The organism is Ancylobacter sp. G4_0304 (assembly GCF_047501495.1).
Lineage (GTDB): Bacteria > Pseudomonadota > Alphaproteobacteria > Rhizobiales > Xanthobacteraceae > Ancylobacter.
The window spans coordinates 56064-110654 of record NZ_JAZDRM010000012.1; the positions used below are offsets into that span (position 1 = coordinate 56064).

Here is a 54591-nt window from a genome sequence, read left to right on the forward strand (position 1 = left end):
TACTCCGACATGTCGATACGGATCAGCGCATCCTGGTCGCCGAAGATCACCTCCGCGAGCGTCTTGGCCAGTTCCGTCTTGCCAACCCCGGTCGGCCCGAGGAACAGGAAGGTCGCGGTCGGACCGGAACCTTCGCGCAGACCCGCTCGCGCCAGGCGCACCGCATCGGCCACGGCGCGGATCGCTTCTTCCTGGCCGATGACGCGCTCGTGCAGCTTCTCCTCGAGCTTGAGGAGCTTGTCCTTCTCCTCGGTGGTCAGGTCCGTGACCGGAACGCCGGTGATCTTGGAGACGATCTGCGCGACGTGATCGGCGCGCACCTCGGCGGTCGCCGAAGCCTGATCGCGCTTCCAGATCTCCAGAAGCTCGTCCAGCTCCTTCTGCTTCTGCTCCAGCTCCTTCTTCAGTTCTGCTGCTCGGTCGAATTGCTTGCGGGCTGCGGCATAGTCCTGTTCGCGCTTGATCTGCGCGACCTCGGCTTCGAGTTCCTGCACGTCCACGGGCCGCGCAGTGGCCGAGATCTTCACCCGCGCCGCGGCCTGGTCGATCAGGTCGATCGCCTTGTCGGGCATGAAGCGACCGGTGATATAGCGATCCGAAAGCTCCGCGGCGGCGATGATCGCCTCGTCGGTGATCGTCACCTTGTGGTGGCTTTCGAGCGTGTCGCGCAGCCCGCGCAGAATCATGATCGTCTGTGCGACCGTGGGCTCGTCCACATAAACCGGCTGGAACCGTCGCTCGAGCGCCGCGTCCTTCTCGATGTACTTCTGGTACTCGTTGAGCGTCGTCGCGCCGATCAGGTTCAGCTCGCCCCGCGCCAGCGCCGGCTTGAAGGTGTTGGCGATGTCGAGACCACCTTCGCCACCGCCCTGGCCGGCGCCGACGATGGTGTGCATCTCGTCGATGAACAGGATCAGGCTGTCCTTCTCCTCGGTGATCTCCTTGAGGATCTTCTGGACTCGCTCCTCGAACTCGCCGCGATACTTCGACCCGGCCACCATCGAGTTGATGTTGAGCTCGACCAGCCGCTTGTCGCGCAGCGCCTCGGGCACTTCGCCCGCGACGATCCGTTGTGCAAGTCCCTCGACGATGGCGGTCTTGCCCACGCCGGGCTCGCCGATCAGCACCGGGTTGTTCTTCTTCCGGCGGGCCAGCACTTCGATCGTCGTCTCGATCTCGCGGGCGCGGCCGATGACGGGATCGAGCTTGCCATCGCGGGCGAGCTTCGTCAGGTCACGGCTGAACTGGTCGAGATCGGGGGTGTTCGACGGAGTCTCGACGCGGCCTTCCTCGGCTCCCTTGCCGACCACCTTCGTCACCTGCTGACGCAGTGCCTGCGGCGTCAACCCCAGCTTGCGCAGCATCGCCGCGGCCAGGCCTTCACCTTCCTCGGCAAGTCCGATCAGAAGGTGCTCGGGACCGACATAGGAATGGCCGAGTTCGTTAGACGCGATGAACGCGCGATTCAGCGCATCCTTGAGGCGCGGACTGACGCCGATCTCGCCCGACGCCTTGGCCTCTCCGCGCTTTGCGTCCTTCTCGATCTGCCGGCGCAGATCGTCCACATTGACCTTGAACTGTTCCAGGATCGTCTTGACGACGTCGGACGAGGTCAGCGCCAGAAGCAGATGTTCGGTATCGACCTCGCTGCGCCCGAATTCTCCTGCCTTCTGTGCGGCCTCCTGCAATAGTTTGTTGCCCTGTTCGCTCAGCCGGTCAGCGATGGTGCGTCCGCCGCCGCGCCGCGATCCACGCCGCGGCGCGCCCTCTCCGAAAGTGGCGTCGACGACCTCGTCATCACCGTCGCCCATGGAGCCCAGCGTGCCGCCCCGCAACGGGCTGTCGCCAAAGAGGCTGCCGAAACCGCTGTCGCCGAAGAACTCGTCAAGAAGGGAATGCCGTCCGAACAGGGACTCCAGCGGCGAGGCGCTGCGGCCCGACCGGCGCACCATCTCGCGGTAATGCTGGTCGCAAAGCTCCATGTTCTGAATTCTGCCGTTCACCGAGGCGCGCACGCGCGCCGTCGCCGGGCGACCGCAAATATCGCAAGCTCCGTTTGCCATTTGTCTTCTCCTTTATCTTTATCCAGTCAGGGTTATCCGCCGATCATCTGCGCAGTGACAGTGTCACGCAGCGACCGCTTCCGTTCTTTTCACCTTGGACCCAATTGCCACCAGATCGGGCTCGTCCAGTGTCTCTCGTTGCAGGAGATCCTGCGCCGATTGCTCGAGAAGTTCCCGATTGGTTTCAAGAAGGGTGAGGGTGCGCTTGAAGACGCCATCCACGATGTCGCGCACCTTCAGGTCCATTCGCTCGGCCGTGGCCTCGCTGTAGCGGCGGTTGAGCCAGGACGCCTGATCGCCGGTGCCGAGAAAGCCGGGCCGATCGGTGTCATAGCTGACATGCCCGAGGTCTTCGTCCATCCCGTAACGCGCGACCATGGCGCGGGCGATATCGGTCGCCTTGACCAGATCGTCCGCCGCCCCAGTCGAGACATGATCGTAGATGATCTTCTCTGCCGCGCGCCCGCCAAGCAGGACTGCGATCTTGTTTTCGAGTTCCTCCCGCGTCATCAGGAAGCGGTCCTCGGTCGGGCGCTGGATGGTGTAGCCGAGCGCGCCAATCCCGCGCGGTATGATCGAGACCTTGTGCACCGGGTCTAACCCCGGCAGAGCCATCGCCACCAGCGCGTGCCCCATCTCGTGGTGCGCTACGATCTCGCGTTCGCGCGGATTGAGAACGCGGTTCTTCTTTTCCAACCCCGCGATGATGCGCTCGACGGCAGTGTTGAAGTCGTCCATCGTCACCGCATCGGCCTTGCGGCGCGTGGCGAGCAATGCTGCCTCGTTGACGAGATTGGCAAGATCGGCGCCCGAGAAGCCGGGCGTGAGCGCTGCGACCTTCTCGGCATCGACGTCCGGGGCGAGCTTCACCTTTTTCATGTGAACGCCAAGAATCTGCACACGTCCCTTCTTATCCGGCCGATCCACCAACACCTGCCGGTCAAAGCGTCCGGCCCGCAACAGCGCCGGATCGAGTATCTCCGGGCGATTCGTGGCCGCAAGCAGCACGATGCCGACTGATGGGTCGAAGCCGTCGAGCTCGGTCAGAAGCTGGTTCAGCGTCTGCTCACGCTCATCGTGGCCGCCAGCGATCTGGCCGGAGGAGCGCGCCCGCCCGAGAGCGTCGAGTTCGTCGATGAAGATGATCGCCGGCGCGGATTTCCGAGCCTGCTCGAAGAGGTCGCGCACCCGCGCGGCACCGACGCCCACGAACATCTCGACGAACTCGGAGCCCGAGATCGAAAAGAAGGTCACGCCGGCCTCGCCTGCCACTGCGCGCGCCAGAAGCGTCTTGCCGGTGCCCGGCGGCCCGACGAGCAATATGCCTTTGGGGATATGTGCGCCCAGCTTTCCGTATTCGGCCGGGTTCTTGAGGAACTCCACGACCTCCTCGAGCTCGGCCTTGGCCTCGTCCACACCGGCCACGTCGGCGAAGCTGACGCCGGTTTCTTTTTCCATGTAAACCTTGGCCTTGCTGCGGCCGACCTGCATGAACCCGCCGAAGCCCTGCTTGTCGGCGAACTTGCGGAACAGCAGCATCCAGATTCCGAAGAAGATAAGCGCTGGCGCCACCCAAGAAATCAGCGTGCCGAGAAAAGTGTTTTGCGGAACGCCAGTGATCTCTATACCTGAGCGGTCTATCCGTTCCAGGATTGCGGGATTCACGACCGTTGTCACGAACTGGCTCTTGCCGTCGACGGGTTCGGTGAAGGCGCCGGTGATGGTGTCTGACCCGACCGCGACAGAAGAAATCTTTCCGTCATTGAGATACCGCTCAAATTGGCTGTAGCTGATGGGAGCGACGGAGTGCCAGCCGGCGATCAGATTCTGGATGAAGATCACGGCTATGAAAGCCACCACCCAGTACCAGATGTTGTATTCGGTCTTCTTTTCCATGCCGCGCGTCCCTTTCACTGGCGCCCGAGCCGCGCCCTGATCCGGTCGAGCAGCGCCAGCAGGATGCGCCTTTCGTCTGCCGACAGATCCTGCAGGATTTCATGTTCGAGCGCCAATTGCCGCGGCGCGAGTTCCTCCAGCATTGCCCCGGCCTTCGACGTTGCGGTGACGGTCTGCGACCGCCTGTCGTCGGGCGAGGGCGACCGCTCGACCCAGCCGCCCCGGACCATGCGATCGACGAGCTGGCCCGCAGTCGCCGGGCCGACCTCAAGCCGGTCGGCCAGATCGCCGATGGTCAGCCCGGGCGCATCCTCGAGATGCGCCGCCGCTATCCACGACAGGCGGGTCAGGCCGCTGTCGCGGATGTCTTTGTCGATCCGCTGCTGGATGAGCTGCGCGACCCGGTGGATCGTCGTCCCGATCAGCACTATGTCCGAAGAGATCATGGATATCCTTCCTCCGGTTGCATGAGACACAGAATAGACCGCACTCCATCCAAAGTGCAATGCACGCATCATATATGCTTGCATAATAAATAGAACCGCCTATCTTGATGGGCGGTCTCCGAACCCACATCCGGCCGGCACCGTTGCCCGGTCCCTCCATGCCGTCGGTTCGGGGGCATCGATCAGCAACAGGAGGCCAGCAATGCTCTACCCGACATATCTGCGCCGCAGCGATCCCTTTGCACTGATGCGCTCCATGATGCGCGATCTCGACCGCGGCTTCTGGCCGCCGTCCCGCGCGGCGTTCCCGGCGGTGAATGTCTGGCAAGGCCCTGAGGCCGTTGCCATCGCCGCTGAACTTCCCGGCATCGAACCGGGCGACATTGAAATTTCGGTCAAGGACAACGTCCTGACGCTTTCGGGCGAACGCAAGGCGCCCGAGGTTCCCGACGGTGCGCGCTGGCATCGCAACGAACGCGGTTACGGCAGGTTTTCTCGCGCGATCCTTCTTCCGTTCGCGGCCTCGGATGACAAGATCGAGGCGAGGATGACGAACGGCGTATTGCGGATCGTCATCTCCCGGCCCGAGGAAGAAAAGCCGAAGAAAATCGAGATCAAGGCAGCCTGAGAGGAGCTGGAACGATGAGCACCGACATCTCGCAAGCCGCCGAAAAGACGCCGACCGACTCGCCTGAGACCACCGGCGGCGGACGCATCTACCGCCCGTCGACCGATATCGTCGAGACCGATCAGGGTTTCTCCATGATGCTTGAAATGCCTGGGGTCGCCGCCGATGCGATCGAGATCACGCTCGAAAATCGTGTGTTGACGATCCGCGGCAAGGTTGACCCGGTGCGGCCCGAAAACCTCGAACTTGCCTATGCCGAATATGGCGAGGGCGATTTCGAGCGTGCCTTCACGCTTTCCGAGGACTTCGACCCCGACAGGATCGAAGCCGAGATGCGTGGAGGTGTCCTCACCCTGACGCTCCCCCGAGCCCCTGAAGCGCAGCCGAAAAGGATCGCCGTCAAGGGCGCCTGAAAACCGAAGGAGACCATATCATGCAGATCAAAGACCTCATCCCCTGGGCGCGCAAGGACGGCGCGCCAGACGCCAAGAGCAGCGAAGACAACCCGATCGCGACACTCCAGCGCGAAATGAACCATGTGTTCGAGAACTTTTGGAACCGGGTCGGTCAGTTCGAATGGCCCTGGGGCAGCGGCGAAGCCAAATCCGACATGGTCGAGACCGACAACGCGATCGAAGTGTCGATCGAGCTGCCGGGCATGGAGATGAAGGACATCGAGGTGACGGTCAACGATGACATGTTGACTGTGAAGGGGGAGAAGAAGATCGAGCGCCAGGTGGAGAAGAAGGGGTATTACCTGTCCGAGCGCAGCTACGGCGCGATCTACCGGACAATTCCGCTTCCTCCCGGTGTGGATGGCGAAAAGGCGCAAGCATCCTTCAAGAACGGGGTTCTGACAATCAAGCTGCCACAGACCCCCGAGGCGCAGGCGAAGGTCAAGCGCATCGAGGTCAAGAACGGCTGATTTGCCAAATCGGGTGTCGCCGGTTTGCGGCATCCCCTCCGCTCCGTGCGATATCGCACCGTCTGGCGAAGCCCCGGGGAGCTTGTCTCTCCGGGGCGGCTTTCGAGGGGTAATCATGAAGGACTTGCAACGATCCGGGCTGACCCGTGAACAATGGTCGGCGATGACGCTCTACGAGAAGTTCGAACAAATTGTCGTCTTCGTCCTCAGCGTCATCATTGCGGCGATCGTCGTGGCATCGGTCTGGGCGCTGATGCGCGAAGTCGCGAACCGCCTGGTTCTGGGGGCATTCGACACTCTCGATTACGCCACCTTTCAGGTGGTGTTCGGCATGATCTTCACCGTGGTGATCGCGCTCGAGTTCAAGCGCTCCCTTCTTGTTGCGACCGAACGCAGCTTCGGGATCCTCCAGGTCCGCACGATCGTGCTGATCGCGCTCCTCGCCATCGCGCGCAAATTCATCATCCTGGACCTCGGCGAGACGGAGCCGGCAAAGATTGCCGCACTCGCCGCCGCAGCGCTTGCACTGGGCGCTGTCCACTGGCTGGTGCGCGATCAGGACCGGCGCGAACTCGGAGACCGTACGACGACATAACCGCGACCTCCGCCCGCCACCGTCTGCTCAATCTCGTGCAATCGGCGCTGCTGCTCGGACTCATGGCGGCGCTCGCCTGGGTTTCGGTCACCGTGATCCTGGGGCCCGGAACGGGGCTGCTCGTCGCGCTCGGCATGGTCGCCGGCCTGTTTCTGGCCCCCGACCTGTCCCGACGAATGCTGCTGTCGGCCTATCGCGCCCAGCGTCTGACGGGGCGCGAGGCCCCCGGTCTCATCGCAGCACTTGCCGAGCTCGCGCGCCGCGCCGGCCTGCCGCGCACCCCGGCGCTTTATCGCGTCCCGAGCCGGCTGCCGAACGCCTTTGCCATGGGCAGCCCTGAGGACAGCACGATCTGCGTCACCGACGGGCTGCTCGAGATCCTCGACGGCCGCGAACTTGCCAGCGTCCTCGCGCACGAGATCGGCCACATCGCCCATCGCGACCTCTGGATCATGGGGCTCGCAGATGTGATGTCGCGGCTGGTGTCGCTGGCAAGCTGGATGGGACAGTTGCTTGTGCTGGTGAACCTGCCGCTCGTGATGGTGGGCATGGTCCATGTGCCCTGGTCGGTCGTGGCGCTCCTGATCTTCGCGCCCACGCTGATGGCGCTGGTCCAGCTCGGCCTGTCGCGGACGCGCGAATACGACGCCGACCGCGCCGCCGCGGACCTGACCGGTGACCCCGAAGGGCTGATCCGGGCGCTCGGCAAGCTCGACCGGCTCACGGGGCGTTTCTGGGAGGAGATCTTTCTTCCCGGCCGACGCATTCCCGACCCGTCGCTGCTCAGGACCCATCCGCCGACCGAAAGCCGTGTCCGGCGGCTTCGCGAATTGGACCCGAACCGCTCAGTTCCATTCCCCGACATCATCGGCCACTCGGCCGGGGTCGCACACGCCTCGAAGCTGACACCGCGATTCAGGCGCTTCGGGACGTACTGGTAGAAAACGAGAAGCGACGGCATCTGGTCGCGGGCGGGTGGATCTGGCCGAGTCAGGAATTCAGAGTGGGCATGGATTCTGTCGTGTTCCCCTGACGGCATCGTGATCTTCCAGGCTTGTGATGCCGGTGTATATTTACGCGCTGCGGCGGCGGACGAATCCGTTCTGCGTAGGAGGGAGTTATCGCAGCGACAATATGCGCGGTTCATGGCGTAGCCGCCGGCGTGCCTTGTGGCGATGGGGGCCTGTGCCACCGGTTCAATTTTAGTCGCAATCGAGCCATTTGTGGGATCGAACCAAAGCGCTGACGAATAAAATCAATGCGTTGCGAGCTGGAGAAGGTTCGACCCCAGACCCATCCCCTCCGCCACTTTGGTAAAAACCGGGAACGCCGATTCCAGCCGACTTCCCTCCTTTGGTGGCTACCGGCGTGCTCAATAGGGTGTTTTTTGCTGACCTTGATGTAGATCGCGTCGTCCGCGATCTCGGCGTGTTGGGCGAAGGCGCGGACATGTTCCCGCCGATAGCCGCCCTTTCCAAGCCGGAGGCGAGTGCGAGCTTCGCTTGCCAGTTCCGGCACGGCCGCTTTGGCGTGAATCTAAATTCAAACAGCAAAGCGCCCGATGGGTTGCACCGGGCACTTCTTTCTCAAGTCACCTCGAGATTACTTGGTAGCGAGGATTTCGAAATTGTGGACGTTTGCCACCACACCGTCGTCCCATCCACCTGAGATCAATTCTGAAGCCTTTTCATTCAGGAGTCCGGCGACTTGTCCGGCAAAGTGCGCTTCGCGGCCAGAGTTGTCGGCAAAGATGTCGAAGATGGCGAAGTTGGTCTCGTCAATCTGCAGCGCCGCCCAGAACAATGTCTTGGGTTCAGTTTCTGCGACGATGGGGCCGGCGGCGGTCAGCAAGGCTGCCAATTCGGGGCCTTTACCTGGAGCAGCTTTGAGCTTGATGTAAGTTGCGGTCGTTGCCGTGGAGAGATCAACCGGCGCCTTGACCGACAGGACATCGGAGTTGTTGATATTCGCGACAACACCGTCGTCCCATCCGCCGTCGACCAGCGCGTCGGCGTTTTGGTTCAAAGCCGCCGCAACCGCTCCTGAGAAGTGAGCGTCGCGTGCTTCTTCGTCTGCGAAGATGTCAAAGATTGCGAGCGTGTCATCGGCTTGCAGAGCAAACCAAAGGACGGTGCCCGGCTCTGTGTCCCGCACGATCGCTGCGGCACCAGCCAGAAACTCCGCGAAAGCTCCGGTCTGGCCTTCGACGGCCGGCATGGCGATGTAGCTGGCTGTATGATTTACCATTGGGTTGTCCTGTGCAGTTGCAGAAGCAAGCGAGTTTTTCCGCGAGTCTCGATCCAGCGCGTAGGTGGTCTGTTTGAACTCGATGCCATTGAGCAGACCCTGGATGTAGCCAGCGATCGTGTCGGCAGCCATGATGAGGGCGGTATCGACCGTGTGAATGTAGTTGCTCGTGACCGACCCCTTTGAGTGTCCGACCAGAGCGGCGATGGTGATCTCGGTGAACCCAAGATCGTTCGCGACACTCGCGAAGCTATGGCGGAGAACGTGAGGGGTGATGTCGGAAAGCGAGGAGCCCGCGAAAATCTTCTTCCAGTGATTGGGGAAGGAGCCGAATGCCTTGTCGCCGTCTCGGTCGGGAAACACATAGTCACCGTCCGCATCGGCCCGACGCTTTTCGAGATACTCGACGACCGGCAATCCGACCGGACGGATGGAGCGTCCCTCTTTGCTGTCCTTCAGCCGCAGGCAACTATATTCGGTGTCCGCTTCGTCCCATTGCAATCCGACCATCTCGGCGCGGCGGCATCCCGTGAGCGCGATCTGCCGAATGATGTCCGCCGTCATGCAATATGTTTCGTTCTCGGCAGCGGCCCGGAGCATTTCCCCGAGCACACGGTATTCCGCCTCGCTCAGCCGTCGGGCGCGGACATTATCCTTTGGTCGCCGAACGCCGTGAGCGGGGTTCGCGTCAATGAGGCCGGCTTCCACGGCATAGGTGAGGATGCCGCCGAAGAGTCCGACGGTGCGGGTCGCCGTGCCAGCGCCGCCTTTCACAATGGACTTTCCCCGGAGCTTTTCGGTTTTTGCAACCAAGCGTGTCTTGCCGGCCATGATGTCCTTCATGGCCTTGGTGATATCGGCCTTAGTCAGGTCTTTGACCCGGCGCGTACCGAGCAGAGGGATGATGTGACGTTGAATTCTCCCGACGTCGGAAATGATGGTGCTGGACTTTTTCGGCCTCCCGCCTTTCCCCAGGATCAGACCGGCTTGCAGATCCTTCTGGTAGAGCGTGCAGAGTTCCTTGACCGACATGGACTTGTGATCGAGCTGCTTTTCCTCGGCCGGGTCTTCGCCGCGCGCAATCCTCCCGAGTTGAACCTTAGCCTCCTGGCGGGCCAGTTCCGGCGTCCAGATACCATGCAGACCAATGGTGTAGCGCCGCGACCGTCCTCCTTGACGATACTGGATCACATAGCTGCGCTTGCCTGACGTGAAGACACGGAGCCCGAAACCGGGTAGCTCATCATCCCAGATTACGCAATCACTGCGACGGCTTTCCGCCGCATCGACGACCCGTTTTGTCAGCTTAGCCATGGACTGCCTCCGTCACATGCACGAGAACTCGCGTAAGCACCACGTAAGCAACAGGGCGAAAACCGTGGCGAATAGAAGGATAGGCCTTTCGGCGAGAGAAATAAAATTCCTTTTTATTTACAGTAACATAGCGCATCATAGCGTGCACCTTTCGGTAATCGACGGAGCTAGTCGTAATCCCTCCGAAGGTGGAGGCCACACGTTCGAATCGTGTCGGGCGCGCCATTCTCTCAATGGCCGCTGCTAACAGAGCTGGTCATTTGGCCTTTGTGAACGGAGTGTCTGGCTGGGGCGAATCCGCAGGCTGAGCACGATAGGCACCGCGATCGCGTTGACAGCCATCGCAGAGAGCCAGATAGCCCCCGGCCAATGTGCTCGGACGACGAAGTACAAGGTTGAAAACATAAGCGGCCCGATGATCGAGGCGAGGCTCATGGCGGACGCAAGGATGCCCTGAAACTGACCCTGACGGCTCTCATCCACCAGGCGGGTGGCAAGCGACTGCAAAGCAGGCGTGCCCGTGCCGGCAAGGGCGACCATCGGCATGATCGCAAACACCATCCAGCCGTGCTTGGCATAAGCGAACACGAACAAAGCGACGCAGGCGCCGGCTATGCCGGCCAGGATGGCACCGCGCTCTCCCAGCAATTTGACGGCGGGCCCCGGTAGCAAAGCCTGCGCAAGCGTTTGGCATACGCCGAATGTGCCGAGCGAGAGGCCGATCCACAGCCCGTTCCAGCCGAATACGTCATTGCCCCAGAGCGCCCAGCAGGTTCCGTACACTTCGCCCGTGGCGCTCAAGACGAAGAACAGCACAACGATCGGCATCAAGGCCTTCATCGAGAAAGCCCAGCGCATGGGTCGAAAGGGATTGATCGCCGCTAGGTCGATCGGCTCGCGGGTGGGCGGCCGAGACTCGGGAAGGACGAACAGCGCCAACAGCAGATTGCCGGCGTTCAGCGCAGCCGCGGCGATGAACGGCAGTCGCAGCCAGTAGTCGCCGAGGATGCCTCCAAGCACCGGCCCCAGGATGAAGCCGATGCCGAACATGGCGTTGAACAGGCCGAAACGACGCGCGCGTGTGTCTTCCGGCGAGATGTCGGTGATGTAGGCTGTCGCCACAGAGATGTTTGCGCTGGTCAATCCAGCGATGGCGCGACCGACCAGCAGCAGCCAGAGCGACGGCGCGAACGCCATCACCACATAGTCGATAGCGGCGCCGGAGAGCGAGAGCAGCAGCACCGGACGGCGGCCGAGGCGATCGCTCAATGCGCCGAGCACAGGCGCGAAGACGAATTGCATCGCCGCATAGAGTGCGGCGAGGAACCCGATATAGACGGCTATGTCGGAAGCGTGTGTCACATCTTCGACGAGACGCGGGAGGATCGGAAAGATCAGACCGATTCCGATCGCATCAAGGCAGATGGCCGCGAAAATGACGACGAGCGGCTTGTTCATGGTGAGAGCAGGCTCACGGACTTTCCGTCAGCGAAGATGCAGCCAGTCGGGCCATCCGGGCCGAGCGTTGCGGCCTGGACGACATCTTTGGCCGCTTCGGCCGGGGACCGATCATCCTCATCATCCCCGCGTTCCGGATGGGTGGCGACCGATCCGGGATCGACGGCGTTGATCAGGATCGGCGTGTCGGCAAGCGCGGTGGCGAGCGTGGCTGTCAGGGCGTTGAGGGTGTGTTTGGCGAGCGAATAGGCCGGAGAGAACAAGGAGCCCTGGTCGCGCTTGCCGATCTGCTGCGCGGCCGCGCTCGTGATATTCACGATACGCGCCGCAGGCGCGCGCCGGAGCAGCGGCAGCAAAGCCTGAATGAGGCCCCAGCATCCGAACACACTCACAGCGAACATCGTCTCAAGCGCGTCGAGATCGACCTCTAGGGCCGAGCGGGTCTGGAAGTCCGGCATGGCGCTGGCATTGTTCACCAGCACGTCGAGATGCTCGATCGTGTCGGACAAATGATCCGCCAACTGGTCGATGCTGGAATGGTCGGTGAGATCCAGGCGCATCGCGCTGGCGCTGAGGCCCGCGTCACGCAGCTCCGCGGCAAACCGTTCCGCCTGGCTGGCGTCCCTCGCGGTTAGGATGACGTGGTGCCCCTGTTGGGCAAGTTGGCGAGCGACTGCAAGGCCGAGCCCGAGCGGGCGGCTTACGCCCGTGATGAGAGCTGTCTTGGATTTCAATATGGCCTCCTGGCCCTCCGTCCGCAGGCACTAAGATGGACTTGATCTAAACTTGTATCTAGTATAAGTTCTTCCTACGCCATCATGGCGGAGAACGTCAACAGATTTTGTACTCGGTACATGTTTCGGGCTTGGGAGTAGCATGTCACAGCCATCCGACCTCCGATCCCGCAAGCGCCTCGCCACCCGGCGAGCGATCTCGCGAGTTGCGGATCGCCTGTTTCTGGAGCGCGGGTTTGAGAATGTGACAGTGGACGAGATCGCGGCGGCCGCGGACGTCGGTCGGATGACCGTCTTCAATTATTTCCCCCGCAAGGAAGACATGTTCTTCGATCGCAACGAAGAGGGCCGCGAAGCAGTGCGGGATGCTCTACGCAGGCGGGACCAGACGATTTCTCCGATCGAGACGTTACGCCTGCTCGCCCACCGGTTGGTCGCGGAACAGACTCCGTACCTGGAATTCTCGAGCGGCAGTCAAGACTTCATCAAGACCGTCGAACAAAGCGAAACTCTCAAGGCGCGCGCTCGCGCGATCCGTGACGAACTCGCGCAGCTCGTGGCTGAGTCTCTGGCCGAATGCAGTGAGAAGGACCTCGACGATCCTGACGCTCACTTGGCGGCCGGCCTTCTCATGGCGACGTGGACCGTCGCATTTCTCCAGGCCCACCAAATCTTCCGCAAGACACGAGATGCCGAGGCGGCGAAGGAGGCCTTCCTCGCGATGGTCGACAAGGGAACGCGCGGCGTCAAAGCCGCAATGGCAGATACACCCTATGTGTAAGCTGAGAACAGTGCTGGTCGGGAGGTTGGATGCACTGACGCTTCGCAGAGCGGCCCAATCGCCACGTGGCCCCGTGGCAATCCGTGGCTCATAAGTGGATGTCACGCTGCGAGAGATGCGCTGGGCCATTTTGGTCGCCCAGCATCGCAGCCTGCGGCAAGCTGCCGAAGCATTGAGTGTTCGACAATCGACCCTCAGTCGCCACCTTCGAGAGCTCGAACATCAGCTCGGCGCGGTACTTTTTGAACGCACGAACGGAGGTACGCGCCCCACTGTTGAGGGGCAGGAATTTCTGGAAGTCGCAAGGCGCATAATAGAGGAGACCGAGAATCTCGCGACACGATTGGGAAGGCGATCGCGAGGGGAAACGGGACGCCTAGCCATCGGCGTGCAAGCTTCCCTCTCGGCAGGTAACCTCCGTGCTACGCTGATCGATCAGCACCGCCGCTTCCCTGAGGTTCGCACCAGGCTCGTCGACGGAGCAATTGACCATCTCGTTTCAGATCTCGCGAGCTCTGCGATCGACGTCGCCTTCGTGATCGACAACCGCCGATGGAATGGAAAGTCACTATCCGTATGGAGCGAACGCCTCATCGTGGCCTTTCCAGTGGATCACCCGCTCGCAGGGCAAGAATTGGTGCACTGGCACGATCTGAGAAATGAGGTTGTGCTGCTGCCACAGCGCGGACCGGGCCCTGATTTCCTAAGGCTCCTTACCCGACACTTCGGCCGCCTCGACACTTGCGATCTTCAGCAACATGATGTTTCTCTGGATCGGCTTATGACACTTGTCGGGGCTGGGTTGGGTATTTTGCTCGCACTCGAGGGTGCGACGGGCGCCAGCTATCCAGGTGTTGCTTATCGGGAACTCCACGACGATGGAGGCCCGACGCGGCTAGGCTTCCATGCGATCTGGCGACACGAGAACGGTAATCCGTCCCTGCGCCGTTTCCTCGACATGCTGCGCGAGCGCTATCCCGACTTCTCGGCGGAACCTTCGCCGCCGTGACCAAAGCTTCTACGCGCCTTGGCGAAGGCGCGGTCGGTCGCCATGAATCGCTCGATCATCGGCACGATGAGCTTCGAAGGCTCGGGCGCCGTTTGGCCGCTCGCCCGGCCGAGCACCTGAGCGTAGGCGACGAGATCGCGATGCACGGCGGCCGGCAGTTCGACGCTCATCTTGACCGGCTTGTCGTCGGCCAGCGGTCCGAGCTTGAGCTTCGTCATGGAGTCCCTCCCTGTCCGTAGGGCGCCAGCACCAGGTCGCGCGTCACAACGACGCGAACCGGAAACCCCGGGCGAATGGTGAGAGTCGGTTGGATATTGAGCTCGCGTTGAACGATCTGCTGGCCCGTCTGGCTGATGCTATTGGATGCGCCAGAGCGGATCGCCTGCGTCAGGTTGTTCTCGTCCTGGCTCGTACCGGCTTCCGCGCCGACGCTAAGCAGCGTCGACAGCACAGCGGCCTTGAACAGCTTGCCCCAATGATTGTCGACCTGGTCTTCGAGCCCGGCATAGCCTTGCGTATCGGCGCCCGGTTGCCGCTCCAGCACGATGGAATTGCCGTCCGGCATGATGATGCGCGTCCAGACGAGAAGGATGCGGCTCTGACCGAAGGCGACCGAGCTGTCGTATTGACCGATCAGCTTGGCGCCCTGCGGGATCAACAGGTATTGCCCGGTCGGGCTGTCGTAGACGGCCTCCGTCACCTGGGCAGTGATCTGGCCCGGAAGGTCGGAGCGGATGCCTGTGATGAGCGCCGCGGGGATCACGGTTCCCGCCTGCACGACATAGGGCGAAGCCTTGGCTTCGAGACGGTCGGGGCTGACCGTTCGCTTGTCCGTCGCGGCGTCGAGAAACGCAGTCTTGCGATCCTGCATGTTCTGCGCGGACCCGGCATCGACGGGTGGCGTGGGTGTCGGACCGCCCTGTGTCGGCGTCGCCGGCGGAGCAACGAGGCCGACCGGCTGCGGCTGCTGATTGGTCTGGGCGAACAGGCGGCTTACGCGCGCTGCCTCGGTCTCCTGAGCCAGCCGCTGCGCCGCGGGATCGGACGTGGTTGCCGAAACGCTGGTATTTGGCGCGGCGCCGGCATTCAGGATGGGTTTGCCGAGATCTCCGGGCAACGGCGGCCCAAGTGGGGGCGCCTGGCGCGGAAGGCCGGTATAGTCTTTCGGCAGCCCGGCCAGCCCCTCGGCCGAGGGGCGGCTTTGGGTGCTGAGCAGCTCCTGCCCCGTCTGCGACTTGTTCCGGGTCTGAAGGGCGTAGCCGAGAGCGCCGGCGACCGCGAGGGCCGACACAGCGCCGAGCGTGATCAGCACCTTGCGCGAGAGGCGCGTGACGCGCGGTCGCTCGCCCCGGAGCCGCAAATCGGGCGGCACGACAGGCGCTGGCGCCAGCGCTTGTTCTTCCGGTTCGTCCGTCATGACCGCGGCCTTCCATCGGTGCGCACGATGCGGACGCGACGCTCACTGTCTTTGTCGCCGAGACGAAGTTCGGCCGCGGCGAACAGGCGGTCGACGATGTAGTAGTTGGCGCGAACGCGATAGTTCACCAGTTCGGAGCCGCCGGCCGGACCGATGACGAAGAGCGGCGGCATCTCGCCCCGACGAATGCCGGACGGAAATTCGATGTAGACCTTCTGGCCGTCGTCGAAGGCGCGCAGCGGCCGCCAGGCGGGATTGTCACCCTCGATCGCATAGCGGAAGTTGATCGCGGCGAGATCGACGCCGGTGGCGATCGGCGCGGCTGTTTCGGCTGCCGCATTTTGTTGGCGCAGCGCGATGAGCTGGTCTTCGGGATATTGCCAGGAGACCGACGCCATATAGGTCTTCTCGGTCGAGCGCAGCTCCAGGAGATAGGTCCGCCGATCGGTGTTGATGACGAGGTTCGTCATCAGGTCCGGCCGGGTCGGCTTCACCAGGATGTGGACCTTCTTGGTCGGACCCGCGCCGCTTTCCGTGTCGCCGATGATCCAGCGCACGGTGTCGCCGGCGGCGACCGGCCCCGTGCCGACGAGCTGTTCGCCCTCCTGCAGGGCAATGTCGGTGATCTCGCCGGGCGCCGTGTAGGCCTGATAGAGCGCACCCGCCGAATAGGGATAGACCTGCACGGCATTGATGAAGCCGTCGCGCACGGGCTGCACGCGGGCGGCGGCATTCGCGCGATTGACGCGCACCTCTGGATCGGGCGATTGCGGCGGTGCCTTCCCGGCCGCAACGGGCTTCAACTGCCCGGGCAGCGGCAAGGGCTTCGGCAGCTCGACGATCTTCACCGGCGTCGGGGGATCGACGGATAGCTTCGCGGGCACGGCGGTATCGTAGTTGATGTCAGGCGGAATGAACTTGTGGGCGCAGCCCCCGAGCGCCGTCACGGACAGCAGCAGAGCCGCGAAGCCGGATTTACGGAAAGGCGCAAAGCCGCCCTTCCGGCTCGGTTGAGAGACTGAAAGACGTGAAGCCGGTCCGCCGGCTTCCATGGAAATCGGCGGGGTCATTGTCCCAGCTCCTTCGACCAGTTGATGGCAGTGACGTAGATGCCGAGCGGGTTCTTGCGGAGCACGTCGGCGGAGGTTGGCGGCTGGATCGCGACGGTGAGGATCGCGGTCCAGCGTGAGGTCTCGGCGAGCGCGCCGTCCTGATAGCGGTGCTCGAGCCACTCGACCCGGAAGCTGGACGGCGATGCGCGGATCACGCTCGAGACGTCGATCGAGATTTGCTGGTGACCCAGCTTGGCGAAGGGGTCGTTGGCGCGGGCGTAGTCGTTGAGCGCCTGCGAGCCCGAGGTGGTGGTGAAGTCGTAGGCCTGCAGCCAGTTCTGCCGCACGATGATCGGGTCGGCCGGCAGCGAGCGGACCATCTCGATGAAATGGGCGAGATACCAGGCGATCTCCGGGTCGCTCGGGGCATAGTCGGCCGTAGCCGGCGCGACAGCCTGAGCCTGGCCGAGCTTGTCGACCTGCACCACCCAGGGAACGATGCTGCCGTGGGTGGACTGCCAGACCAGGCCACCGGCCAGACCCATCGAAAGCGCGAGTGAGCCGAAGGCCATCAGCCGCCAGTTCTTCGCCTGCACCCGGGCCGAACCAATTCGCTCATCCCAAGCTTGGGCGGCGCGCTGGTAGGGCGTCTCGGGTTCGGGGGTACGGCCGTAGCGGACCGTGGATCGGCGAAAGAGCGCCATTGTCTATTCTCCCGAAAGATCGACGGAATGGCCGCCGCCGTGGCTGTCACCGGATCTGAGGACATGCGCCGCGGTGGTCGCGCCCTGGTGGATCGATTGATTGCGTCGCATCCGCTGCGCCCAAGCGGGAGGACTGGATCCGCTGGAACTCGGCGTAGGGGCGGCCGCCTCGCCGCCGCTGACGGTTCCTTTCGTCGAAGAGCCGCCCGTGGCCGCGAAACTCGACCTCGCGCCGGCGGCGAAGCTGTCGCGCATCGAGCCTGCGGCCTGAGCTGCCGCGCGCCGCATTGGTGCTGAGGCCGCGGCCGCCGCGGCCCGACCGACACCGCCAAGACCAGCGGCCATGCCCGACGCGCCGGACCGGCCGGCGGAGGCCAGGCTGTAGGCGGAAGAGGCGCCACCGGCCATCGCCGCACCACCACGGGCCGCGGCCGCCGTCCCCGACGCAGCGGCCATCGCTCCCCTTCCGGCGAGGCCCAGCGCGCCAGCGCCGGCCATGGCGGTGCCGGCGACGGCAAGGCCAGTGCCGACGGCAGCGCCCGCGCCGAGTTGCGGCGCGCCGGAGACGAGACCCGTGGCGATGCCGGGCCCAAAGATGCCGAGGCCCAGCATGGCCAGCGCCGCGAGCACGACGGACAGCGCCTGCTCGATGGTCGGCTGGCCGCCGGCATAGGTCTGAGTGAACTGCGAGAAGAGGCCGGTGCCGATGCCGACGATGACGGCGAGCACCATCACCTTCACGCCGGAAGCGACGATGTTGCCGAGCACCTTCTCGGCAAGGAAGGCGGTCTTGTTGAAGAGGGCGAAGGGGATGAGGATGAAGCCGGCGAGCGTCGTCAGCTTGAACTCGATCAGCGTGACGAAGAGCTGCACCGCCAGGATGAAGAAGGCGATCAGCACCAGCAGCCATGACACCATCAGGACCGCGATCTGGACGAAGTTCGCGAAGAAGCTGGTGAAGCCCATCATCTGGCTCGCGGCATCGAGCAGCGGCTGGCCCGCGTCGAGGCCGACCTGCGCGAGGTGGCCGGGCTGAAGAAAGGTGGCGGTCGAGATCGTCGAACCCCCGGCCTTCAGGCCAAGGCCCGCGAAGCTGTTGAAGACGATGGAGGAGAGATTGTTGAAGTTGGTGATGATGAAGGCGAAGAAGCCGATGTAGAGCGTCTTCTTCACCAGACGCTGGAGGATGTCCTCGTCGGCGCCCCAGGCCCAGAACAGGCCCGCCAGGGTGATGTCGATGACGATCAGCGTCGAGGAAAGATACGTCACCTCGCCTTTGATCAGGCCGAAGCCGGAATCGATGTAGGTCGTGAAGGTGTTGAGGAAGGTGTCGATGACGCCGACATTGTTCATCGTGCGTCTCCTGAAGTGGGGGTGGCCGGCGCGACGGCGCCCGGGGGCGATGGCGGCAGCGGCCGCGCCGGCCGGCCGAAGAAGCGCCGGCGGTTCTCCTCCCAGACCGCCACGCAGCGCGCGTCCTCGGCATCCGCTGGGCCGAGCGCACTACAGCGGCGCAGCTCGGCCGTGAGGTCATCGGTGGCTGGTGCGATGATGGTCGGAGGCGCTTCGGCGACCGGCGCCGCCGGACGCCGGTTTATCGCCGCGAGGGCGGCGATGAAGCACGCGATCAGAGCGACGATCGCGGCGGCGCGGAAGATGTCCGACCGGCCCAGCATCGCCGCGCCTCAGTTGCCGGAGAACATCGTGACGTTGCCGGGCTGGTAGCCGCTGCGCGTCGAGAAGGTCTTGTAGTTCTGCTGCCCCTGCGCCTCGGCGGCGGCGACGCGCGCCTGCTCCAGCGCGTCGGCACGGCCTTTCGCCGACAACACGGCAACGACGTCGGAGAGCTGCTGGGATTGCAGGGCCAGAAGCTGGTTGCCGGCTTGCGCCGCTTGGAGCGCGCCGGTCGCATTCTGGCTGGCCGACACGAGCGAGGTCATCGCGCTGGAATTGGTCGGGATGTTGCCGACCACGCCCGCCTGAACCTTCAGGCTGTCCTCGAAAGCCGCGACCGAATTTTGCCAGCGCTGCTGAGCATTGGCGACCATCGTCGTGGTCGAGCCCGTGCCCGCTGCGCTGCCATAGCTGGTCGAATAAGCTTGCTCGATCCGCTGGACGTTGAAGGCGATGTTTTGCGCTTGGCCGAGCAGCGACTGGGTCTGTGCGATCGATGACTGAAGCTGGGTCAGCGTCGACATCGGCAGGGTGGCGAGATTGCGCGCCTGGTTGACCAGGCTCGTCGCCTGATTGGTCAACATCTGGATCTGGTTGTTGATCTGCTGCAGCTCGCGCGCGGCCGTCAGCACGTTCTGGCTGAAGTTGGTCGGGTCGTAGACGATCCATTGCGCCGAAGCCGGCGGCACGGCGACGGCCAGGGACAGCACGACGGCGCTTGCCGCCGCCATAAGGCGCAGCTTGATCATGATGACGTCTCCAGGTTGGTCAGCTCGGGAATGAGATCGGCGGCCCAGAGAAGCTCGCGATCGGCGAGCCAGGTGGGCGTGAAGGCCTCACGGCCGCTCTCGGCGATGACGCGCTCGATTGCGGCGTGGTCTTGCTTGGAGGAGGCGGCGCAGAACGCCAGCGCGACCGGCCCGAGCCCCAGCTCGAACAGCCGGTTGCCGCGGCGGGATTGGCAGTAGTAGTCCCGCTTTGGCGTCGCCCGCGCGAGGATCTCGATTTGGCGATCGTTGAGGCCGAAGCGCCGGTAGATCGCCGTGATCTGCGGCTCGATCGCGCGTTCGTTCGGCAGGAAGATGCGTGTCGGGCAGCTCTCGACGATGGCGGGCGCGATGTTGCTGCCGTCGATGTCCGAGAGCGATTGCGTGGCGAAGACGACGGAGGCGTTCTTCTTACGCAGCGTCTTCAGCCATTCGCGAAGCTGTTGCGCGAAGGCCGGATCGTCGAGGACCAGCCAGCCTTCGTCGATGATCAGCAGCGTCGGTCGGCCGTCGAGGCGCCCCTCGATGCGATGGAAAAGATAGGTCAGCACGGCGGGCGCAGCGCCGGCGCCGATGAGGCCCTCGGTTTCAAAGGCCTGCACCGTGGCTGTGCCGAGCTGCTCGCTCTCGGCATCGAGCAGGCGCCCCGACGGTCCGCCGACGCAATAGGGCTGGAGTGCCTGTTTTAGCGCGGTCGATTGCAGCAAAACCGCAAGGCCGGTGATCGTGCGCTCGCCGACGGGTGAGGACGCGAGCGAGGTCAGCGCCGACCAGACGTGCTCCTTGGCTGTCGGATCGATGGTGACCCCTTCCTGGGCGAGGATAGCCGCCACCCATTCGGCCGCCCAGGCGCGCTCGGCCTGATCATCGATCCGCGCGAGCGGCTGGAGGGAGACGGAGTGCTCAGATCCCGCCGACAGGCTGCCCCCGAGATCGTGCCAGTCGCCGCCCATGGCCAGCGCGGCCGTCCGGATCGATCCGCCGAAATCGAAGGCGAAGATCTGGTTGTTCCGGTAGCGCCGGAACTGCATCGCCATCAGGGCCAGGAGTACGGACTTGCCCGCGCCGGTCGGGCCGACGATCAACGTATGGCCGACGTCGCCGACATGGAGGCTCAAGCGGAACGGCGTGGACCCCTCCGTCTTGCCGAACAGCAGCGGCGGAGCCTGGAAATGCTCGTCGCGTGCCGGCCCGGCCCAGACCGCTGAAAGCGGGATCATGTGGGCGAGATTCAATGTCGAGACCGGAGGCTGGCGGACGTTGGCGTAGGCATGGCCGGGGACGGAGCCGAGCCACGCCTCCAGCGCGTTCACACCTTCCGGCATGCAGGTGAAATCGCGGCCCTGGATCACCTTTTCGATCAGGCGCAGCTTCTCCGCTGCGAGGCCGGCGTCTTCGTCCCAGACTGTGACAGTGGCGGTGACATAGGCCTGGCCCACATCGTCGGAGCCCAGCTCCTGAAGTGCCAAGTCCGCGTCGGCCGCCTTATTGGCCGCATCGCTATCGAGCAGCGTCGAGGCCTCGTTAGTCATCACCTCTTTGACGATGGCGGCGATCGACTTGCGCTTGGCGAACCATTGCCGCCGGATCTTGGTCAGCAGCTTCACCGCCTCGGTCTTGTCGAGGAGGATCGCACGGGTCGACCAGCGATACGGAAAGGCGAGCCGGTTCAGCTCATCGAGGATGCCGGGATGAGTCGTGGTCGGAAATCCGACCACGGTGAGTGTCCGCAGATGATGGGCGCCGAGCCGCGGCTCAAGTCCGCCGGCGAGCGGCTCGTCAGCGAGCAGCGCATCAAGGTGCATCGGCGTCTCGGGGACGCGCACGCGGTGCTGCCGTGTTGAGATCGTCGAGTGCAGATAAGTCAGCGTGTCGCCGTCATCGAGCCAATTGACCTCGGGCATGAACCCTTCGACCAGTTGCAGGACGCGGTTGGTTCGATCGACGAAGCCGTGCAGCAGTTCCCACGGATCGACACCTGTCTGCGACCGGCCTTCAAAGAGCCAGCCTTCCACCCGTGAGGCGTCCTCGGCCGGCGGGAGCCAGACGAAGGTCAGGAAATAGCGGCTCTCGAAGTGGGCACCCGCCTCCTCGAAGGCGTCCTGCCGTTCGAGATCGACCAGGGCGGATGCCGGATCAGGAAACGTCGAATGCGGATAGGTCTGGGCGGCGATCCGCTGCGCCTCGACGAAGATCGCCCAGCCGGAGCCGAGCCGGCGCAGCGCGTTGTTCAACCGCGCGGTGACGCCTACCAACTCGGCCGGCGTCGCGCTGTCGAGGTCCGGTCCGCGAAAACGGGCGGTGCGCTGGAACGAGCCGTCCTTGTTGAGGACGACACCCTCACCGACGAGAGCGGCCCAGGGCAGGAAGTCGGCGAGGCCGGCAGGACGATGGCGGTATTCGGCAAGATTCAGCATGGCGGCCTCACACCCCCAGATGTGCGGGGTAGCGAAGGTGCCGGCGCACCACGTCGACGAATTGGGGGTCGCGTTTCGCCGCCCAGACGGCCGCGGCATGGCCAACGGCCCAGATGAGCGCGCCGGGGATCCAAAGACGCAGGCCGAGCGCGATCGCCGCCGCCAAGGTGCCGTTGGCGATCGCCACGGTCCGCGGCGCGCCGCCCATCAGAATCGGGTCGGTGAGCGCGCGATGGACCGGCGCGAAGAAGCCGGGCACGTCGGGATCGACGATCGCGGCCATCAGACCAGCGCCCCGCCGCTGAACGAGAAGAAGGACAGGAAGAAGCTCGATGCGGCGAAAGCGATCGAGAGGCCGAACACGATCTGGATCAGCCGGCGGAAGCCGCCCGAGGTATCGCCGAAGGCAAGCGTCAGGCCGGTCACGGTGATGATGATGACCGAGATGATCTTGGCGACCGGGCCCTGCACCGATTCCAGGATTGAGTTGAGCGGTGTCTCCCACGGCATCGAAGAGCCGGAGGCATAGGCGGCGGGCGCGAAAGCCAGTGTGAGCGTGGTCAGCGTGACCAGTTCGACGAGGCGGCGGCGGGAATGGCGAGCGACAGCGAGAACGCGGTTCATGAGGGATCTCCGAGGGACGAGGGGTCGCCGCCCGCCCCGGCGGACTGGAGGCAGTAATCGCCGGTGGCGGGATCGAGGCCGGCGACGAGAGCGAGTTCAGAGAGGCGGCGCTCTGAGCCGCGGCCGCGCAGCACCGCGACGAGATCGATGGTTTCGGCGATCAGCGCCTTGGGGACGGTGACGACGGCTTCCTGGATGAGCTGTTCGAGGCGACGGATCGCGCCGAGCGCCGTGCCGGCATGGATGGTGCCGATCCCGCCGGGGTGGCCGGTGCCCCAGGCCTTGAGCAGGTCCAGCGCTTCGGCGCCGCGGACTTCGCCGATCGGGATGCGGTCGGGCCGAAGGCGCAGCGAGGACCGGACAAGGTCGGACAGCGAGGCGACGCCATCTTTGGTGCGCATCGCGACGAGGTTCGGCGCGCGGCATTGCAGTTCGCGCGTGTCCTCGATTAGCACCACGCGGTCACTCGTGCCGGCGATCTCGGCCAGGAGCGCGTTGGTGAGCGTCGTCTTGCCCGTGCCGGTGCCGCCAGCGACGAGGATGTTCTTGCGCGACGCGACGGCCCCACGCAGCAACGCCGCTTGACCAGCGGTCATGGTGCCAGCGTTGACATAATCGTCGAGGGTGAAGACGGCGACGGCGGGCTTGCGGATCGCGAAGGCCGGCGCCGTGACGACGGGCGGCAGCAGCCCCTCGAACCGCTCTCCCGTCTCAGGCAGCTCGGCCGAGACACGCGGGCGTTCCGCGTGAACCTCGGCGCCGACGTGGTGCGCGACAAGGCGCACAATCCGCTCGCCGTCGGCGGCCGATAGAGTCCGACCGCTATCCTCCAGGCCGCCGGAGAGCCGATCGATCCAGAGCCGGCCGTCGGGATTCAGCATCACCTCGACGATCGACGGGTCTTCGAGGAAGGCGGCGATGGCCGGGCCGAGCGCGGTGCGCAGCATGCGCGCACCGCGTGAGAAGGCCTCGGAATAGAGCGGAGCAGCCGCCACGATCGTCCCCGTCATTGGCCAATCGCGACACGCGAATGGCGACGGGGATGATTAGAAGAGGCAATAAATAGGGCGATTCAACAAGTATTCAGATGGCGTAGGAGGCAAGCGTAGTGGAGAGAAAAAATACTTGCTGGGTGCGGACCGGCCCTCCTTCGGTAGTAGCGCTGATTGTAAGTTGTCCAAGCCGTCAGCTTTCGAGGTAGCGGGCGGCGAAACCGCACATTCACCGAGCGACCTCAACGCGGCAGGCAGACTCCTTGCGGACACTCGAAATGTCCGTAGCCGGGCGCACGAATTTGGCTGATTGGCTCACGTGAGTAAGGGTCATCCAGAGCAGCTGGGTTTTCAAAAGATCGGCGCGTTGCCGCAATCAGCGAACGGATGCGGCGTAACGACTTCACTCCGGCTTTTAAGAGAGAAAGGGATATGTTGTCAGCGACCTCGCTGGTCGTAAGATAGACCGATGAGCTACTTCAGCGATGCGTACAGCGCTTTTCGCTATCCTCTCCAGGTGGGTGAAGAGCCGGGCTTTAGGCTTGCGCAGCTCGGCGCGATCCACGCCGTCGGCGCCCATTTTGCCAACCGTACCGAGCCCGGCATCGTCACCATGCCCACCGGATCCGGAAAGACAGCCGTTCTGATCTCGGCGGCGTTCGTTCTCCGAGCAACCCGGGTGCTGATCATCGCACCCAGCCGGCTCGTCCGGGAACAGATCGCGGAGGAGGTGCAGAGCCTCAAGACTCTCAGGGGTGCCGGTGCCGTACCTGAGAACATACCGGCGCCGCGCGTCTTCGCCACGAACAAGCGCGTGTCGACGGCCGCGGAATGGGAGGCCATGCGGGATTTCGATGTGGTCGTTGGCACCATCCAGAGCATCAGCCCCGAATATGAGGAAATACCGGAGCCCCCGGCTGACCTCTTTGACGTGGTGTTGGTCGACGAAGCGCACCACAGCCCGGCGAGGACTTGGCAGAGCGTGCTCGACCACTTCGCGGGGGCAAAGCGCGTTCTCTTCACGGCTACGCCCTTTCGACAGGACCAGCGGGAGATCAAAGGGCGCTTCATCTTCACTTACGATCTTCGGCAGGCCTTCGAGGACGGAATTTTTGGCGAGATCGCGTATGCGCCCGTCGCTCCGCGACAGAACGAGTCGAGCGATCTTGCAATCGCGAGGGCCGCCGAACGACAGTTCACGGTGGATCGAGACGCCGGACTTCAGCACCGCATCATGGTGCGAACCGACAGCCGAAAGCGGGCATCTGAGCTTGCCGAAGTCTATGCGAACAACACGGGGCTCAGGCTGAGCATCGTGACCGGGGACAAGTCGCTCCGGTACGTGAAAGGAATTGTCAGGAAGCTTGCGGACGGCGACTTGGACGGCATCATCTGCGTCAACATGCTGGGCGAGGGCTTCAACTTTCCGAGCCTGAAGATAGCCGCGATCCACTCGCCCCACCGCTCGCTCAGCGTCACGCTCCAGTTCATCGGGCGCTTCGCCCGGACGGCTGGCGAGAACCTTGGACGCGCGTCGTTCCTGGCGGTGCCTTCTGAAATTCAGATCGAGGCCGAGCGGCTCTATGACACCCGCGCCGTGTGGCAGGACATGGTGCAAAACTTGAGCGCCACGCGTGTGCAGCAGGAGGCGCAGGTGCGAGAAGTCCTGGAGACATTCTCGCCGGCTGACATCACCTCAGAGGATCTTGAAGACCTCTCCCTCTTCGTGCTCGAACCTTACTACCACGTGAAGGTCTACCAACTCAGCGAAGCGGTCGACATTGAGAAGGACGTGGATTTCCCCGAGCCGCTACATGTCATCTACAAGAGCGTCAGTGAGGCCCACAACTCCGCCATTTACATCACGCGGGAAATTAGCCTGCCGCGGTGGACTACCGATGACCGGCTTTCGATCGTGCAGCCGGACCTCTTCATCTTCTACCAGGACCCCGACACAAATCTCCTCTTCATCTGCGCTTCTCGCCGCGTCGAAGGCCTGTACGAGCAGCTGGCATCTACATTCTTAGAGGCCGACCCTCGGCCGCTACCGTTGGTGCGTTTGAACCGCGCGCTGAATGAGCTCGGAACGCCGGAGTTCTTCAACGTAGGCATGCGCAATCGTGTGGCAGCCAACACCACGGAGTCCTATCGGATCATCACGGGCTCCAACGCGGACAGGGCTATCCTCAAGAGTGACGGGCGCCTCTATCACCGGGGACACGTATTCGGCCGAGCCACCGACGCGGGGAACCCAGTGACCATCGGGCTAAGCAGCGCGTCCAAGGTGTGGAGCAACAAAAGCTCCAAGCTTCCTGAACTCATCGAGTGGTGCACGACGCTCTCTCGCCGCATCGACAGCGGGCTTAATCCCACGACCGGTTCGGGCCTTGATTTTCTCGAAGTCGGGCAAGAGATCGACGCGCTACCTGCCGGAATAATCGATGTCACGTGGCCGGCGAGCGTGTATCGAAGCGCGTACTTCATCGCTTTTGACGACACTCACGGAGTTCGGCAGCGCGAACCTCTCCTAGACTTCGATCTCGAAGTCGACCGCCAGTCGAGCACCGCCGACGCCGTCGTGGTCGAAATGCGTCACGCCAAGGGCTTTCAATACCGCTTCACCTTTTCGTTTGAGACGGACCGGTTCTTCGAGCCCGAACAGGGCGCGCCTGAGGGCTGGGTGGAGTTGGACCGGCATGAGGTGCCGCTTGCCAACTTTCTGAACGAGGAACCCCTCCCGTTCTACACGGCGAACTTGGCGCTCGTGCAGGGATTCAACATCCTCACCCCACCGGAAGGGGATGCGCCTGTCTTCGACGCAGAAACCATTGAGCCCGTGGATTGGGACGGAGGAAACGTGGACATCGTGCGGGAGTTCGGGGCTGCAGCAGCCGGAAAAGTATCGGTGCACAGCTACCTCGAAGCCCAACTCGGAGCTTCCGCCGCGGAGGTCGTCTACTACGATCACGGCACCGGCGAGATCGCCGACTTCATCGAGTTTGAAAAGGGAAACGAGAAGCTGATCATCAGGCTATACCACTGCAAGGGAGCCACGGGCGCTGCGCCCGGTCATCGGCTCGGCGACATCTACGAGATCGCCGGTCAGGCGGTGAAGTCTGTCACTTGGGCCTTGAAGCAGCGCATCTTTTCCAACGTCCGCAGACGCTTCAACGGCAACATCGGTAGCCACCGGTTTGTCCGGGGCGATCTTGATACCCTCGCGGGCATCATTGACGAGGCTACACCTGCGCAGATCGAGTTCGAGTTCATTGCAGTCCAACCTGGTTTGCAGAAGGCTGGCTTGCCAGCCGAATTAGGGAACCTGTTGGCCGCTGCAAGCGACCACCTGGTCCGAGGCGGTTTCCGACCCCTTCGGGTGATGGGTTCCAAGTAGGGACTGAGATCTCGCCGAATTGCCGCGCCTTGCATTCGCAGGCCCCGCCTCCGAGACGCTGTCGCCACACGTATGCGGCTGAGCTTTGTGTACGGTTGTTCGCCAGCAATCTCTGGTCGGCTCCAATCTGGGCGACCCCAGGGCCGCAGCCTTAACGAGTTCCGCGCCGGACTGGTCTTCTAAAGGTCTGCTACCCTCGGAGCGCGAAATGTCTGGCGCAACCAAGACCTGAACCCAGTAGAGGCAATCGCTTCGAGCGCTTTCATGAGTTGGCGAACGCAGCCTCAACGATGAGCCATGGGCGTGGGGCAGGCGAGCAGGACTGGAGGACGTTGAAGTGATCGGAATTAGTCACCGACAGTCCGCTCGACCGAGTCTTCCGGAATTTCCTGCCTGAGCTTTGGCCCCTCGTTCAGCCGTCGACCAAGCGTGGCGACAAAATTATCGTAGCGCGCTCCGGCCTGCGCTCGCGCGGCCTTGGCAGCCGGTTCGGGAAGCGGCGGAGTCGTGTTGAGCCAGAAGCGGATGAACAGCGCCAGCGTCTCGACACCGATTCCGACATCGCGCTCGAGCCGCGCTAGGCGGCGGTCCTGCTGGTCGAGCCGTTTGGCGATCGCCGCTTCCTTCCGCTCGTCCGCATCCGGCGACAGGAAGGATGCGATCGCGGCTTCGGCGATCAGGGACATCGATTGGTCCCGACGCGCGGCATAGGCAGACAAGGCCTGCATGACATCCGGATCGAGATAGACGGAGAGCTGAGCCTTCTTCTTCGCCATGGCCATGCGCGCCTCACATGCCGAGGTCATCGCCCGGATCGAGAGAGGCCTGCCGCGCGAGACCTTGCATGAGGTCGTTCATGCGACCGATCCGCGGCGCCTCCTCCTCCATGTCGTCGGGTTGGTCGAGCGCGAACTCATTCTCGATCGGCGCCTGCTTCTCGACCGTTCCTTGGCTGAGCTCCGGCTGCTTCCGGCGATCGGCGTTCTTCGGATCCTCGTCGTCGGCGTCATCGCCTTCGGCCGCCACCGGCGCCGGAGGGCGAGGAGGCAACGGACGAAAACTCCAATCGTCGGGGCGGCCCTCCTTCGGCCGCGCCGGGACGGGCGGCGCCACGATCCGCTCCTGGAAGCGTCCATCCTCATAGTAGCGGGCCTTCTTCGCCCGGATCGGATGGACACCCGACACCATGACGATCTCGTCGGTGGGCGGGAGCTGCATGACCTCGCCCGGCGTCAGCAGAGGGCGCGCAGTCTCCGAGCGCGACACCATCAGATGCCCGAGCCAAGGCGACAGCCGGCTCCCGGCATAGTTCTTCATCGCCTTCATCTCGGTCGCGGTGCCGAGCGCATCGCTCACCCGCTTGGCGGTCCGCTCGTCATTGGTCGCGAAGCTGACCCGGACATGGCAGTTGTCGAGGATCGAGTTGTTGGGGCCGTAGGCCTTTTCGATCTGGTTCAGCGACTGCGCGATGAGAAAGCTTTTGATCCCGTAGCCCGCCATGAAGGCGAGCGCCGACTCGAAGAAGTCGAGGCGACCGAGCGCCGGGAATTCGTCCAGCATCAGGAGAAGCCGGCGTCGTCCGGCCTTGGCCTGCAGGTCCTCGGTCAGCCGCCGGCCGACCTGATTGAGGATCAGGCGGATCAGCGGCTTGGTCCGGTTGATGTCGGACGGCGGCACGACGAGGTAGAGCGTGGTGGGCCGGTCGCCAGCGACGATGTCGCCGATCCGCCAGTCGCAGCGCCGTGTCACCTCGGCGACCACGGGATCGCGATAGAGGCCGAGGAATGACATCGCCGTGCTCAGCACGCCGGATCGTTCGTTGCCGGATTTGTTCAGCAGCTCCCGCGCGGCCGAGGCGACGACAGGATGGACGCCGGCTTCGCCGAGGTGCGGCGTTCGCATCATGGCGGAGAGCGTCGACTCGATCGGTCGCTTGGGATCCGACAGAAAGGACGCAACGCCGGCGAGTGTCTTGTCCTCCTCGGCGTAGAGAACGTGCAGGATCGCGCCGACCAGTAGGGCGTGGCTGGTCTTCTCCCAGTGGTTTCGCTTCTCCAGGCTGCCTTCGGGGTCGACCAGGATGTCGGCGATGTTCTGGACGTCGCGCACCTCCCACTCGCCGCGCCTGACCTCGAGCAGCGGATTGTAGGCCGAAGACTTCGCATTGGTCGGATCGAACAGCAGCACCCGACCGTGCTGGGCGCGGAAGCCAGCGGTGAGCTGCCAGTTCTCGCCCTTGATGTCGTGGACGATCGCCGAACCTGGCCAGGTCAGCAGTGACGGGATGACGAGGCCCACGCCCTTGCCGCTTCGGGTCGGCGCGAAGCACAGCACATGCTCGGGGCCGTCGTGGCGGAGATAGCTGCGTTGATAGCGGCCGAGCACAACGCCATCGGGACCGAGCAGGCCGGCCTCCTCGATCTCTTGTCGTTGCGCCCATCGTGCGGAGCCGTAGGTCTCGGCATTCTTCGCTTCGCGAGCGCGCCAAACCGACATTCCGATGGCGACGGCCGCGGCGATGATCCCGCCAGATGCCGCGATATAGGCGCCCTCGATGAAGATCGAGGGGGCATAGGCGTCGTAGGCGTACCACCACGAGAAGAAGGCCGGTGGCAGATAGAACGGGAAATGCAAAATCTCGAACCAGGGACGGCCGAGTTCGGGCTGAAAGCCGAGCCGCCAGGCGGTCCATTCCGTCGCGGTCCAGATCGTCAAGAGGACGATCCCGAAGACGGTGATGACCTGGCCCCAGAGTATCTTCGTCGCCGACATGCCGGCCGTCCTTTCGTGATATCTGTGATCAGAGTGTCCGCTCACAGGCCGAGCCCCCGATTGCGGCCGAAGCCCCAATCGACGCCGCCGTCATCGCGGGCGACGCCGGAGACGTGGCGGCCGAGCTGTTTTTCGAGCGAAGGGGTCCAGGGCACGAGCTGAAAGCCGAGGCCGTCGTCGATCATGGCGAACCGGCCGGAGGCGAGCGCGAAGCGCTGACGGTATGATCCGGCGACGTACTCGCCGGAGGTGGCCTGGTTGAAGGTCTGGCCCGTTTCGGCCGCAAGCCGCTCGCCCAAGGCGTCGACTTCCCGACGGCGGAGCGTGCCAATCAGGCCTTGGGAGAAGGTGATGCCCCGCGCCTGGCGCTCGGCCAGCCCCTGCTCGATGAGCTGGTCGGCCCGCCGCTCCAGCGCTTCGCGGACCTCGGCGCCAAAGCCCGTCTGGCTAAGGTCGACCGGATCACGTGAGACCGCTTGGCGGTCGAGCCAAGTCGCGCCGCTGGCCGTCACCTGATCCTCGATGGCGAGGTCCGACCGCACGGCGAGCGCAACGCGGCGACGCCCTTGCGCGTCGTCGAACTTCCTCAGCTCGACGATCGAGCCGGGCGCGCTGTCGCCGGTGGCGTCGAGGTCGGGGAATTTGATGTGGTGGGTGCGACCGTCCACGCCGTCGATGACGGCATAGGCCGTGCCCTTCAGTTCGTCGTCCAGGCCGCGATTCACGAGCCGGCCGATGACGGGCACGTCGAGGCTCTCGCCGGCGAGCACATAGCTCCCGGCCGCGCGCTCGATACCGTGCTCTCGCAAGCCCCGATGAATCCGCTTGATGATGTCGCCGCGCTCGCCGAGTTCGCGGAGCGTGGTCTCGGCCGCCTCGTCCATCGTCCACTGGCCGGCTCCGATCTGATGGGCGAGGCCGAGGCTCTCAAGATGCCGGAGCCGTCCGACCTTGAGTGATTGGAACGGGTCCGGCTCCTGGCCCAAAGAGGGCGCAACGTCGATGACGCCATGTCGGCCGCCGTCACGGATGAGCTGCCGGTCGAGCTGGGTCCAGCGCTCGGCCTCGACCTGACGCTCGAGCGCCTGGTGGATATCGAGGTCGCTACGCAGCCCCAGCTCCCGCGTGACCAGGTCCTGGGCGCGGGCGCGCATCCCTTCCTTGATGTAGTCGCGGGAGATGACGAGGTCCTGGCCGTCCTCGGCCACGCCGCGCACGATGATGTGGACGTGCGGGTGCTGCGTGTTCCAGTGATCGACGGCGACCCAATCGAGCTTGGTGCCGAGGTCCTTCTCCATCTGGCCGACCAGCTCGCGGGCATAACCCTTGAGGTCGGCCATCTCCGGCGCGTCCTCGGGTGAGACGATGAAGCGGAAGTGATGGCGATCCTTCTCGCACCGCCCGGCGAAGGCCTGGGGGTCGGCGTCCTCGGTTTCGGGGCCGAACAGCCGCGCCTTCTCCCCATCCCGGGTGACGCCCTCGCGCCGGAGGTAGCCGAGATGAGCGCCGAGCGGCGCGGAGCGCGCGGTGTGGCGGACGACGCGCGCCTTGACCGTCACCAGGCGCGAGCGGCCGGTGAGCAGATGGTTCGCCCGGACGGCGGCGACACGGCCGCGGCCGAAGGTCGAGCGGCTGGAGCTTCTGAGCAGACCTTGCCGCGATACGCCGCCGCCGGCGCGCTGGGCGGCGGCGAGCGCCTGGGCGATGAACGGCTTGGCGCGCTGACTGCGCGAAGAGCGGATGCGGCCTGGCCGGGGTTGGAAGTCGTTCTCCTCAGCCATCGCCGGCCCCGGCAATGTGCGAAAAACAGAGGATGGGCAATGCGTTGACGGCGCCGCGCACCTTGCGCGCCGGGGCCGCACGTTGCGCGATCAACGAGAAACACAAGCAAAAACAACCGACCGACAGAGCCGCACCTTGCGGCCTTTTATCTGGCCCTCTGTCGGTCGGTTCCTGCGCTCCTCCCCTGATCGCCCTTCCTTCTTTCCGGAAATGCACTGCGCCACGCCTGCCTGCGAAATCGCGCCGAAGTGCATCAATGCAGCCGGTTGAGATGCCGCAGACCGTCACGCCGTGGGGGAAAGCGCGTGCTGATGGTGAAACCGCAGCGGACAAAAGACCGGCGCTCTGCACGATCATCGCTGCGGCCCCGATGCGGAAACCGAGACGAACAGCCCGCCCGATTGCAGTGCGATGGCGGAAAGGTCACGCACGGCGGCGACGGCCGGTGTGTCGTTCGGTTGCTGCTTGGACGCCGGGCGACTGGCGGGTTCAGCGTTTGCCGACCGCGTGATGAACAGCGGCGCCTGCGTCCAGGACGACGGATCGGAGGCCGCCACGAGGACAGGCCCATCGATCTCGCCGTCCCCGACAAAAGGGACGAGCGCCGCAACGTAAGCGACTGTCTCGGCCGGCAACGGACGGTGGCGATCACGATAATCTTCGTAGCGACCAGGCCCGGCATTGTAGGCCGCGAGGAAGCCCGGCGATCCGTAGCGGTCGTGCATCTCGCGCAGGAAGGCAGCGCCCGCCAAGATGTTATCGTGTGGATCGTAGGGATCGCGCCCGAGGCCATAACGAGCGCGCAGCGCCGCCCAGGTCTCGGGCATAAGCTGCATTAGACCCATCGCGCCCTTCGGTGAGATGGCGCGCCGATCGCCGCGACTTTCGATGCGCATGATTGCTCGTATCCACGCCGCCGGAATGGCGAAGCGCTGGGCCGCCTCCGCGATGAGCGACGCATAGGGATCGCTCTGTGCGTGAAGATCAAGGGGCGCCGTCTGAGCGTGGACGGCGACGGCGGGGGCGCCGAACGCCGTTGCCGCGGCGAGCAGGAGAAGCGCGCGCCGCATGCGATCAATCCCGCTCGCCGCGCTTGGGCGGGCGGTTCCAGTTCAGCACCCAGGCCGACTTGTCGTCGCCGGATTGGAAGAGGTTGGCGCGGATCGGCTGGGCCAGCGTCGGATCATCGATGACCAGCGAAACATACTCGCCGGCCTTCTCGCCGGTGCGTTTCCAGCCCGCGCCGATCTCCGGACCTTCTGCATCGCCCATATGGACGCGATAGTCGGGCGCATTCTCGGCATCGGAGGATTCAGCCGGAACGAGAGAAAGATCACGGTAGAAGGTGAGCGTCTGGATACGTCCGCTGAAGCCGGACTTATCGCGAGTGAAGTGACCGATCTGCGCCATGGGAAACCTCCGTGGGTGGCGGGTTGAGAAGCAGGTCAATCGGTGGCGGCGCGCCACACGAAGCGGCCGTCGCCCGTCTCGTCGGTCCACAGCGGGACCGCGCGGGCGACGATCGAAGTGACGGAGAGCGGGCCGAAGTAGCGACCGTCCAGGCTGTCGGGAACGGTCGGGTTCATGAGGAAGACTTCGCCCGCGGTGAGCGTGTGGCAGCCGCTCCAGCGCGGCAGCGGACGGCCGAGATGATCGCGGGGCTTGGCGGTACCGACGTCGACATGGTCGACGGTCACGGCGTCGTTCTCCCGGCACACCGTTTGTCCGGCAACTGCCATGACGTGCTTCAGCAGCGGCACGCCTCTCGGCAGGAAACCGCCATCGGCAAGGTAGCTGGCGATCGGCTCGGGCGGACGCACGGCGACCACCTCAAGCGCGTGGAGCGGGCCGGCCGGCCGCAGCGCGTAGAGCCCCGTCGGCGTGCTGGCCGTGGCGTTCCAGATCAGCCGCGGCGCGGGATGGAAGAACACGAGTGCGCCAGCCGCGAGCATCGCGACGTAGGTCGACATGACGTAGCCGAAGCGGCTCATGGCGCGACCCTCCGGCGTTTCAGCCAGGCCGCATGTTGCGCGCGCGTGTAGGCGTGCGGCTCGTCGCCGACGGCCAGGCGGTTGTGCAGATGACGCCAGTGTTCCGGCGCGGCGTCGGCCGGATCGATGTCGAGGGCCTCGATCGCATCGATCGCCTGCAGCACGCGCTCGACGTTCGCCCATCCATCGACGCGCAAGAGGATCTCGCCGCCGGGCTGCACGAAGGGCAGCGTCTGGTATGGCGCGCCGGCTTCGACCGCGCGCACGATATCCATGCGCGAAACGATCGTGCCGAAGTCATTCGACGCCCAGCGGACGAAGGCGAAGACGCTGCCCGGCTTGAAGCTGGAGATGCTGCGGCGGCGGTCGAGGATTTTCTCCTCGGCGCGGCGGCCGAAGCGCAGCCAGCGCTCGATCTTCTTCTCGATCCAGGTCAGCTCGACATGCGTGAGTGCGATGGCGGCGCGACTGGACGGCGGCGCGGCTTGCCGCGGCGACGGCATGTTATCGCTCATGACGGTTCTCCGGGATCGTCCGGGAATTCGCGCCCGAGGAGATCGCGCAGCATGTCGGCGACGGTGACCCCGCGCCGGAAGGCCGCGACCTTGATGCGGCCGCGTAGCGCCGGCGTGACGTCGATGGTCAGGCGCGCGGTGAACGCCGAGGCGTCATCGGTGCGCCGCGCCGGGACTTCGGGCGCCTTGATCCAGCTCTCGGCGTCTGCTGGCCGCGCCGCAAAGCCGCGTCTGGTGGATCGCTCGCTCATGGCGGGATCCCCGCAACCTCGGCGGCGAGCGCGGCGATCTCGCGAGCGGCGGCGCTCTGCTCGGCCAGCTCGAAGACAAGGCGGCCGGACTGTGCGGCGTCGGCGAAGGCGACGCGTTGGCCGATCGTGCTGACGAGCACCGGCGGATCGTGATCCGCCAGCGTCTCGGCGGTCTCGCGGGCGATCACCGTTCGGGCGCCGCAGCGGTTCAGCACGAAGCGCGCGGCGAGCTGCGGACGGTAGATGCGCGCCTCGCGGAGCAACGCCAGCATCTCGGCCGACGCCCAGCCGTCGAGCGGCGATGGCTGCACAGGGATCAGCACCAGGTCGGCCGCGAGCAATGCCGAGCGCATCAGCCCGGCGACGCGTGGCGGCCCGTCGATGACGACGTGATCGGCGGTGCGGGCGATCTCGGGCGCTTCGCGATGGAGCGTGTCGCGGGCCAGGCCGACGACGCCGAACAGTCGCGAGACGTTCTCGCGGGCGCGCTGTTGCGACCAGTCGAGCGCCGAGCCTTGCGGGTCGGCGTCGACCAGCGTGACGCGCCTGCCGTGCAACGCCCATTCGCCGGCGAGGTGTAGCGCGAGCGTCGTCTTGCCGACGCCGCCCTTCTGATTGAGCAAGGCGACGATCATCGCTCCCCTCCCGGCTTGCGGTTGAGGGGCAGCGATGGCTGTCGTCTGGAGAGTTTGGATCGCTGCTGACCAGCGGTAGCCGGGCTATCCGCATATCGCGCGGGCCAACTACAAGAGTTAGATTCTAAGTTAGCCGGGGTACTGACCAGTGCCCCTTCGCCAGCGGTCTGGCGGTGGCGATGATGCCCTCCTGCGATCCAGGACTGCGGGGCGTGGTGCTCCGTCCGGATCGGCGACGGAGGCGGACCATGGACTTCTATGCGGGACTGGACGTGTCGCTGGAATCGACCAGCGTGTGCGTGGTGAATGCCGAGGGCAAGGTGGTCCGGGAGGGGAAATTGCCCTCCGATCCGGATGCCATCGAGCTGTTCCTGGCCGAATGGGGCGTCCACCTCAAGCGGGTCGGGCTGGAAGCTTTTTCGTTCAGCGCCTGGCTGTTCTCCGCCCTCGACGACAAGGGCCTGCCGGTGTTCTGCATCGAGACCCGCCACACCAAGGCGGCTCTCAACGCCATGCTCAACAAGACCGACCGCAACGACGCGCGCGGTATCGCGCAGCTGATGCGCACCGGCTGGTTCCGGGCGGTCCACGTCAAGTCGCGCGAGGCGCAGGCGCTGCGCGTGCTGCTCGCCGGCCGCAAGGCGCTGCTCGGCAAGGTCATCGACATGGAGAACATGATCCGCGGCGTGATCCGGCCGTTCGGGCTGAAGGTCGGCGAGGTGTCGACGGGCCGGTTCGAGGCGCGCGTGCGCGAGCTGGTCGCCGGCCTCGGCGAACTCGAACAGATCATCGCGCCGCTGCTCGCGGCCCGCGCGGCGATGCGGTTCGAGTTCACGCGGCTGCATCGCATGGCGCTGGCGGCGGCGCGCAACGACAAGGCGGTGCGGCGGATGATGACGGTTCCCGGCGTCGGCGCCATCGTGGCGCTGACCTTCCGCGCCACCGTCGATGATCCCACGCGGTTCAAGAAATCCACGACCGTCGGCGCCCACTTCGGGCTGACGCCGCGCCGCTACCAGTCGGGCGAGACCGATTGGTCGGGCCGCATCTCCAAATGCGGCGACGAGGCGACGCGGGCGATGCTCTACGAGGCGGCGATCGCCATCCTCACGCGTATCCCCAAGAGCTTCAAGCTGCGGCTCTGGGGGCTCCGGCTGATGAAGAAGAAGGGGCTGAAGAAGGCGGCGACCGCGGTGGCGCGGGCGCTCAGCGTGCTCCTGCACAGGATCTGGGTCGACGGCTCGACCTTCCGATACGGCGCCGGCCTGAAGGGCGGCCGGCTCGCTCGCGCCTGATGAGGGGCTGAGCGATCCGACCGCCCCCACCATCGGCGTCACCAGGTTCCGCCACGGCGGAGCGGCGTCTCCCGGGGAGACGGGGATTTGGGCGAGATCGAAACTTGAGTTGCCGGCAGCCTTCGGGAAAAACCGCACGGCGCTTGTTAGCCTGACCGCCTGGTCTCCAGATCCCGGAATGTGGCGGACCCCATGCCGACCACGGACGTTAGCGAGTGCTCCTCGGAGAGACATGCGCCGCACCTCAGCGTGACGAAGTTGGACGGGAACGGCCGCAGCGCGGACAGACGGCGGCGCCCGCGCGTTCCGGCGCGCGGCTGCGTGCGTCATCGCAAGTAAAAGCGGCTTTACGGATCAGTCTGTCGGTGGCAGACTGAAATGGAGAGGCGTTGTCTCCACAGCTTGTTGCTGAACAACAACAAGTTAGAGTCAGTACGTTAGACTCTAAGTTAAGGCCAGGAATCGCTGTTTCTGGCCAAAGGGTTAGCTGCGATTTGGACGCCCGAAGTCCCGATACCCGCACGCCCGAAGTCCCGATAGTCGGAACGCCCGAAGTCTCGACCCCGTCCACAGCGATATCCACAGGTCCTGTGGATAAGCCGGCCGGCAGGATGCGCAGCAGCTCGCGCCGGCCGTTGCGTTCCATGTGCAGGCGGTAGCCGGGCAGCGGTTGGCGCGCCGCGATGCGGCGGAGATCGAAGGCGAAATCGGGGAGTTTGGCGAGGCTGCCGGACTTCTCGTGCAGGTGCGCGACCTCGAACAGCCAGCCCTTGGGCTGGCGACCCGCGTGCTTGCGGGCGACACGATAGAGCCAGCGCTCGATACCGCCGGTCAGGCGGAAATAAGCAGGGTCGATGGCGAGTACGAGCGAGCGGTCGATGACGCCGCGGTAGAACCAGTCCGGGAGCACGAACTCCATGCCCTCGACGCGGCCGTCGCGGGTCGTGCATTCCTCCCACTCGTTGATCCAGGAAAACTGATGGCGGCGCCAATGCTCGCCGTTGCGGATCGTCGTGCGGATGACGGTCGATTGCAGGCGGGCGAGCGCGCCCTTCAGAAGCTTGTAGTCGCGTGCGCCAGTCTGCCGACCGATGGACGTCAGGAGCTGATAGGGCGTGAAGCGCAGGAAGCGCGAGGTCTTGAAGCCCAGGTCTTCGGCCTCGACGATCTGACTGGCCGCCCAGATCAGCACGTCGGCGTCCCAGATGGTCGCCATACCGTGCTCGGGGACGGCATAGACCTCGACGCGAACGTCGCCGGTCTCGTAGAGGATCGGCGCGGTGCGCCTGGTCTTGGCGAGTGAGAAGAACGGCCGCTCCATCAGGTCGCGCTGGTCGCGAGGGCTGGCGTCGCCGGTGGCAACGACGAACGCATCGAGCTTGCTCCGTTCGCTGGCGGTCATGAGGCGGCGCGACGACATCGGAGATTCGCCTCAGCGCTGCGCGTGGCCGGCGGCGCGGGCCTCGACGTAGCGGGGATCCGACGTCGAGCTGCAGGCGGCGTTGTCCGCCCAGGCCTCAAGATCACCGATGGCGTAGACGACGCGGCCGCCGAGCTTGCGAAAGGTCGGGCCGGTGCCGTGGCAGCGATACTTTTCCAGCGTGCGGGCCGAGATGCCGAGAAGGCGTGCCGCCTCGTGAGTGCGGACGTAGTTGGTTGAGAGCTGCGCGGGCTTGGTGAGCATGGGGAGCCTCCGTGTCGGTCGAGGGCGCCGCGTCCGAAGCGCGGCAGATCGGGGCCACGGTGGCGGAGGGATCAGGCGTTGGGGGTGGACGAAGATTTTCGCGGGGGCGTGTCCCCCTTCGCGGAGAAGTTTGGGCGCGGCCCTCCCGGATCGGGATCGGGCGTCGACGATAATGGAGGAGGTGAGTGAGTCAGCCGCCGCGCAGGAGCTTGAGATAGCCGCGGTTCACGAGGGCGATCGAGTCGTGGATCAGCCGGTTCGCGGCGCGCCGAGCATGGGAGTCCTTCCACTCGACGGAAGGAAGACGGGCCTGGGCGGAATGCAGGATGAGGTCAGCGACATCCCGAGGGCCGCCGCCTGTGTTGTGAACGTCGAAGGCATGGAGCAGCTCAACGAGTCGGCGCTTTCGTTGTGCTGTCAGGCGCAGCGCCTGGGGAAGCAGGCCGACGGTCTGACCTTCCAAGCGCCGTAGGAAGCGCGATGCGACCGCGAGCCGGAGATCGGAGGAGGCCGGGTCCGCGGGCACAAGGATCATGGGTCGCTGAGCGGCGTCCTCGTTGCGTAACCGGATGTGCAGTTCGCCGGAGCTATCGACAATGACGACTTCGCGGCCCTCGTCGTCGGCGCAGTCGGCGACGATGGAGCCGAGTTGCGACGGGTGGAGCGGTTTCGGCTGGAAACCGCTGGGCGCGGCATCGAGAATCAAGGTGCCGGGCGAGAGCTCCGGCAGCCACATGACGGGCTCGAGTCCAACCGGCGACGCGGGGTCATGCGCGAAAGCGCAACCCCCATCGCCGAGCGAGACTGACGCGGGCAGTCTCGACGTCGACGGCAGCGCGCGCAATCCGGCGCTCGGTGCGGATGAAGTCGCGGCGGTAGTCAGGGTTGCGGCGTAGAAATTCGGCGGCGAAACCGGGACGTTCGAGGCGGTTCAGGCGATCAATCGTCTCCGGCGAGCGCCAATCCTCAATGGGCATGGCGTTTCCTCTCGTTTTGTCCTCTCTCAAGGAGGGTCGCCACGATCCGGAAAATTTGCTCGCTAAAGTAGTCCCTAAGGTTGCATCACGCTTGACTGCAAGTCGTGACAGCCGGGCCGTCTGCTCACTGCATGCGTGGCTCAAGCAGGTGCCGAAATCCCGCTTCGGTCATCCAGTGGGCGCGTGCCAGATGGCTCTCATGGACCGTTTTGGCACGGGTTAGGTCTTGGGCCGGATCGAGGCCGAAGATCACCTGCACGACCTCGCGCCAGTCGGCGCCTTCCTCTTCGGCCATCAGCAACCGCAAATAGACTGCGAGATGCTGCTCGTCATAGGCATTGACTCGGTCGGTGTGCGGCGGCCGGTCCTCAAACGTCGTTTGAGTCATTGCGATCTACCCCCCAAGAGATCAATGCAATGTGTTAGGCATTCATTTACCGCGAATTTTAGCAAGTTTTGTGTCGTGAATACTTACGCCGCGATGCGTGGGGCGCATCACGTTGCTCTCGGAAATGGCAAACTGAGGCCTCGGCAGCGTCGATGAATAGTACTGCCATGTACGAATCGGAACGATCATTCCTGGAACGATAGTTCCTATATCGGCTCCATCGTCGCCATGGATCTCAAGGAGGTCATGGCGATCAATCTGCGTCGGTTGCGTCATGCGAAAGGGATGACGCAAGAGGAGTTGGCCGAAAGGGCCGGGTTGAGCGCCCGGTACCTCGGAGGGATCGAACGCGCCGACGTCTCGGCGAGTGTGACCGTGCTCGGCCGGATCGCGGAGGCGCTTGAGATTGACGCGACCGAACTGGTGCATGCCGCGCCCTCGAAGAGTGGAAAAGAGCGGCGACAGAACCTCTGACCCCGCAATAACGGCGGTTCAGGTCTCGCGGCGGAAGAATTCGGCAGGGTCCGACTCAAGGACCTCGGCGAGCTTCTCCAGCATGTCGACGGTCGCGGAATGCTGCTCTCGTTCGAGCATCCCGACGTAGTTGCGATTGATGCCCGCACGATCGGCAAGCTCCTCCTGTGACATGCTTTTGGCATGTCTCAGTCTTCGCAGATTCGTGGCGACGATCTCCCGCAAGCTCATGCGGTGAGATCGCCGTGCCACCTAATATACTGCCACCTAGTAAACTAGGTATTCCGTCTATTCAAGGTTGGCGGGCGTCCCTCCGAGCAGAAGGCGATGCCCCGCCCGGACCGACCGGGCGGGGCATTGAAAGCGGGATCAGTCGCTCCGGCGGCCGTTGGGGCGGGACCAGATCAGGCTGTAGCCCTCGCCCTCTTCGTCGTCGAAGAGGTTGGCGAAGATCGGGGCGGTGAAGCTCGGATCGTCGAGCTTGAGGCCCAGATAGTCGCGGCCCTCGTTGGAGCGCTTGGACCAGGCGGCGCCGATTTCCACCCGACCGACATAGACGCGGTGGCTGGGGCTGTTGTCGCCAGTGCGGGCGGCTTCGGGAACGATCCGGACGTTTTTGGCTTGGACCGAGAGGGTGACGATTTCGCCGGTGAACTCGTTCGTGCCGGTCTTCTTGAAGGTGCCGATGGTGGCCATGGTAGTTCTCCTTGATCTCTGTTTCGAGCCCGCACCATTGCGGCCTCGATGGCGATCGGTTGGCCGGAGGCGATCGACGGCGCACCCCGAAAGGGGCTCGACAGCAAAGGAGGGCTTTCTTGTTGCGCGAGGAATGACGGCGCAGCCGGCAGGGGAAGAAAGTTTGACGCCGCTGTTGCGCCATGGGCGATCGAGGCTTCAGCCATCCTTCGGCTAGATCAGCCCATTGAAGAGGCCGTTTGGTGCTCTCGATCTACAGAGATGACATCAAGGAGAACGTGGCGACCGTCGCTCTGGAAACGAGCCGACGCGGGTCTTCGGCGGATAAGGCCCTTCTCCATCCGGGCGACGCTCGGTCGTTCGAAACCAACGCTCTGCGCGAGCCCAGTTTAGCGAATCGCAATGTCAGCCGCGTGGACGTAGCGCGAATATGCTTGGTCGAAGTGCGCCTGTGAGGGCGCTGCCGGTGCCATCGCGGTGACAATCCACACGTACCGTCAGACCCTGCCATCGCCGACGACGAGAATGGGCGCGGCCGAGGCTAGATTCGCGTCCCGCCCTGGCCGCCGGTCGTATCAGGTCCGCGCCATGCCTTGTCCGGCCAGTCCGGGCGTAGCCATTCCCGTGAACCGCAAGAACGCCGTGATGCCGACGGCGATCGCACCGATCACCGCGAAGATCGTCTGCCAGGTAGGAGAGGGCATCGCCATATGCGCGATCCCATAGGTTGCGCTGTATCCGGCGACGACAGCGGGTGCGACGAAAAGCAGGATGATCAGGAGCCGCAGCCAGGTCCATGGCACAAAGCTCAGCGCGAACTGGCCAATACCGAATGTCGCCCCGCCGGCGACCAGGCCGACGAGTATACCTCCCAGCACGCCGGAGCCGGTGTGGAAGGCCCAGACGCCGAGCGTCAAAGCCACAAAGAACGGCAAGGCAAACACAGCAAGGGTAAAGAGCAGCCAGCAGATAAAGCAGATGCCGGCGATGACGAGCAGTGGTCCAAAGATGATCATGGCGGTGTTCTCCGAAAGATAAAGGTCTGACGGTCGCGCCTTCCACCACCACCACGGCGCGATCTCGAATATAGCCGAAAATGGGCAGGAACGGGAGCGGAATTCCCGTGGGAGTTCCGCCGCCCGGCGACATCAAGGGTCAGCCTCTCATCGCTGGAAGGGGTCGAATTCGTGGACGATTGCGGCAGGGTCGCCGTCATATTCAGTGGCGGGCATTGCGCCATATCCGCCCGTTCCGGCTCGGAAAATGACGACGCAGACCATGAGGGTTCGAGCGAGGTTCCAGCCGTTGGCGAATGCGAGGGACTGAGACATTGATCTGGCTCCTGTGCTGAGGCGGGGACCATCCCCGCGCGACAGGCGCCCGATGTGTTCGGCCAGGGGCCGCAATCACCGCGTAGGCGAAGACGAAGCGGCGGCACGCATGGCGTAAGCCGACCCCTTGCGGGTTGATGGCGTCAGGCCCGTGGTCGGACCAAGGATCAGCGCTTCGAGACGTGGGGTGGTCCTTGCGGACAGGAGTCAGGCGGCGTTCCGTCCCTCACCGACGTGTGGGACCGCGGTGGCGTCGCGTGTTGAACGCCCGTGAACAATCGAACACGGCGAGGCGGCGCTTACGCGCCGCCGAACTTCCAGACCGGGATGCCGAGCTTCTTGGCCTTGTCGGCGAGGTTGTCCTGGATGCCGGTTCCGGGGAAGTGCATCACCCCGATCGGCAGCGTCTCCACCATCGCATCGTTGCGCTTGAACGGCGCAGCCTTGGCGTGCTTCGTCCAGTCGGGCTTAAAAGCGATCTGTGGGACCTTGCGGTTGTCGGCCCATTTGGCGGCGATCAGTTCGGCGCCCTTGGGCGATCCGCCGTGGAGCAGCACCATGTCGGGGTGCTTGGTGTGGACCTGATCGAGCTTGGCCCAGATCAGCCGGTGATCGTTGAAATCGAGGCCGCCGGTGAGCGCCACCTTTGGGCCTGCGGGCAGGAGCACTTGGTTGTCGGCACGCTTCTTCGCCGCCAGGAAATCGCGGCTGTCGATGATTGCGGAGGTCAGGTTGCGATGGTTGACCTTCGAACCGTTGCGCGGCCGCCAGGTTGTATGGGTGTGCTGCTCGAAGTGGTCGGCAGCCTGGTCGCGCATCAGCTCGAAGGCGTTGCGGCGTTCGATCAGCGTCTGGCCTTCCGCCGTCAGGCGCTCCAGTTCGACGGACTTAACCTCGCTGCCATCCTGTTCCCGCTGCGAGCATTGCTGCGCCAGCTCGTTGTCGTCGAGTTCGCGTTCGATCCGGTCGACGGCGCGGTGGAAGACGTTCACCGTCGACCAGAGCAGGTCTTCGAGGTCGGGCTCGAGGCGAGTGTCAGACAGCGCCACCGCCAGGGCGTCGAAGATATCGGAGATGCTGCCCGCGAGGATATTCGCTTCGGGGAGCGGCCGAGGATCGGGCTCGTCGTGGAAGGGACGGTAGCCGTAGAGCTGGAGTTCGTGGAGGACATGGTCGGTCGGGGATGAGCTGTGGTGTGGCTCGAAATCGTCGTCGCGGTCGGTGGTCATCGCAGGCTTCCTTGTCGGATCGACCGCGCCCATCGCGGCCTTCATGGCGACGAAGGCGGCGGGCGGTCCGGACCTGCACCCGCAGCGCAGCGAGGGCCGAAGCCTCGGCGGAGGATGGCGAAGGCGGGCGATTTTGCCTCGCGATGGAAAGGCCCGAAGGGCCGCCGGAAAATCGTTGGCCGCAGCCATTGTCGGTCCGGGCCGTTTGCCGCCCGATCGCCCTCTCAGAAGGCCGTGGGGTCGGTCCTCTCCGACATCAGGGGAAGCATGACCGCCGGCTGTCCTGCGACGGCGCTGCCGCGCCGCCCATCACCCGTTCCGGCTATGCCGCCAGCGCCATGAAGCGGGCGACGTCCTGCGCTGCGATCTGCACCCGGCTTGCGGCCCGAAGGGCATCGATCCCGAGCAATCGGATGTCCTCGTTGAAATCGCCGAGCCGTGGCGAGATCACGATCGCCTCGATCCCGGCCTCCTGCGCCCGGTCGATCAACGTCGTCATCGCACCGTTTCCGGCGGGATCGTCGTCGCGGGCGATATAGAGCCGGCGAAGCGTGTCCGGGAACAGGACTGCGGAGAGATGCGCGGCCGAGAGCGCAGCGACCATCGGCATGGTCGGCAAGACGCATCGGAGCGACAGCATCGTCTCGATGCCTTCGCCAGCCGCCATGACTTCACCCGCCACGCCAAAGCGAACGGCGTGACCGAGAAGGTCGCCCATCGCCCGTCGCGGTGTGTCGATCGGCGCCTTGCCGAGCGTCGCGTCGCTGAAGCCGCTGGGATCGAGCCATGTGCGATGCGCCCCGGACTGATGTCCTGCTAGGTCGGTGACGGAAGCGATCATCGCCGGCCAAGTCTCGGTCGGGCTGTCGTTGTCGGGTCGATAGTAGCAACGCGGATGGAAGCGGAGGCTTCCGGTTCCGTGCAAGGCAGTAATGCCGCGATTGCGGAGATACGTTTCTACGAGAGTCCGGGAAATCAGCTGCGACATGCCGAACAGCCGCCGTGACGCCTCCGGCGATCCGGTCGGGGCACTGGGCCTGCGTGCTCGTGATTGATCGGGCTCCGGCTCAGGATGCGGGAGGCTAAGGAAGGATCGCGCCTCGTCGGCGACGTCTTTAAAATCGACCAGACCACAGCTTTCGCGGATGACGTCGAGCAGGTCGCCATGCTCGCCGGTGGCTGCGTCGGTCCATTTGCCCGCCGGCCCTTTCGCCGTGTCCTTGAGACGCACGAACATCGAACGGCCAGCGACGTTACGGGCGTCGCCAACAAGCCAATAGCCGCCTTCACGACGACCGGCGGAGAGGTAATGGCGGCACACGGCCTCGGCCTGCCGGCCGAGGCGTTGTGCGAGATCATGCGCGGTGTTGCTCATGACGGTCCTCGAAAAGAAAAGGCCCGCCACCCGGGGTCCCCACGAAGCCTGCGTCGTGGGGTGGTCCGAGCCGGCGGGCCTCAGTGCAGTCGGCAGCTACTCAGCTGCGATCATGTCCGCGCCGGCATCGTCATTCTGCGCGGCCGGCTCGTCGTCGTCCTCCGGCAGTTTTTCGCTGGACTGCTCTGCGGTTTCCTCGATCGCAGATTCCGGCGCTGGTCCAGCCTCAACTGCGCGGCCCGGCGTCCGGAGCGGCTCGGGCAGCCAGCCGGTGTCGGCCAGGAGCGTCTCCGCCTCGGCCGCCATATCGCCCTTCTTCAGATGCTCGATCCGATCGGCGGCGCGCTGCCCCTTCGCCTGCGAAACCGCCTGAAGGATGCGAGCCTTCGTCACCCGGCCGAGGAAGTTGTCCACGGTCGGCTTCCACCCGGCTGCCGTCATGTCGAGGTCGACCGCCTGCGCTAGTCGGTCGGCGTGAGCGGCGGCACGGGGCCGCCGGTTCCAGGGATCGTACACCGCGTTGACCGAGAGGCTGACGATGTGGGCGAACAGGGCCGCCTGGCTGTCGCGGTCCCATTCCTGCAGCGCGTCCCACAGATCTGCCGATTCCTTGGGAAGTGCCTTTGCCCAGCTCTCGTGCCGCACGCGGATCGCCTCGGCCGATGTGCTGTCGTTCAGCCCCGGCGCCTGCGTCCCGAAGTTGACGCTCTTCAGATCGAGTTCGAGGCAGCTATCCGAGCCGTAGTGGTAGAAGGTCTTCAACGTCAGGACGTGCAGGGCCGCCACGAAGGCGACGTCCGGTCGCTCGCCGAGCGCGTTGCGCAGGCCAAGCGTCCGGTGCGAGGTCAGCTCGGTCATCAGGCGGTCGGAGATGGGCGAGAGACCTTCGTCCTCCTCCGGCTCGGCTTCGAGCTCCGCCGTCACGGCGGCCTCGTCGCCCTCGTAGCTGGCGGCCATGGCGCGTTCGTCCTCGCCGTCCGCGTGCAGCTCGGACGCGGGTTCGGCCGGCAACTCGTCTTCCGGCCGGACATAGCCGCGCTCGACGCGAAGCTGGCCGGCGGCGCCGATGCTGACGAAAGCGCCGGCGCGCGCGATCTCGGTAGCGTCGAACACGACGGGTCGGTTGTCGAAGCCCTCGATCAGCGTCTCCAGTTCCGACAGGCGCTCATCCACTTCATCCGGAAGCTCGTCGGCGTCCTGGTATTCCTCGGACAGCCGGTCAAACTCGGCCTGGAGCGCGTCACGGCTCGCTTCCTCCTCCGCCGACAGCGGCACGGCCTCGCCACGAAGCTGGCGCAGACCGAAGGCATGGCCGTAAGCGAAGTCGGGCGCGACCTCGATCCACTTCCAGCCTTCGGCGGCGATCGCGTCGGCGTTTGCTTTCAGCTTATTGGCTACCATCTGGTCGACCAGCGGGACATCCTGCAGCCAGCCGCCATCGTCGCCCTGGAACAGGTCGCGCAGCACCGTGCCGCCCGCCGCCACATAGGCGTCGAGGCCGATGAACTGCGCCCGCTTGTCGGAGGCGCGGACCGCGCCCTCGGTCAGCATGCGGCGGATGACATAGGGCTGCTTGTCGTAGGAGGCCTTCAGCCGCTCGAAGACCTGCTCCTGGCGCTCATGATCCCCCGAGACGGTGAAGGCCATGAGCTGGTCGAGCGTCATGCCGTCCTCGGCATAGACGTCGAGCAACGCCGACGAGACCGACGCCAGCTTCAGGCGCTGCTTCACCACGTTGACCGAGACGAAGAAGGCGGCAGCAATCTCCTCCTCGGACTGGCCTTTCTCGCGCAGCGCCAGGAAGGCGCGGAACTGGTCGAGCGGGTGCAACGGTGCGCGCTGGACGTTCTCGGCGAGCGAGTCCTCCTCGGCGATGCCGCTGTCGCGGACGATGCACGGCACCGGCGCGGTCTTGGCGAGACGCTTCTGCTTCACCAGCAGCTCCAGCGCCCGGTATCGCCGGCCACCGGCCGGGATCTCGAACATGCCGGTCTCGACGCCGGCCTGGTCGACGACAGCGCGCACGCTGAGGCCCTGCAAGAGACCGCGGCGGGCGATATCGTCGGCCAGTTCCTCGATCGAGACGCCAGCCTTCACGCGCCGGACGTTCGACTGGGAGAGCAAGAGCTTGTTGAAGGGGATGTCGCGCGAGGGCGAAAGGGTGATCTTCTGAACAGGGGTGGCCATCGGGTTGTACTCCGCGACGAGCGCCGAAAGCCTCTCTCTCGGCATCAACTCGTCACGAAGCGCAGCGCCGCCCTCTCACTCTGGAGGGCAGCGCCGCGGAACCGACGACTTCCAATTAGCGCACCTTCGACTCCCAATTAGCCGGCATCGACTGAAAGCCGGAGACACGCCTTTCCGCATCTCCGGCTTTCCGGGGCTCAGGCCGCCCGGTCGAGCAGCTTCTTCGCCCGCGCCTCCAGGTCGAGCCGCGCGTCCTGCTGAGTCTTATCCCGCGCGACCGCGGTGATGCCCTGCACGAAGTCGAAGACGCTCTCGGGCTTGCGGCCTTCCTCGGCCAAGACGGTCTCGATGATCTTTGCCGTCTCGGCCTTGGAGAAGCCGCGCTTGCGCAGGAAGTCGCTGCGGTCCTCGTCGGTGCGGGCGACGATCTTTTCCCGAGCCGCTCTGATGCCATTGACGAACGGGAGCGGCGAGGAATTGGCGAAGCGGGTGAGCGCCGGCGCCGCCTCATGCGCAAAGCGGGAAGCGGCGTATTTCGAGTGGCGGATGGTGATTTCCTCGAAATCCTCGACGCCCCAGAGGTTACGGTTCTGGCAGACGGCGCGGAGATAGAAGCTCGCCATGCCGAGCGTCTTCGCGCCGACCTCGGAATTCCAGCAATAGAAGCCGCGGAAGTAGAGGTCGGGCGAGCCGTCGGGCAGCCGTCCGGCCTCGATCGGGTTCAGATCGTCGACCAGGAAGAGGAAGACGTCGCGATCGGACGCGTAGAGCGTCGTGGTGTCTTGGGTGATGTCGACGCGCGGGTTGTAGATGCCGGTCGACCAGTCGAGGACGCCCGGCACCTTCCAGCGCGTGTCGCCCGTGCCGTTGCCGGCGATGCGCTGCACGGCCGAGACCAGCTCATGATCGAAGATGCGGCCATAGTCGGGCCCGGTGACGGCGCGCAGCTCGACGCGTCCGTCTTCGATCTCGAGTGTCTTCACCTGCTCAGCCCGATGGGAAGTTAGCCCGTATTGCAGGTTGATCCCGGCGAGTGGCGCCGGAAGCTGGCGGAGGTAGGCCGCCGGCGCGCCGACCAGGCCGGCGAGCTGGCCGAAGCTCCAATGGGTGGGCGCGATCGGCGCATCCGAGCCGGGCAGCACCAGCGCCAGGCGCTCGGCATCGTCGCGGCTGGCATCTACCCGGATCGCCGCGCTCTCGACGGTTCGGGTGCGGCTCCGCTCGGTCCGGCCACGAACGGCGGCATAGAGGTCCGACAGCGACAGGTAGCGCTCGTCCGCTGGTCGCGAGAACCATTCCGACGATACCCGGCCGACCCGCTCGCCGCGGCTCACATCCACCTTGAAGCCGCCTGCGCGGTCGCGAGCAGTGTCCAGAATCTCCACATGGGTCATGGCTAGTCTCCGTGACGGGCGCCGGAGGCCTCTCCTCCAACCTTCGACCCGTCACGGCGAAGCCGGTCCGTCCTCTCACTCTAAAAGGGGCGTTGCGGGGATCTCCCCGCAGAAGGGGATGCGTCGGCGACCGCGGCGCCGAACAGGGGGAAGGCTTTCCCCTCCAGTGATCCGTCATCCCATATCGGCGAGTTTCCGGCTTCCAGGTGAGCGGTCAGCCTCAATTTATCGAGTTGCCAGGGGCTCCAGACGATCCATCGCCTCCAGGCGTTCGGGCATGTCGAGCAGCTTGAGCGCGGCGGCAGTCAGCGCTTCAGCGATCGTTGGATAGGTTTCGGCCGAGCTGATCGAAACGCCGTCGCCCGGGAAGGTCACCGTTGCTTGGAAGCCATTGCCTTTGGGCGTGGCGGAGAGGGTGATCGTCGGCATGTGGGGCCTCCACCTATCTCGTTCCTCGGCGCCAGACTTGGCGAAGGAGGCCCGCAACCTTAGCGCAATCCTCGGATCTGAGACAGCGTTGGCCAAGCTGCCCAGGCCCCCGGGTGCGGCTGGTCCCCGCGACTCTCCAATTTCCGGAGCCTTCGGTGTCGCGGACATCAGGTTGCAGATTGTCAGAAAACCGCTCATGTTTCTAACAGAAGAAGGGCCATGTCACGTCTGAGCGAACAGATTCTGGCGTATGCGGAGAGGCAGTCCGAAGGGGCGCCCATATCTGCTAAGAGCTTGCTCCACCTCGGCAATCGCGCCGCAGTGGACCAGGCTTTGTCGCGTCTGGCCGAGCGCGGGCAGCTCATCCGCGCCGGGCGCGGCGTCTACCTCCGTCCGATCACGTCCCGGTTCGGAACGCGAGCGCCTTCCGTCGAACAGGCTGTGGAGGCACTCGCCGCCCAGCGGGGCGAGGTCATTGTCTCGAATGGAGCGGCGGCGGCCAACGCCCTTGGCCTGACGACGCAGGTGCCGGTTCGGTCGGTCTATCTGACTTCGGGGCGCAGTCGGAAGATGAGCCTCGGCAAGCAGGTCGTGGAACTGCGCCACGCGCCACGCTGGCAGTTGACCTTGGGGAGCCGGCCGGCGGGGGAAGCGGTGCGCGCACTTGCGTGGCTCGGCCCCGACAACGCCGAAGAGGCGCTGAAGGCCTTGAAGCGGAAGATGCCGCCAGGCGTCTTCGGCGAGCTAGTGGCCGCCGCGCCGCAGCTTCCGACGTGGCTCGCGCGGAGCGTAGGGAAGGCCGCCTATGGCTGACGCCTTTCTCTCCCTGCCGGTCGAGGACCGCCGTGAGGTCCTGCGCGTCACCGCCGATCGATCCGGCCGCCCGGCGTACCTTTTGAATGCGATTAGATCGTGAGCGCGACGTTTGCGGGCGCGGCGCGCCGGACGAACATATAGGCGACGGCCTCGAGGTGGAGAAAGTACCGCAGCCGGACGATCAGCAGCGCTGAGAAATCGATGTCCCGCTCGCCGTTGACCAGGCTCTGCATCGAGATGACGTCCTCGTGGCTCGGCCGGACCGGAAAGCTGGGGTGGGAGTGCCACTCGCCCAGATAGTTGAAGCGTTTGAAATCGGAGCCGGTCTTTCGAAAGAAGATGTCGAGCGCTTGCGCATGATGGTCGGGACTGCGGACGAAATGCGCAGCCGTCCCGGTCGTTTCGTCGACCGAGAAGTCGACGATGCGGAAATGATCGGGTGCGACTTGCTCTCCCATGAGGATGCCGCCGATCTCACGCCGACCGGCCCCTCGCAGGCATTTGCGAAGCTGCGCCCGCTGGTCATTCGGAAGGCTGATCGTGACCATCGAACGCCGAGGGCAAGAGTTCGCGCAAGAGCGCAAGGCTGTCTGCGACAGAAGCGGGGTCCTGTTCGGCTTTCCAGGGGGCCGAGCCGGCGAGTTCGATAGGCCATGTCTCAAACGGCTGGGAGAAAATCCAGGCCTTGCGCAAGCCGATCGCATAGGCGGGCGCCGGAAACGCACTGTCCTCCGGCAGGGTGAGCACATCGGTCGCCAGACGCGCGAGGTGACCTGCGATGATGGAAACTTCGGCGTCGTCAGCGACAAGCGGTCCGGCGCTCCCGGCTGCCGCTTCATAGGGGGCCGCCAAGCCGGCGAGCGGGGCGGGGACGCCATGCGCATTGCACCAGGCGTTGATCTGGTTGCGGGCGGCCTGGGGCTCCGGCTCATGGCCCGATCGAACACGCGCCACGAGGCCGCCGATGCCCCCGGCGAACACCTCGCCCCAGACGAGTGGCTTCAGGCTTTCCTTCGCGACCGCGGCGCAGAAGTTGAAGCAATGGGCGTCGGCGGTGGCGTCGATTATGAGGTCGCAGGCGCGCAACGCCGACATCACCGAGTCCGTGGAATCGGCGCTTTCCTGGCCGCCCAGCGCGACACGCCGCACCGTGACGTCGATCGTACCGGCAATCTCGATGAGGCGGCTGCGGACCGCGTCGGCCTTGTGCACGCCGGCCGCGGCGGCGCCGAGTTCGTTGCGCACCAGATTCTCGGCGAAGAAGACGTCATCGTCGACCAGCGTGAACGTCCGCACGCCGGCGCGCGCCAGCATCGCGGCGAGCTTGGAGCCAAGCGAGCCGCATCCGACGATGCCGACGCTTTTTCCGGCGAGGACAGCGTAGTCGTCCGGGAGCCGGCCACCGGTTATGACCTTCAGTAGTCGCGAGCGACCGAAGACGCGCTTCTGGCCGGCGTCATAGGCATAGAAATGTGCGGTCCCGGTCGCGGACGCCAGCACCAAGTCCATTTCTCCGCTGGCGGCGAGCGCAGCCTCGCGAAGCGCTCCGAGGCCAAGCGCGCCGAGCAGGTCGGCGATACCGGTTTGCGTGGCCGCGGGCATCGCCGTCCCTTCGGGCAGCCGAATGGCCTGGCCGCGCTTCGTCGTTTCCCGAATCCCGGCCGGCCATGCACGGCCATCGGTGACGCCGTCGATCTCTGCGATCGTCACCGTGAAGGTATCGGCGTAATATTTCTCCGCAATGCCGATCTCGACCGACTGACCGGGAGCGATCGCCTTCAGGCGCTCTTCCATTTGCCGCGTCAGCAGGAACCGGAAATAGGAGCCGCGCACGCTTTGGCCGAGCGAAACGGCGTGCGCCGAGGGCAGTTCGGGACCATCGACATCGCGTTCACCGGCGATCAGACGATGCGCGCTCTCGATCATCATCGCCCCGGTGATCGACGTCTCCCAATTGTCGGCGCGATATTCCAGGCAGAGATTTCCGCCCGCCCCATATTGGTGGTTCGACAGGCGACTGCCGTCTCTGGGAAGCACGATGGGTGGGGAATTGGGGTGGAATTCGGCATAGGTCATCGTCAGCGGAACGCTGTCGCCGTCATGCTCGATCTCGAAATCGACCGCGAGCGCAGCGCTGTTCGAGAGATGCCAGCGGACGCCCTTGAGCCAGGCGACTCGCTCCGCGAGGTCAGCGACGCCCTGACGTTCGGTTCGCGCGCGAGTCGGATTTTCGAGCCACCAGATCATTCCGCGCCGCCGAACCCCTGCGGCTTGGTTGGCACCCGGCTCCTGTCCGGAAAGGAAAGACCTCCGGCTACGGGCGCCACCGAAGCGGTTTTGAGCAGCGGGGATCGCGCCGGCGGCGGACGGCGGCGGGCCGCGCGGTCGGCCAGCGATCCGCCAACGCCGCGTCCGACCGTCTCGGTGATCACTCTCCTGTCGCTCGACCGGGCTGCCTCGGCGAATTCCGTCCTGGCCTTTTGGAGCCACTCGTAGAACGCGGTCGCCCGCTCGGGATGCTCGGCCCATTTGTCGGCGAAGTTTTCGAGCGGGTCGGTCGGATTCGGGATCCAGTAGCGGTTGTTGTGCCACAGGATATGCTGGTCCATGCTCGCGAGAATCACCGCGAGCGCTTCGCCGATCGTCTCTTCGCCGTCATAGGCGTGGGCCGCAAGGGTGGTGATGATGACCGAGATCGGCCGTTCGTCGCCGCCATGCTCGAAGGTATGGTCGCGGTGACGCTTCAGGATCATGATAGCGGCCTGAAGCGGCGTTCGGACCTTATAGTCCGGGATATCCTCGACGCTCGCCCTCATGCTCTCGGCGAGCACGCGCTTGCGCCGTTCGAACGCGGTTGCCATCCGGCTCTTGAACCACTCGCAGTAGCCCTTGGGGTTCGAGCGCGGCCAATCATCGGTAACGGTGGTGTAGGTCGGCCCCTCCTTGTCGGTGATGGCAATGGCGGTGAGTGTCCAACGCGCGTCATAGCCGCGGGATTCCAGGAGGAGGCGGGCGGCTTGCCCGTTCGGAAGCGCGGGCACGATATCCATATGGAATTGGGCGCCATCGGCATAGTCGAGCACCCAGCAACGGCGACCCTCGCGAAGCGGCTTGTTCATGTTCTGCGCGCGCCGATAGGCCTCGATCTCGGCGCCGAGCAGGGTCTTGAGCTGCTGTTGCGTCAGCGAGGTCTTGCCCAGCTTCTGAAGCTCGCAGACGGAATCGACGTCATATTCCTCGGCGTCGTTCAAGGGCCGGATCGTCGTGCCGAGGCGAAAAGACCCCTGGACGTAGACCTTGGGTCCGTACTGTCGGACGGTCGAGGCGTCGCGGTGCAGCCAGTCGCCCAGTGACTTGTAGCTCCGGTCGGCCTGCTCATACCGGCTTGGCGGCACGCTCAGTTCTTCGGCAAGATCCTCGAGGAATTCCTCGCTCTCGCGGGTGCGCGTCTGCTTTTCCACCATAGGCCTCCAAGGTGAAGCCCACGGTCCGCGTGTGGATGGTCGAACTGCGCGGTTGAGCTTTGAGGATAAAACGTGAACACTATAGCGAATCGGGGCGAAACACCATCATGGCAAAAACGCAAATCCCACAGAAAATTCAGGTCGCCCTTTGGACCAAGGCAGCCGGGCGCTGCGAATACCGCGGGTGCAACGAGGAACTTGTCGGCGACCTGATCGCCGGCCGTGAGGACGGGAAGTTCGGCTTCATCGCGCACATTGTCGCCGACAGTGCCGACGGCCCGCGCGGCGATCCAGTTCGCTCGCCCGCGCTCGCCAAAGACCTGAGCAATCTTATGCTGCTCTGTGCGAAGCACCATAAGGGCGTAGACGTCGATTATCTCGCCGATCATCCCGAGGCCGTCCTGCTTGAAATGAAGGCGGAGCACGAGGACCGGATCGCCATCGTGACGGGAATGGCGCAGGAGCGTGCCGCACACGTCCTCCGGTTCGCGGCGGATATCGGACAGCGCGATGCGCTAGTATCAACGCGATCGATCTTCATGGCGATGCCGCCCGACAGGCACCCTGCCGAGGGCCGAACGATCGATATCGAGTTGGTCGGATGTGACTATGCCGATCATGAAGCGAATTACTGGTCCGTCCAGCAGGAGAATCTGCGCCGCGTGTTCGCGCGCAAGGTGAAAGAGCGCATCGAGCAAAAGGAGATAAAGCAGCTCAGCGTGTTCGCGCTGGCGCCGCAACCGCTGCTCATCGAGCTTGGGCATCTGCTGGGGGATATCGTCCCGGTCACGGTTCATCAGCGATATCGCGAGCCGCCAACATGGCGCTGGCAAGCTGACCAGCCCGCGATCACCTTTCGGGCCGGCGACTATTTCGGGTCACCGAAGGCGGCGGTCGCGCTGAAGCTCGCGCTTAGCGCAACCGTTACAGACGAGCGGATTCGCGCGGTGCTCGGCGACGATGTCGCCATCTGGTCGCTGACGGCCGAAAATCCGCACAACGACATCATGCGCCGTCCGGACGACCTGGTGGAATTCAAGCGCCAGCTTCGACGTCTGCTCGATCGCATCAAGGCCTTTCACGGCGAGGATGCCGTCATCAACGTGTTTCCCGCGTTGCCGAATTCAGCGGCGGTCGAGGTCGGGCGCGTGCGGATGCCGAAGGCCGATTTGCCCATGCAGATCTATGACCAGAATCGGACCGTCGGCGGCTTCATTCCGACCTTGAAAATCACGAGCTGACGGCGACGCGATGCTCCGGTGATCTGTTGCTGGAAACCGCGCCGGCCGGACGGGGCCCGCACAGCGTAATGTGCCCTGCTCGGGGCACGACCAACGGGACGTTCCTTATTCGTTCTTCAGCGCGAACCCGCCCCTTGAAAAAACCGGCCAATGGCCGTACATTGGCGGTGGAGGTTACCATGCCGAACGCAGCATCTAAAACGACTGGCACGCGCACGCGAGCGGAGCGTCTGGAGACGCGTGTCACCGCCGAGCAAAAAAACCTGATTGAACGGGCCGCTGCTTTGCAAGGGCGGAGCGTGACCGATTTCGTTCTGAGCAGCGTCCAGGACGCGGCGCGGCGGGCCATTGAGGAACATAGCCAGCTCGCGCTTTCTGTCCGCGACAGCGAGGCCTTCGTGGATGCTTTAATCAATCCCCGGCCGGTCAATGACCGTCTGCGGGATACGGTACGCCGCTATCGCGAGCGTGCCGGCGTCTAGGGCGTGTCGTCAGGAAGCGACGAGAAGCTGCGCGTCGAGGCGCTGA

57 protein-coding genes and 1 pseudogene (2 of these 58 running past the window's edge) are annotated in these 54591 nt (G+C 64.7%); 14 read left to right on the top strand and 44 right to left on the bottom strand.

Translation table 11 applies throughout. From position 1 onward, the window contains the following. From VRZ77_RS08960 to VRZ77_RS08970, 3 genes are all read right to left on the bottom strand, one after another. Positions 1-2063, bottom strand: partial view of an ATP-dependent Clp protease ATP-binding subunit gene (locus tag VRZ77_RS08960; RefSeq protein ID WP_414592316.1) — the 5' portion only. It extends 844 nt beyond the left edge of the window; the window shows 2063 of its 2907 coding nt (coding positions 1-2063); its start codon is at positions 2061-2063; the stop codon falls past the left edge of the window. A gap of 63 nt (positions 2064-2126) precedes the next feature. Further along, entirely contained in the window at positions 2127-3959 is a 1833-nt protein-coding gene (gene ftsH, locus VRZ77_RS08965; RefSeq protein WP_414592317.1) for an ATP-dependent zinc metalloprotease FtsH, read from the bottom strand. A gap of 14 nt (positions 3960-3973) precedes the next feature. Further along, positions 3974-4405 (bottom strand): MarR family winged helix-turn-helix transcriptional regulator, encoded by a 432-nt coding sequence (locus tag VRZ77_RS08970; protein ID WP_414592318.1) that lies wholly within the window; start codon positions 4403-4405, stop codon positions 3974-3976. Positions 4406-4607: 202 nt separating this feature from the next. Between VRZ77_RS08970 and VRZ77_RS08975 the strand changes: the two genes are divergently transcribed. The 5 genes from VRZ77_RS08975 to VRZ77_RS08995 all read left to right on the top strand — a co-directional run bounded on the left by VRZ77_RS08975 (position 4608) and on the right by VRZ77_RS08995 (position 7494). Beyond that, positions 4608-5033: an Hsp20/alpha crystallin family protein gene (locus VRZ77_RS08975; protein ID WP_150357325.1), complete on the top strand. Its 426-nt coding sequence runs from the start codon at positions 4608-4610 to the stop codon at positions 5031-5033. Between the two features lie 14 nt (positions 5034-5047). Next, the gene (locus tag VRZ77_RS08980) at positions 5048-5446 is read left to right on the top strand and encodes an Hsp20/alpha crystallin family protein (RefSeq protein ID WP_414592319.1); all 399 of its coding nucleotides are present in this window, start codon (positions 5048-5050) and stop codon (positions 5444-5446) included. Positions 5447-5466: 20 nt separating this feature from the next. Continuing rightward, complete coding sequence (locus VRZ77_RS08985) at positions 5467-5958, top strand: Hsp20/alpha crystallin family protein (RefSeq protein ID WP_259030700.1); 492 nt, start codon at positions 5467-5469, stop codon at positions 5956-5958. A 115-nt stretch (positions 5959-6073) separates the two neighbouring features. Beyond that, complete coding sequence (locus tag VRZ77_RS08990) at positions 6074-6553, top strand: phosphate-starvation-inducible PsiE family protein (RefSeq protein ID WP_414592320.1); 480 nt, start codon at positions 6074-6076, stop codon at positions 6551-6553. 62 nt (positions 6554-6615) lie between these two features. Beyond that, on the top strand, positions 6616-7494 hold the full coding sequence (locus VRZ77_RS08995; protein ID WP_414592321.1) for a zinc metalloprotease HtpX: 879 nt from the start codon (positions 6616-6618) through the stop codon (positions 7492-7494). 1330 nt (positions 7495-8824) lie between these two features. Here the strand turns inward: VRZ77_RS08995 and VRZ77_RS09000 are convergent. From VRZ77_RS09000 to VRZ77_RS09010, 3 genes and pseudogenes are all read right to left on the bottom strand, one after another. Continuing rightward, positions 8825-10114, bottom strand: a pseudogene (locus VRZ77_RS09000) (tyrosine-type recombinase/integrase); the annotation flags it as partial. Between the two features lie 243 nt (positions 10115-10357). Next, a complete protein-coding gene (locus VRZ77_RS09005; protein WP_414592322.1) occupies positions 10358-11572 on the bottom strand; it encodes a TCR/Tet family MFS transporter in 1215 nt (404 codons plus the stop codon). After that, positions 11569-12306, bottom strand: coding sequence for an SDR family NAD(P)-dependent oxidoreductase (locus VRZ77_RS09010; RefSeq protein ID WP_414592323.1), 738 nt, complete (start codon positions 12304-12306; stop codon positions 11569-11571). Before VRZ77_RS09010 ends, VRZ77_RS09005 begins: the two co-directional genes overlap by 4 nt. A 142-nt stretch (positions 12307-12448) precedes the next feature. Between VRZ77_RS09010 and VRZ77_RS09015 the strand changes: the two genes are divergently transcribed. Next, positions 12449-13087 carry a TetR/AcrR family transcriptional regulator gene (locus VRZ77_RS09015; RefSeq protein WP_414592324.1) on the top strand — a complete coding sequence of 213 codons (639 nt, stop codon included), beginning with the start codon at positions 12449-12451 and terminating at the stop codon, positions 13085-13087. A gap of 94 nt (positions 13088-13181) precedes the next feature. Next, on the top strand, positions 13182-14096 hold the full coding sequence (locus VRZ77_RS09020; RefSeq protein ID WP_414592325.1) for a LysR family transcriptional regulator: 915 nt from the start codon (positions 13182-13184) through the stop codon (positions 14094-14096). Here the strand turns inward: VRZ77_RS09020 and VRZ77_RS09025 are convergent. Genes VRZ77_RS09025 through trbB form a run of 11 tightly spaced genes read right to left on the bottom strand, consistent with a single transcriptional unit; the run spans position 14060 to position 23761 of the window. Then, entirely contained in the window at positions 14060-14314 is a 255-nt protein-coding gene (locus tag VRZ77_RS09025) for a DUF2274 domain-containing protein (protein ID WP_414592326.1), read from the bottom strand. The genes VRZ77_RS09020 and VRZ77_RS09025 overlap by 37 nt on opposite strands. Further along, a complete protein-coding gene (locus VRZ77_RS09030) occupies positions 14311-15513 on the bottom strand; it encodes a TrbI/VirB10 family protein (RefSeq protein WP_414592327.1) in 1203 nt (400 codons plus the stop codon). The genes VRZ77_RS09025 and VRZ77_RS09030 overlap by 4 nt, the downstream gene beginning before the upstream one ends. Continuing rightward, positions 15510-16583 (bottom strand): P-type conjugative transfer protein TrbG, encoded by a 1074-nt coding sequence (trbG, locus tag VRZ77_RS09035; protein WP_414592328.1) that lies wholly within the window; start codon positions 16581-16583, stop codon positions 15510-15512. Before trbG ends, VRZ77_RS09030 begins: the two co-directional genes overlap by 4 nt. Then, entirely contained in the window at positions 16580-17269 is a 690-nt protein-coding gene (gene trbF, locus VRZ77_RS09040; RefSeq protein ID WP_414592329.1) for a conjugal transfer protein TrbF, read from the bottom strand. Before trbF ends, trbG begins: the two co-directional genes overlap by 4 nt. Positions 17270-17272: 3 nt before the next feature. Further along, positions 17273-18622, bottom strand: a complete 1350-nt coding sequence (gene trbL, locus VRZ77_RS09045) for a P-type conjugative transfer protein TrbL (protein WP_414592330.1) — start codon at positions 18620-18622, stop codon at positions 17273-17275. Next, positions 18619-18945, bottom strand: a complete 327-nt coding sequence (trbK-alt, locus tag VRZ77_RS09050; protein ID WP_414592331.1) for a putative entry exclusion protein TrbK-alt — start codon at positions 18943-18945, stop codon at positions 18619-18621. The genes trbL and trbK-alt overlap by 4 nt, the downstream gene beginning before the upstream one ends. A gap of 9 nt (positions 18946-18954) precedes the next feature. Further along, positions 18955-19692, bottom strand: a complete 738-nt coding sequence (trbJ, locus tag VRZ77_RS09055) for a P-type conjugative transfer protein TrbJ (RefSeq protein WP_414592332.1) — start codon at positions 19690-19692, stop codon at positions 18955-18957. Next, the gene (gene trbE / locus VRZ77_RS09060; protein ID WP_414592333.1) at positions 19689-22127 is read right to left on the bottom strand and encodes a conjugal transfer protein TrbE; all 2439 of its coding nucleotides are present in this window, start codon (positions 22125-22127) and stop codon (positions 19689-19691) included. Before trbE ends, trbJ begins: the two co-directional genes overlap by 4 nt. A 7-nt stretch (positions 22128-22134) precedes the next feature. Then, the gene (locus VRZ77_RS09065) at positions 22135-22410 is read right to left on the bottom strand and encodes a VirB3 family type IV secretion system protein (protein ID WP_012554597.1); all 276 of its coding nucleotides are present in this window, start codon (positions 22408-22410) and stop codon (positions 22135-22137) included. Further along, entirely contained in the window at positions 22410-22751 is a 342-nt protein-coding gene (locus VRZ77_RS09070) for a TrbC/VirB2 family protein (RefSeq protein ID WP_414592334.1), read from the bottom strand. Before VRZ77_RS09070 ends, VRZ77_RS09065 begins: the two co-directional genes overlap by 1 nt. Continuing rightward, complete coding sequence (gene trbB / locus VRZ77_RS09075; protein ID WP_414592335.1) at positions 22748-23761, bottom strand: P-type conjugative transfer ATPase TrbB; 1014 nt, start codon at positions 23759-23761, stop codon at positions 22748-22750. The genes VRZ77_RS09070 and trbB overlap by 4 nt, the downstream gene beginning before the upstream one ends. A gap of 451 nt (positions 23762-24212) precedes the next feature. Here trbB and VRZ77_RS09080 point away from each other — a divergent pair, with 451 nt between their 5' ends. Continuing rightward, positions 24213-27137 carry a DEAD/DEAH box helicase gene (locus VRZ77_RS09080; protein ID WP_414592336.1) on the top strand — a complete coding sequence of 975 codons (2925 nt, stop codon included), beginning with the start codon at positions 24213-24215 and terminating at the stop codon, positions 27135-27137. A gap of 347 nt (positions 27138-27484) precedes the next feature. On the opposite strand, the gene VRZ77_RS09085 is transcribed toward VRZ77_RS09080, so the two are convergent. Genes VRZ77_RS09085 through parA form a run of 10 tightly spaced genes read right to left on the bottom strand, consistent with a single transcriptional unit; the run spans position 27485 to position 35083 of the window. Further along, positions 27485-27919 carry a CopG family transcriptional regulator gene (locus VRZ77_RS09085; protein WP_414592337.1) on the bottom strand — a complete coding sequence of 145 codons (435 nt, stop codon included), beginning with the start codon at positions 27917-27919 and terminating at the stop codon, positions 27485-27487. A gap of 7 nt (positions 27920-27926) precedes the next feature. Beyond that, positions 27927-29909 (bottom strand): conjugal transfer protein TraG, encoded by a 1983-nt coding sequence (locus VRZ77_RS09090; RefSeq protein WP_414592338.1) that lies wholly within the window; start codon positions 29907-29909, stop codon positions 27927-27929. A gap of 41 nt (positions 29910-29950) precedes the next feature. Beyond that, complete coding sequence (locus tag VRZ77_RS09095; protein ID WP_414592339.1) at positions 29951-31690, bottom strand: relaxase/mobilization nuclease domain-containing protein; 1740 nt, start codon at positions 31688-31690, stop codon at positions 29951-29953. After that, positions 31683-32048, bottom strand: coding sequence for a hypothetical protein (locus tag VRZ77_RS09100; protein ID WP_414592340.1), 366 nt, complete (start codon positions 32046-32048; stop codon positions 31683-31685). Before VRZ77_RS09100 ends, VRZ77_RS09095 begins: the two co-directional genes overlap by 8 nt. Further along, a complete protein-coding gene (locus VRZ77_RS09105; RefSeq protein WP_414592341.1) occupies positions 32045-32761 on the bottom strand; it encodes a lytic transglycosylase domain-containing protein in 717 nt (238 codons plus the stop codon). The genes VRZ77_RS09100 and VRZ77_RS09105 overlap by 4 nt, the downstream gene beginning before the upstream one ends. Positions 32762-32765: 4 nt before the next feature. After that, on the bottom strand, positions 32766-33101 hold the full coding sequence (locus VRZ77_RS09110; protein WP_414592342.1) for a DUF736 domain-containing protein: 336 nt from the start codon (positions 33099-33101) through the stop codon (positions 32766-32768). A gap of 35 nt (positions 33102-33136) precedes the next feature. Then, the gene (locus VRZ77_RS09115) at positions 33137-33682 is read right to left on the bottom strand and encodes a S26 family signal peptidase (protein ID WP_414592343.1); all 546 of its coding nucleotides are present in this window, start codon (positions 33680-33682) and stop codon (positions 33137-33139) included. Beyond that, positions 33679-34197, bottom strand: coding sequence for a DUF2840 domain-containing protein (locus tag VRZ77_RS09120; RefSeq protein WP_414592344.1), 519 nt, complete (start codon positions 34195-34197; stop codon positions 33679-33681). The genes VRZ77_RS09115 and VRZ77_RS09120 overlap by 4 nt, the downstream gene beginning before the upstream one ends. Then, positions 34194-34448 carry a hypothetical protein gene (locus tag VRZ77_RS09125; protein WP_414592345.1) on the bottom strand — a complete coding sequence of 85 codons (255 nt, stop codon included), beginning with the start codon at positions 34446-34448 and terminating at the stop codon, positions 34194-34196. The genes VRZ77_RS09120 and VRZ77_RS09125 overlap by 4 nt, the downstream gene beginning before the upstream one ends. Beyond that, the gene (gene parA / locus VRZ77_RS09130) at positions 34445-35083 is read right to left on the bottom strand and encodes a ParA family partition ATPase (protein ID WP_414592346.1); all 639 of its coding nucleotides are present in this window, start codon (positions 35081-35083) and stop codon (positions 34445-34447) included. Before parA ends, VRZ77_RS09125 begins: the two co-directional genes overlap by 4 nt. Before the next feature lie 248 nt (positions 35084-35331). On the opposite strand from parA, the gene VRZ77_RS09135 reads away from it, so the two are divergent. After that, positions 35332-36378 carry an IS110 family transposase gene (locus VRZ77_RS09135; protein WP_234054268.1) on the top strand — a complete coding sequence of 349 codons (1047 nt, stop codon included), beginning with the start codon at positions 35332-35334 and terminating at the stop codon, positions 36376-36378. Between the two features lie 244 nt (positions 36379-36622). On the opposite strand, the gene VRZ77_RS09140 is transcribed toward VRZ77_RS09135, so the two are convergent. The 5 genes from VRZ77_RS09140 to VRZ77_RS09160 all read right to left on the bottom strand — a co-directional run bounded on the left by VRZ77_RS09140 (position 36623) and on the right by VRZ77_RS09160 (position 39427). Continuing rightward, positions 36623-37798 (bottom strand): replication initiator protein A, encoded by a 1176-nt coding sequence (locus tag VRZ77_RS09140; protein WP_414592347.1) that lies wholly within the window; start codon positions 37796-37798, stop codon positions 36623-36625. 12 nt (positions 37799-37810) lie between these two features. After that, positions 37811-38062, bottom strand: a complete 252-nt coding sequence (locus VRZ77_RS09145; RefSeq protein ID WP_414592348.1) for a helix-turn-helix transcriptional regulator — start codon at positions 38060-38062, stop codon at positions 37811-37813. Between the two features lie 190 nt (positions 38063-38252). After that, positions 38253-38798, bottom strand: coding sequence for a DUF2285 domain-containing protein (locus tag VRZ77_RS09150; protein ID WP_414592349.1), 546 nt, complete (start codon positions 38796-38798; stop codon positions 38253-38255). Positions 38799-38829: 31 nt separating this feature from the next. Continuing rightward, positions 38830-39039: a transcriptional regulator domain-containing protein gene (locus tag VRZ77_RS09155; protein ID WP_414592350.1), complete on the bottom strand. Its 210-nt coding sequence runs from the start codon at positions 39037-39039 to the stop codon at positions 38830-38832. Between the two features lie 124 nt (positions 39040-39163). Then, positions 39164-39427: a DUF2285 domain-containing protein gene (locus VRZ77_RS09160; protein WP_414592351.1), complete on the bottom strand. Its 264-nt coding sequence runs from the start codon at positions 39425-39427 to the stop codon at positions 39164-39166. Positions 39428-39655: 228 nt separating this feature from the next. Here VRZ77_RS09160 and VRZ77_RS09165 point away from each other — a divergent pair, with 228 nt between their 5' ends. Then, on the top strand, positions 39656-39901 hold the full coding sequence (locus VRZ77_RS09165; protein ID WP_414592352.1) for a helix-turn-helix domain-containing protein: 246 nt from the start codon (positions 39656-39658) through the stop codon (positions 39899-39901). An 18-nt stretch (positions 39902-39919) separates the two neighbouring features. On the opposite strand, the gene VRZ77_RS09170 is transcribed toward VRZ77_RS09165, so the two are convergent. The 9 genes from VRZ77_RS09170 to VRZ77_RS09210 form a co-directional block, all read right to left on the bottom strand. Then, positions 39920-40132 carry a helix-turn-helix domain-containing protein gene (locus VRZ77_RS09170; RefSeq protein ID WP_394071327.1) on the bottom strand — a complete coding sequence of 71 codons (213 nt, stop codon included), beginning with the start codon at positions 40130-40132 and terminating at the stop codon, positions 39920-39922. Between the two features lie 138 nt (positions 40133-40270). After that, positions 40271-40597, bottom strand: a complete 327-nt coding sequence (locus VRZ77_RS09175) for a DUF736 domain-containing protein (RefSeq protein WP_040843650.1) — start codon at positions 40595-40597, stop codon at positions 40271-40273. Positions 40598-41172: 575 nt separating this feature from the next. Further along, positions 41173-41613 (bottom strand): hypothetical protein, encoded by a 441-nt coding sequence (locus tag VRZ77_RS09180; protein ID WP_414592353.1) that lies wholly within the window; start codon positions 41611-41613, stop codon positions 41173-41175. Positions 41614-41760: 147 nt separating this feature from the next. Then, the gene (locus VRZ77_RS09185) at positions 41761-41928 is read right to left on the bottom strand and encodes a hypothetical protein (RefSeq protein ID WP_414592354.1); all 168 of its coding nucleotides are present in this window, start codon (positions 41926-41928) and stop codon (positions 41761-41763) included. 299 nt (positions 41929-42227) lie between these two features. Then, the gene (locus VRZ77_RS09190; RefSeq protein WP_414592355.1) at positions 42228-43157 is read right to left on the bottom strand and encodes a DUF2493 domain-containing protein; all 930 of its coding nucleotides are present in this window, start codon (positions 43155-43157) and stop codon (positions 42228-42230) included. 322 nt (positions 43158-43479) lie between these two features. Then, positions 43480-44532, bottom strand: a complete 1053-nt coding sequence (locus VRZ77_RS09195; protein WP_414592356.1) for a toprim domain-containing protein — start codon at positions 44530-44532, stop codon at positions 43480-43482. Positions 44533-44628: 96 nt separating this feature from the next. Next, the gene (locus VRZ77_RS09200) at positions 44629-46719 is read right to left on the bottom strand and encodes a ParB/RepB/Spo0J family partition protein (RefSeq protein ID WP_414592357.1); all 2091 of its coding nucleotides are present in this window, start codon (positions 46717-46719) and stop codon (positions 44629-44631) included. A gap of 197 nt (positions 46720-46916) precedes the next feature. Continuing rightward, complete coding sequence (locus VRZ77_RS09205) at positions 46917-48113, bottom strand: DUF932 domain-containing protein (protein WP_414592358.1); 1197 nt, start codon at positions 48111-48113, stop codon at positions 46917-46919. 225 nt (positions 48114-48338) lie between these two features. Beyond that, positions 48339-48542 (bottom strand): hypothetical protein, encoded by a 204-nt coding sequence (locus tag VRZ77_RS09210; protein WP_414592359.1) that lies wholly within the window; start codon positions 48540-48542, stop codon positions 48339-48341. Positions 48543-48761: 219 nt separating this feature from the next. Between VRZ77_RS09210 and VRZ77_RS09215 the strand changes: the two genes are divergently transcribed. Beyond that, on the top strand, positions 48762-49355 hold the full coding sequence (locus VRZ77_RS09215) for a DUF6088 family protein (RefSeq protein WP_414592360.1): 594 nt from the start codon (positions 48762-48764) through the stop codon (positions 49353-49355). Positions 49356-49447: 92 nt separating this feature from the next. On the opposite strand, the gene VRZ77_RS09220 is transcribed toward VRZ77_RS09215, so the two are convergent. From VRZ77_RS09220 to VRZ77_RS09230, 3 genes are read right to left on the bottom strand one after another with little or no spacing between them, the layout of a single operon-like run. Continuing rightward, complete coding sequence (locus VRZ77_RS09220; RefSeq protein ID WP_414592361.1) at positions 49448-49906, bottom strand: Mov34/MPN/PAD-1 family protein; 459 nt, start codon at positions 49904-49906, stop codon at positions 49448-49450. Then, the gene (locus VRZ77_RS09225; RefSeq protein ID WP_414592362.1) at positions 49881-51605 is read right to left on the bottom strand and encodes a ThiF family adenylyltransferase; all 1725 of its coding nucleotides are present in this window, start codon (positions 51603-51605) and stop codon (positions 49881-49883) included. Before VRZ77_RS09225 ends, VRZ77_RS09220 begins: the two co-directional genes overlap by 26 nt. Continuing rightward, entirely contained in the window at positions 51602-52819 is a 1218-nt protein-coding gene (locus VRZ77_RS09230; protein WP_414592363.1) for a nucleotidyltransferase, read from the bottom strand. The genes VRZ77_RS09225 and VRZ77_RS09230 overlap by 4 nt, the downstream gene beginning before the upstream one ends. A 110-nt stretch (positions 52820-52929) precedes the next feature. On the opposite strand from VRZ77_RS09230, the gene VRZ77_RS09235 reads away from it, so the two are divergent. The 3 genes from VRZ77_RS09235 to VRZ77_RS09245 form a co-directional block, all read left to right on the top strand. Beyond that, positions 52930-54063, top strand: coding sequence for an SAVED domain-containing protein (locus VRZ77_RS09235; protein WP_414592364.1), 1134 nt, complete (start codon positions 52930-52932; stop codon positions 54061-54063). 179 nt (positions 54064-54242) lie between these two features. After that, the gene (locus VRZ77_RS09240) at positions 54243-54545 is read left to right on the top strand and encodes a DUF1778 domain-containing protein (RefSeq protein ID WP_414592365.1); all 303 of its coding nucleotides are present in this window, start codon (positions 54243-54245) and stop codon (positions 54543-54545) included. A 3-nt stretch (positions 54546-54548) separates the two neighbouring features. Beyond that, positions 54549-54591: the 5' end (the start) of a GNAT family N-acetyltransferase gene (locus tag VRZ77_RS09245; RefSeq protein WP_414592366.1), read on the top strand. The gene runs 470 nt beyond the window's last position; only the first 43 of its 513 coding nucleotides appear in the window; the start codon lies at positions 54549-54551; its stop codon lies beyond the right edge, outside the window.

Coding starts and splice junctions, on each gene's coding strand:
- VRZ77_RS09175 (WP_040843650.1), bottom strand. CDS start 40,597: ATGGCCACCATCGGCACCTTCAAGAAGACCGGCACGAACGAGTTCACC.
- VRZ77_RS08975 (WP_150357325.1), top strand. CDS start 4,608: ATGCTCTACCCGACATATCTGCGCCGCAGCGATCCCTTTGCACTGATG.
- VRZ77_RS09015 (WP_414592324.1), top strand. CDS start 12,449: ATGTCACAGCCATCCGACCTCCGATCCCGCAAGCGCCTCGCCACCCGG.
- trbL (WP_414592330.1), bottom strand. CDS start 18,622: ATGAACAATGTCGGCGTCATCGACACCTTCCTCAACACCTTCACGACC.
- VRZ77_RS09090 (WP_414592338.1), bottom strand. CDS start 29,909: ATGTCGGCGACGAAGATACTCTGGGGCCAGGTCATCACCGTCTTCGGG.
- VRZ77_RS09135 (WP_234054268.1), top strand. CDS start 35,332: ATGGACTTCTATGCGGGACTGGACGTGTCGCTGGAATCGACCAGCGTG.
- VRZ77_RS08985 (WP_259030700.1), top strand. CDS start 5,467: ATGCAGATCAAAGACCTCATCCCCTGGGCGCGCAAGGACGGCGCGCCA.
- VRZ77_RS09145 (WP_414592348.1), bottom strand. CDS start 38,062: ATGCTCACCAAGCCCGCGCAGCTCTCAACCAACTACGTCCGCACTCAC.
- VRZ77_RS09140 (WP_414592347.1), bottom strand. CDS start 37,798: ATGTCGTCGCGCCGCCTCATGACCGCCAGCGAACGGAGCAAGCTCGAT.
- VRZ77_RS09150 (WP_414592349.1), bottom strand. CDS start 38,798: ATGTGGCTGCCGGAGCTCTCGCCCGGCACCTTGATTCTCGATGCCGCG.
- VRZ77_RS09125 (WP_414592345.1), bottom strand. CDS start 34,448: ATGAGCGAGCGATCCACCAGACGCGGCTTTGCGGCGCGGCCAGCAGAC.
- VRZ77_RS09195 (WP_414592356.1), bottom strand. CDS start 44,532: ATGAGCAACACCGCGCATGATCTCGCACAACGCCTCGGCCGGCAGGCC.
- VRZ77_RS09155 (WP_414592350.1), bottom strand. CDS start 39,039: ATGCCCATTGAGGATTGGCGCTCGCCGGAGACGATTGATCGCCTGAAC.
- VRZ77_RS09190 (WP_414592355.1), bottom strand. CDS start 43,157: ATGACCACCGACCGCGACGACGATTTCGAGCCACACCACAGCTCATCC.
- trbK-alt (WP_414592331.1), bottom strand. CDS start 18,945: ATGCTGGGCCGGTCGGACATCTTCCGCGCCGCCGCGATCGTCGCTCTG.
- VRZ77_RS09200 (WP_414592357.1), bottom strand. CDS start 46,719: ATGGCCACCCCTGTTCAGAAGATCACCCTTTCGCCCTCGCGCGACATC.
- VRZ77_RS09065 (WP_012554597.1), bottom strand. CDS start 22,410: ATGGCCGCGATCGTCGATCCCGACGTGCCCGGCTTCTTCGCGCCGGTC.
- trbB (WP_414592335.1), bottom strand. CDS start 23,761: ATGACGGGGACGATCGTGGCGGCTGCTCCGCTCTATTCCGAGGCCTTC.
- VRZ77_RS09225 (WP_414592362.1), bottom strand. CDS start 51,605: ATGATCTGGTGGCTCGAAAATCCGACTCGCGCGCGAACCGAACGTCAG.
- trbG (WP_414592328.1), bottom strand. CDS start 16,583: ATGACCCCGCCGATTTCCATGGAAGCCGGCGGACCGGCTTCACGTCTT.
- VRZ77_RS08970 (WP_414592318.1), bottom strand. CDS start 4,405: ATGATCTCTTCGGACATAGTGCTGATCGGGACGACGATCCACCGGGTC.
- VRZ77_RS09165 (WP_414592352.1), top strand. CDS start 39,656: ATGGATCTCAAGGAGGTCATGGCGATCAATCTGCGTCGGTTGCGTCAT.
- VRZ77_RS09205 (WP_414592358.1), bottom strand. CDS start 48,113: ATGACCCATGTGGAGATTCTGGACACTGCTCGCGACCGCGCAGGCGGC.
- VRZ77_RS09030 (WP_414592327.1), bottom strand. CDS start 15,513: ATGACGGACGAACCGGAAGAACAAGCGCTGGCGCCAGCGCCTGTCGTG.
- VRZ77_RS09110 (WP_414592342.1), bottom strand. CDS start 33,101: ATGGCGCAGATCGGTCACTTCACTCGCGATAAGTCCGGCTTCAGCGGA.
- VRZ77_RS08990 (WP_414592320.1), top strand. CDS start 6,074: ATGAAGGACTTGCAACGATCCGGGCTGACCCGTGAACAATGGTCGGCG.
- VRZ77_RS09170 (WP_394071327.1), bottom strand. CDS start 40,132: ATGAGCTTGCGGGAGATCGTCGCCACGAATCTGCGAAGACTGAGACAT.
- VRZ77_RS09095 (WP_414592339.1), bottom strand. CDS start 31,690: ATGGCTGAGGAGAACGACTTCCAACCCCGGCCAGGCCGCATCCGCTCT.
- VRZ77_RS09070 (WP_414592334.1), bottom strand. CDS start 22,751: ATGAACCGCGTTCTCGCTGTCGCTCGCCATTCCCGCCGCCGCCTCGTC.
- trbF (WP_414592329.1), bottom strand. CDS start 17,269: ATGGCGCTCTTTCGCCGATCCACGGTCCGCTACGGCCGTACCCCCGAA.
- VRZ77_RS09115 (WP_414592343.1), bottom strand. CDS start 33,682: ATGAGCCGCTTCGGCTACGTCATGTCGACCTACGTCGCGATGCTCGCG.
- VRZ77_RS09005 (WP_414592322.1), bottom strand. CDS start 11,572: ATGAACAAGCCGCTCGTCGTCATTTTCGCGGCCATCTGCCTTGATGCG.
- VRZ77_RS09105 (WP_414592341.1), bottom strand. CDS start 32,761: ATGCGGCGCGCGCTTCTCCTGCTCGCCGCGGCAACGGCGTTCGGCGCC.
- trbE (WP_414592333.1), bottom strand. CDS start 22,127: ATGCTGAATCTTGCCGAATACCGCCATCGTCCTGCCGGCCTCGCCGAC.
- VRZ77_RS09210 (WP_414592359.1), bottom strand. CDS start 48,542: ATGCCGACGATCACCCTCTCCGCCACGCCCAAAGGCAATGGCTTCCAA.
- VRZ77_RS09220 (WP_414592361.1), bottom strand. CDS start 49,906: ATGGTCACGATCAGCCTTCCGAATGACCAGCGGGCGCAGCTTCGCAAA.
- ftsH (WP_414592317.1), bottom strand. CDS start 3,959: ATGGAAAAGAAGACCGAATACAACATCTGGTACTGGGTGGTGGCTTTC.
- VRZ77_RS09100 (WP_414592340.1), bottom strand. CDS start 32,048: ATGATCGTGCAGAGCGCCGGTCTTTTGTCCGCTGCGGTTTCACCATCA.
- VRZ77_RS09235 (WP_414592364.1), top strand. CDS start 52,930: ATGGCAAAAACGCAAATCCCACAGAAAATTCAGGTCGCCCTTTGGACC.
- VRZ77_RS09120 (WP_414592344.1), bottom strand. CDS start 34,197: ATGAGCGATAACATGCCGTCGCCGCGGCAAGCCGCGCCGCCGTCCAGT.
- VRZ77_RS08980 (WP_414592319.1), top strand. CDS start 5,048: ATGAGCACCGACATCTCGCAAGCCGCCGAAAAGACGCCGACCGACTCG.
- VRZ77_RS09180 (WP_414592353.1), bottom strand. CDS start 41,613: ATGATCATCTTTGGACCACTGCTCGTCATCGCCGGCATCTGCTTTATC.
- VRZ77_RS08995 (WP_414592321.1), top strand. CDS start 6,616: ATGGCGGCGCTCGCCTGGGTTTCGGTCACCGTGATCCTGGGGCCCGGA.
- trbJ (WP_414592332.1), bottom strand. CDS start 19,692: ATGATCAAGCTGCGCCTTATGGCGGCGGCAAGCGCCGTCGTGCTGTCC.
- VRZ77_RS09240 (WP_414592365.1), top strand. CDS start 54,243: ATGCCGAACGCAGCATCTAAAACGACTGGCACGCGCACGCGAGCGGAG.
- VRZ77_RS09080 (WP_414592336.1), top strand. CDS start 24,213: ATGAGCTACTTCAGCGATGCGTACAGCGCTTTTCGCTATCCTCTCCAG.
- VRZ77_RS09215 (WP_414592360.1), top strand. CDS start 48,762: ATGTCACGTCTGAGCGAACAGATTCTGGCGTATGCGGAGAGGCAGTCC.
- VRZ77_RS09160 (WP_414592351.1), bottom strand. CDS start 39,427: ATGACTCAAACGACGTTTGAGGACCGGCCGCCGCACACCGACCGAGTC.
- VRZ77_RS09025 (WP_414592326.1), bottom strand. CDS start 14,314: ATGACGAAGCTCAAGCTCGGACCGCTGGCCGACGACAAGCCGGTCAAG.
- parA (WP_414592346.1), bottom strand. CDS start 35,083: ATGATCGTCGCCTTGCTCAATCAGAAGGGCGGCGTCGGCAAGACGACG.
- VRZ77_RS09085 (WP_414592337.1), bottom strand. CDS start 27,919: ATGGCCATGGCGAAGAAGAAGGCTCAGCTCTCCGTCTATCTCGATCCG.
- VRZ77_RS09185 (WP_414592354.1), bottom strand. CDS start 41,928: ATGTCTCAGTCCCTCGCATTCGCCAACGGCTGGAACCTCGCTCGAACC.